This window comes from Flavobacterium undicola (genome assembly GCF_009909155.2).
Taxonomy (GTDB): Bacteria; Bacteroidota; Bacteroidia; order Flavobacteriales; family Flavobacteriaceae; genus Flavobacterium; species Flavobacterium undicola.
Genome location: NZ_JAAAPM020000001.1, coordinates 115,343 through 173,013 on the forward strand (window position 1 = coordinate 115,343; position 57,671 = coordinate 173,013).

The window sequence follows — 57,671 nt, forward strand, 5'->3', positions numbered from 1 at the left end:
AATGCGCCTCGAAAGATTCTTCGGAGAAAACGCCCAGATTGATTCCGTTACCGCCAATGTCTTTAAATAAATTTCCTTGTACTTTATTATGATTTGTTCCTTTATGCAAATCCAATCCTGTGGAAGACAAATGCTCAAAACTACAGGATTCGAATATTGTATTGTTGGCATAATTCACTTCTACAGCCGCTCTTGGTCTTCCTACCCAGCCCTGATTTTCTAAACTTGCCTGATTAGGCGTTCCAGGAACTTTTAATTTATAAGCATCCAACAAATACATTCCCGCCTGCAATGGCACATGACCCTGTTGCGAAGGGCGAAGCCAATTGCTGTACTGAAACGAAATTCCTTTGAAATTAAAATATTGTACAGGAGTATCTAAAGTTCCTTTAACATCCACTAAATTTTCTAAAACGGGCGCAGTCACTTTGGCGGAAGCCATATTTTCTCCTGCTCTTGGAATGTAATATATTTTAGCATTTTTTCTGTCCAAATACCATTCACCAGCTTCATTTAATAACGACATTCCGTTGTTTAAGAAGAATGCAGAATTTCCGTTATTTTTAGAAATCCAGGGAGCCGGCCAGGGATGTTCACTCTGGATTCTACTTTCTGGTTTTTCGAATGAAAGTCGGGCGCTGTCTTTTTTAACCTCGATATTTTTGATACGCAAATTGGCAATTGCCCACCATTGCACGATGTACATTTCCATTCCGGGTTGGAATTTAACAGACTTATCCTTAAACGGAATCCAACAAGTTTGCGAATCTTTGTCCCAGGATAAAATACGGTCCATTTTGTTTCCGGCAGTACTTTTAGCTCGCACCGCTTTTACATCATTTACCCAAAGTTGGCGGTAATTGATTGTTTCTCCTCCAATTTCCGGAGCATCAGCTACCCAAACAATTCCAGGTTTTAAACCATTTATTGGAGCTGTTGTTTTTTTCCAATTTTTAATTGCAATTCCACCGCTAAAAATAGGTTTTGCATTCGCATCAGCTTCAATAGTTGTTGGACTATCAGCTGTTCCTGAATCTTCCGGTCTTACAAACAAAGGCTCATCAAAATAATAAGTCCCGTCTTTTATGATAATATGGATTCCTCCTTTTACAGAAGCATCTTTTAATCGACGCAATTCTCTGGCTTTTCTCAATGCCATATGCACCGTTGCCAGCGGACTTGCTTTTGTTCCTTCATTGGCATCATTCCCATTTGTGGCTACCCAAATATCAGCAGCCTGCATTGAAAACGCGGTGAAAAATACCAGCAAAAAGCTCAATAAAGGATGTCGGTTTTTTAGAAACATAAAATATATTTTTAATTATAAATTGAATTCTGATTCTACCAAATTCTTAAAACAGTACTTTTTTACAAATAACAAAATGTAAACGTTATCATTTTTAAAGTAAAAAAAAAGTCTGTCGACTCTAATACACTTGAAATAAATTAATTGGGCTGGGCAAGTTACCTATTTTAATACAAAAAAAATCATATTTTTAAACAACGGTCGATTCTATAAAAACAGATAATATTCTAATAAATAAATTTAATAATTATCTTTATACCAATTTAATACAAAATAATTTATGGATTCCTTTTTATTGCCAAAAACATTAAGAGAGAAAGATGAAAATGGTAATTATGGCGTTTGGTGGCACGAAAACAATCCCGGACCGTTAAAAAAACTGCCTTTTATCCGTCAATTTGGTAGTATGAAATTTTCAAAAGTTCGTATTGATGACACCATGCGTCCGCATCTTAATGACGGAATCGAGATTCATTATGTCAACAGTGGAAAATATGACTGGGTAATTGAAGGCCAAGAAATAGAATTACTACCCGAAAACTTATCGGTTACTGCACCTTGGCACGAAAACGGAAGTATTTCGGGAATCATGGATATTGGTCAAATCAATTGGATTATCATTAAACCTTTTGAATTTTCAAAAAATACGGCTTTAGAATTAGGAAATTGGAGTAAATTATCTAAAAATTTTCAGCAAAATCTGGGAGAAATGATTGGCGATGCCAACAATGCGGTACTCGAAAAGGCAAAGAATTTTAAAAAATACTTTGACGAATTACGAAACGAATTAGCCTTTCAAGAAGAAGGTTTCGAGATAAAAGTTCAAAATATTCTGGAGAATCTTTTTATTGATTTACACCGACAGCTTTCTAATAAAATCCAAAAAAATCAGGAAAGCGACAGTTTTATTGAAAAACTAACGCAATTGCTTCAAAGTGACTTAACGAAGAAATGGCACATTGACGATTTGGCTACGGCCTTTAACATGGGAAAAACCAAATTTACTTATGAAGTAAAAAAACTAACCGGATTTCCACCCAACAGTTTTATTATTAGTTTAAAACTGGAAAAAGCCATCCAGTTAATTCAAAACGAAAAAAACAGCAACATGTCTGAAATTGCTTTTGTCTGCGGATTTTCGTCATTACAACATTTTACTTCTACTTTTTCACAACGCAACGGAATTAGCCCAAGAAAATTCCAGATTCAACAACAGAAAAAAAGAAAATAAATTTTGGAACACAGATAAAACAGATCCAAGAAATTCACACTGATTTATAAATAAAAAATCCGTTACTACCCGATGCATCAGTATAATCCGTGGGCAATACATTAACAAAAAATAGTCCAAAAAAAGCCTATTCTGTTACGAATAGGCTTTTAAATTATAGTGATTCAACCAGCAACCAGGCTTCTGGATTTTCTGATTCCCGAACTTCGTTTTTAACTTTTTGAGCTTCGGCATAAGTAGCAAAACTACCGTAAAGCACAGGGTAAAGACCGTGTTTGTTAACCTCTAATCTTCTGGCTTTATAACCCATTTTAGTTAACTTTTTCAAAACTTGCTCCGCATTACTCTCGTCTCTAAAGGCACCTGCTACCACATGGTAAGACATTTTAACCTCTTTAGTTTCCTTATTTACTTTTACCGAAAGTGTTACCGGAGCCATTGGACTTTTAATAAAAAAAGTAGCTTCCTGGATTTTACTTTCTACTTTCTTTTGCACTGCCTGTTCAACTAAAACTGTTTCAGAAGCGATTTGATTTTGATAAACCGGATAACCAACACTGCCTAATAATCCTAATCCAAGAACAAAAATAGCAGCATATTTCAAATAAGAACGACCATTTCTTTCTTCAGTAACTAAAGAAATAACTGGGCTTTCCTCGATAACTTCTTTAATTTCTACAGAAGAATCTCTTTTAACAACAGGAGATACAAAAGAACTCAAACCAAAAGAACTGGTTAAATAATTTTTTTGCTCTAACGGTGTAAAAACTAAATTATTCGTAGCTGTCAATGCAAAACTACCTACATTTTTAATGGTAAGCATTTTGTTTTGTTCCAATGCTTTTTTCCAATTCAAAACTTCATATTGAATAGCACTAATAGCATATTCATAAGATGTTTTTTCAGCTCTGGCAATATGATTTGCTAATAAACCATCATTGTTTTTAATGTTGGTATTAAAAGAAATCAATTTTTTAGGAGGAAAAAAAGAATTTGCGCTTTCAACCCATTGAGCCGATTGAATTTCAGTCAAAAAAGCACCGAAACCAGGAACGGTAACGCATTGATAACGATATAAAAGTTGGCCTATGTAGTGTTCTATATTCATACAGACAAAGTTATACAATGAAAATAGTTATCAAAATTTTATTCACAATTTTTATTAACAATCTGACCGAAAATTTATACATTTCAGTCTCAAATATTTAGCATGACAACATCCGATTTATTTTACGTATTGGCTTTGCAAAGAGTAGAAGGCGTAGGCGACATCATGGCAAAAAAATTAATTAGCCAATGTGGTTCGGCAGAATCCGTGTTTAAAATCAGCTTGAATCAAAACAAAAGCTACATTTCCATCTAATTAATCTCTTGAATATTATTCTTAAATATTCAAATCTCCCTAGACTATTTTCTATTAGCACACAATATCCTATAAATGGGATATTGTAAACAGCTATATATAAGACTACTTTTACTTGAAATTAAGATAAAATTAACACTTGTTACTATTAGTCTATTTAGAAAAAAGTAGTTCTTTTTTATAGTATCCAATCAAATTCATTGTCAGATAAACAATCATAATGGAGTAAGCTGAAAATCCTGAAGAGAGTAGGCAAAAACATTTATATATTAATATTATGAAGACAATTCTAAAAACAATTTTGGTACTAACAATAATTTGTACCTTAACATTTTCCTGTTCTAAAGATGATTCGGACGAATCCAAATTTACAGAAACTCCAACCGCAATTAAAAAATTCGACCAAAGTAATTTTGGAACTTACAAAGGAGTGTTTGTTGGTTCTACAGGAACAATAGTAATCAACCTTAACGAAGACAATACCAAATCTGCGGTTTTAACTATTGACGGAAAAGAGTATACTTATACAACTACAGAAACCAGCACTAACGGTCAAGTTACTAATGGATTAACTTTTAAAAATGGAAATTCTTCTTTTGATTTCAATGTTGGTGCTTCTGGTGAAGAACCAAACATTACAAATATTACAATTGTTGGACATCTAAACGCTAGTATTGAAATACAAAAAGAACAGTCAGATAAAATTGTAAAATGTTACGTTGGAGTCTCCTCTGATTCAGACGGAAGTAACCCTGCAGCTTTTAATTTTTGTATCCTTGGAAATAACCTCGTTGGTATTGCCCACAATGATGATAATGATGCTTTAATGGTATTAGGATTAGTATCAAATAATACATTTACAGGAACTGTAGGTGATCCAGCTGGATCGGACGCAACTATCAAAGGCACAATAGTTGGTGAAAAATTTGAAGGAACTGCTGTTAACAATGCTGGAGACCACTTTATTTTTAGCGGAAAAAGAGCCCTTTAATTGTAGCAATAAATTTATATAAAAAGGGTTCAACTATCACAAGTTGAACCCTTTTATATTTAAACAATTAAACCCAACCCTCTCGTATCACTTTCCCTATGAGTTCAGCAGTAGTGGTGGTTGCTGTTTTTTTGAGCAATTTTTTTCGGTAAGTTTCTATGGTGCTTAACGATAAGGATAATTCACAAGCAATTTCCTTACTCACTTTTCCTGTAATTAGCAAATTGACAATTTGTTTTTCCCGTCTGGACAAAAAAGAGTTGGCAATATATTTCTGTTCTACATCAATGTTTATATACGACGGCTCTCCATCGATTCCTATTATAGAAAATAGAGGTTTACCGCTTTCTTTAAGGTGTGATATATCGGTATGAACACATAATGATTTTGAAACATTGCCTTCGTCATCGTGTTCGATAGCAATAACTTGTTGTAGAATACGCATATATTCCCCATCACTTTTCCGAATGCGATAGTCATACCTAAACTTGTATTTTTTTAATTTTTCTACGGGTAAATTTTTAACAAACAAGCAGGTAGAATGTTCAAAATTCATAAAATAAGGCAAATCTTCGGGATGAATTTTGCTCAAAAGAACATCTATCATCAGGTCTTCTGGTTTTATGCCTAAAACAGCTTCTGTGTGTTCACTCACATAATCAAATTGACCCGTAGTAAGATCTAGAATGATATAATAAAAATCACCTACTTGAAAAACGTTGAGTAGTTTTTTATAAACTTCTATATCAAATTCTAATTTTTCTTTTGACTTATTCTCTATTGTAAGTGTTTTCCAAATATTTTGAACTTCGACGGTATTTTTTGGTTTATACATTTTTAGAAAGTTAAGTGAATGGACTGGTCTTCGGGATGAATTCTATCAAAAAAAAATCGGCAAGAGAAAAGCCTTTTGCACTCACACCTAATACTTTTTCAATATTTTCGCTTACAAAACCGAAATTAGCTCCAGGAACATTTATAATCATATAATAAAAATCCTCAACTTGAAATATGTTGAACAGTTTTTTATCTACTTCTAAATCAATAAACAGTTCTTCTGCTGACTTTTTAGGCCTTGTTATTGGTTTCCACATAATGCTAACTTCATTAAAGGTTGATTTTTTCATGTTATGAATTTAACAGCAAGGAAATGTAAGTTTTTTTTACCAAAATATACTCTTTGGTGATTTAAATTTTAAAATAAATAAATTAGGATTTGTAATTATTTTTTGAAAACAAATGCCCTAGCTCTAATTACGTCACTTTATTTTATTTGCAATTTTTATTAACAATCTGACCGAAAATTTATACATTTCAGTCTCAAATATTTAGCATGACAACATCCGATTTATTTTACGTATTGGCTTTGCAAAGAGTAGAAGGCGTAGGCGACATCATGGCGAAAAAATTAATCAGCCATTGTGGCTCGGCAGAAGCTGTGTTTAAAACCAAAACTAACCAACTGGCAACAATTGATGGCATAGGCAGTATATTACTGAAAAACCTAAAAGACCAAAGCATATTTGACAAAGCCAATAAAGAATTGGAATTCATCCAAAACAATAATATTAACGTTTCTTATTTTCAAGACGACAATTACCCCGACAAACTCAAACATTGCGTTGACGCACCTGTAGTATTATTTACCGCCGGGAATATTAATTTAAAAAACAGAAAGATAATTAGCATTGTGGGAACGCGCCAAATCACTTCTTATGGAATGGAATTTTGCAAAAAACTAATTGAAGATTTGGCACCACTCGACCCAATCATCGTTAGTGGTTTTGCTTATGGAGTAGATATTGTAGCACATCAACTAGCTATGGAAAACAATTTACAAACCATTGGGGTGCTCGCTCATGGTTTAAACCAAATTTATCCTAAAAACCACAAGAAATATATGGCTAAGATGGAAACCAACGGCGGTTTTATGACCGAGTTTTGGAGTTCGACTAATCCCGACAAAGAAAATTTCGTAAAAAGAAACCGGATTGTAGCGGGTATTGCCGAAGCTACCATTGTTATCGAATCGGCTGATAGAGGTGGTTCATTAATTACCGCCAACATGGCGAATGATTACAACCGCGATGTTTTTGCCGTTCCAGGTCGCACCACCGACAAATACAGCGCAGGTTGCAACAACCTCATCAAAACCCAAAAAGCAAATGTACTCACCAGCTCCGCCGATTTGATTTACATGCTCAATTGGGACATAAAAGAGGAAACGAAAGCAATACAAAAACAATTGTTTGTTTCCCTTGATAGCGACGAACAAAAAATATACGATTACCTCTTAAAAACAGGAAAAGAATTAATGGATATTATTGCGTTGGAATGCGAATTCCCTATTTACCGAATCTCGGCTTTATTATTAAACATGGAACTCAAAGGCGTGATTCGTCCATTGCCGGGAAAATTGTTTGAGGCGATTTAGACGAATATTAAAAAACCGCAGATTCGCAGATTTTTAAGCAATCTGCAAATCTATTTTTTAAATAGAATAAAAGATTCCCAGTAAAAGTTTTAAATACTACGTTAATACAAAGAAATATTTTAGTTTACTTGTTTTTATCAATTTTACTATCATCTTTAATTGACGATATGTTTTTTTTAGCATTTATTTGTAATTCTGCATTTGTTATCTCTTTAGTATTAATATTATACAGATATTTTTTTCCATATATTTTAACGTTTTTATCGTTTATTTGAACATTTGTTGATTTCTCAAAACCCAATTTTTCCCTAACTCTTGCTAGAACACCATTGGCTACAGCCGAAGCTTTTTCAGCCCCTATTTTCAACAAAGCATCTACTTCTTCTAGATTGTTGATATAATAGTGGTATTTCTCTCTTTCGATTTTGAAAGTTTCACAGATTAATTCAAACAAAGCTTGTTTGGCGTGACCGTAACCATAATTCCCACCTAAATAATTGGCTCTCATAGTTGCAATTTGCTCTTCATTGGCTAACAAAGAATAAATCGCAAAAGCATTACAAGTATCTGGATTTTTAGGTTCTTCAAGTGGCGTACTGTCGGTTTCAATGCTCATTACCTGTTTGCGCAAAGCTTTATCTTCCAGAAAAATATTAATGATATTATTAGCCGATTTACTCATTTTTCCGCCATTGGTTCCCGGAATCAACATACTATCATCCTGAATTTTTGCTTCCGGAAGCACAAAAGTCTCTCCCAACTGATGATTAAAACGGGAAGCTACATCACGCGTCATTTCTAAATGTTGCAATTGATCTTTCCCAACAGGAACAATATCAGCATCGTATAACAAAATATCAGCAGCCATCAACATAGGATACGAAAACAAACCTGCATTTACATCGTCTAATCTATCCGCTTTATCTTTGAAAGAATGCGCCAAAGTCAATCTTTGATACGGAAAAAAACAACTCAAATACCAAGACAATTCCGCTGTTTGTGGCACATCCGACTGTCTGTAGAAAACCACTTTGTTTACATCTAATCCAAAAGCAAGCCAGGCTGCTGCAACGCTGTACGTATTATTTCTTAAGGTTTCTCCATCTTTTATCTGGGTAACCGAATGCAAATCGGCAATAAAAAGGAAAGATTCGTTTTCAGAATTATTAGATAATTGTATTGCTGGAATAATTGCTCCAAGTAAGTTCCCTAAATGTGGAGTTCCTGTACTTTGAACTCCCGTAAGTATTTTTGCCATTATGATTTATTTCTATCGCTGTAGTTTTGTTTTACCGCAAAGTTCGCAAAGATTTTTACAAAACCCACATCGTTATTTTTTTTCTACCGCAAAGATTACAAAGTTTTTCGCAAAGTCCGCAATTTTCCTTCTTTTTATAAATTATTTACAACTCTTCTGATTCCGTTTTTCAACAAAACTTCATTGAAATTTATCAATAATCCAAGTTTATAATTTCCCAGTTTTAAATACGTTAAAGTTTGAGCAAGATGAATTACACTTAAAGACTCCACACTTTTAAGCTCTACAATTAATTTATTTTCAACCAATAAATCAACCCGATACCCACAATCTAATTTTACTTCTTCAAAAATTACTGGCATCGGTTTCTCTTTTTCAACAAAAAGTCCCGCCTTATTTATTTTGTAAAATAAACATTCTTTGTATGTGTTTTCCAACAAACCTGGACCAAGTGTTTTATGAACTTCAATCGCTAAACCAATTACAACTTTGGAAATATCATTTTCTGTCATCGTTACTTTTTTACTTTGCGAAAAAACTTTGGGCTCTTTGCGGTTAATTCTTACCAAATTTAATTGTTTTTAATAAAAGTTACTTAGGATTCCTTATTTTTGGTCACATGAAAGGCATAAAAACAATTTTCTGGATTCTTTGGCGCATTTGGTTTTACATCCTTATGGCGATACCTATTTTAATTATGTTTCCATTTTTAGTACTTTCAATTCTCTCCGAAAAAGGCTACCCTTACTTTTTTATTATGGCTCGAATGTGGGCTAAATTTATTCTATTCGGAATGGGATTTCGTTACAAAGTAGATAGCGAACAAACTGTTGAAGAAAACAAAAGCTATATGATTGTGGCCAATCATACCTCAATGGCCGATATTATGTTGATGCTCGCCATCATTAAAAATCCTTTTGTATTTGTGGGCAAGCAAGAACTGGCTCGAATTCCGATTTTCGGTTTTTTCTACAAAAGAACTTGCATTTTAGTTGACCGAAGCAATTCCCAAAGCCGAATGGCTGTTTTTACTAAGGCTCATAAACGAATTGAACGTGGCCTAAGCGTGTGCATCTTTCCCGAAGGTGGTGTTCCAGATGACGAATCGGTAGTTTTAGACCATTTTAAAGAAGGAGCTTTTAAATTAGCCATCAAGCATCAAATTCCGATTTTACCTATCAGTTTTGGAGACAATAAAGAACGATTTCCTTATACTTTTTTTGCTGGAAGTCCCGGGATTATGCGTGTAAAAATCCACAAACAAGTAGAGACTTTTGGTAAAAGTGAAATTAACCGAAAAGAAATTCGAGAACAGGTTAGAAACACCATTTATACACAATTAGTTGCGTTTGAAACTGAAAAAGAAATTGAAACCGTTAAAACAAAAAAAAATCACCTAGTCGATTAGGTGATTTTTTTATACTTTAATGACAAAGTGATTATTGAGTAACAACAACATTCACATCCTCAAACACATCTGCGCCGGCAACGTCTTTACCTTTATAAAACTTAAATATATAGGTTCCTGCTGTTGTTGGCGCGAAATTAAAAGAAACCTCAGACAATGGTGGCAATACTTGCGTACAACTTTCTCCATCTTTTACATCAGCATAAATAGCTATTGTTCTCGTATTACTATCTGAATAATAATATATACCTCTATAATTATAACAAGCTGTTGGTTTTTGGTACTTTAACTTTACTTCATGTGTAGCCCCTACAGTAAAAGTGGCTGGCAGCGTGTAACTATCAATTGGCAAAACATAGTTAGTGTATCTATCCGGTTCATCTACACTACAACTTAATAATGTGGTCATCAAGACTAAAAACAGGGCGATTTTTTTCATTTTTTTGATTTTATAAATTAATAATCTATCGTTGATTCTTTTATAAAGACAGCATCGAATGAAAAAGGTTGCTTATAAAAACGTATTTTTTTGGAAAAAATTACATCCAGACTCTATTTTGAACAAAAAAATGCCCGACAATTGTCGGGCATTTTTAGTATTTGAAAGATTAAACCAATTAGTTTTCAGCTAATTCTTTAATTCTAGCTTTGATTTTTTCTTCTAATTCGTCTGCTAATTCCGGATTGTCTTTAATCAACGATTTTACAGCGTCACGACCCTGACCTAATTTGGTTTCACCATAACTAAACCATGATCCTGATTTTTTTACAATTTCGAATTCTACTGCTAAATCCAAGATCTCTCCTGTTTTAGAAACTCCTTCACCATACATAATATCAAATTCGGCCACTTTAAATGGTGGAGCAACTTTGTTTTTAACGATTTTAACTTTGGTTCTGTTTCCAATAACATTCTCACCGTCTTTAATTTGAGTAGAACGACGAATATCTAAACGTACCGAAGCATAAAACTTCAAGGCATTTCCTCCTGTTGTAGTTTCTGGGTTTCCAAACATCACTCCAATTTTCTCTCTCAACTGGTTGATGAAGAAAACCGTACAATTGGTTTTGCTAATCGTTCCTGTTAACTTTCTTAAAGCTTGTGACATCAAACGCGCGTGAAGACCCATTTTAGAATCTCCCATTTCGCCTTCAATCTCACTTTTTGGAGTCAAAGCAGCAACCGAGTCAATTACCACAATATCAATTGCTCCTGAACGGATCAAGTTTTCAGCAATTTCTAGTGCTTGTTCTCCATTATCTGGTTGTGAAATAATTAAGTTTTCAATATCTACCCCTAATTTTTCAGCATAATTTCTGTCGAATGCGTGTTCTGCATCAATAAAAGCAGCAATTCCACCTGCTTTTTGCGCTTCGGCAATTGCGTGAAGTGTCAAAGTAGTTTTACCTGAAGATTCCGGTCCGTAGATTTCTATAATTCTTCCTCTTGGATACCCACCTACTCCTAATGCTAAATCTACACCTAAAGAACCCGAAGAAATAGTTTCTACTTCTACAATGGCCTTATCTCCCATTTTCATAACAGTCCCTTTTCCGTAGGTTTTATCCAGTTTATCAAGGGTAAGCTGTAACGCTTTTAATTTGGCTTCTTTCTCTGTACTCATCTTTTCTTTCAGCTTTTCTTTCATTAAATTACTATTGTTTTTATAGCGATTAGAAACTAATCAGAAGTATTTGCTTCTTCTAATTTCTATTACATATCTTTTTTTGTGTTTGTAAAAATACTTCTTTTTTTGATGCAAACTTTTTCGTTTAAAAAAATTTCGAGCCAAAAAAATAAAATCCTAAACAAACAACGCTTTCAACTCCGTAGCTTCTTCTGATTACTATTCTCCTAATAAGACTTCAACTTCTTTTTGTAAAACAGGCAAATTTTTAATCACAATTCCCCAAATTACATCATCTGAAACAGAATCGTAACCGTGAATTATTCGATTTCGAACGTCAACAATCTTTCTGGAATTTGAAATTTCAATGCAGTTATCTTCTTTAAGAATTCGGCTCATTGCTTCACCAATAATTTCGATATTTCTTTCTACTGCTCTTTTGGTTCTTAAATCATTTTGATAGACTTCAAACAATTTAGGAGTATCTACAAAATAGCTTTCTATTTCGTTTATAGAATTTAAAATATCAAAAAGCCAGGCTTTAATAGTGTTATCCATAAATCAATTTTTTGTTTTGATTTAATGTTTTTCTAAAATAGGGGTTTTTGATGGCTTTTTCTTCTAATAAGTCAACGTTTCTTTTTAGAATATTTTCAAGGGAAAATTTAAGATTATAATAATTGTCGCCATAGTCTAAAACGTCTATAGGCTCAAAATCGACTATTAAATCTACATCACTTTCAGGGGTAAATTTATCCGTTAAAACAGAACCAAAAGCATACAAAGATTTGACTTTATGCATTTTGCACAAAGTCAATATTTCTTTATTTAATCTTTCTATTAGGTTCATTTTTGTAGAATTATAGTATCAAAATTACATAAAATAAATTAGATTCTATTTTAATAAACTTATGATTTTAAACAAACAACGCTTTCAACTCCGTAGCTTCTTCGGGTTTCATTTTTCCTGCTAATACTAAACTCAGCTGTTTACGTCTTAGAGCATCATCATACCTGTTAATTTCAAGTTTTGTTTCGGGAATTATTTGAGGAACCTCAACTGGTTTTCCTGTTGCATCTACTGCTACAAAAGTGTAAATGGCTTCATTCGCTTTCGTTCTTTCGCCAGATTTACGATCTTCAACCCAAACATCAATATAGATTTCCATTGAGGTTTTAAATGCTCGGGACACTTTTGCTTCAATAATAACAACACTTCCCAACGCAATTGACTTATTAAAAGCCACATGATTTACCGATGCTGTTACCGAAACTTGTCGCGAATGTCTCCCTGCCGAAATACTGGCAGCACGGTCCATTCTAGCTAACAATTCGCCTCCAAAAAGATTATGCAAAGCATTTGTTTCACTTGGCAAAACCATATCAGTTAATATCGTCAACGATTCCGAAGGATGTTTTGGTTTCATAGTGTAATTTTTTTTTGCCACTAAATCAGAAAGACACGAAGTTTTTACTTTTATTATTTTCTATTGACATTGCTTTTTGACATTGCCATTGTGATTGAAATTGATTTTAATTCAACCAATACACCGCCATCACAGCAGGAATAAAATAAATAACAATAGTTCTGGCACCGTCATAATCTTTGGCTAATCGTTGACCAAAAAGCATCATCAACAAAGTAATTGCCGAAAACACCGCTCCGTAAAATCCAAACAACCTTCCATTACTTACCATTAATTCGATACAACCTACAAAGCACAAAACTGTCGAAATCAATTCCATTACAACCAAATTAGCCAAAGCTAATTTTACATGATTTTTCAATCTTGTTTTGGCAAAATGCTCTTTCAACCAGTTTACATTATCTTCCCAATAAAACAGTTTTTCATAACTGGATTGCAAAAAAGTAATCCCGAAAAACACTAAAATTAAAATAGAAGCTACATTATTCATAGGTATTATTTTTTATGGATAAGACGGGTTAGTTTGATCGATAAATCGGTTAAAATTATTTTAGCATTTCCGTTGCGCTCAATATGATACATCGCATCCGAAAGTTCTTTAAATATATCTTGAATATTGTTGCCGTTCACAAATGGCGCAAAATTTTCTAATTTGAATTTATCGACTTTTGGTTCGAAATAAACTAAGCTTGGCGTTTCATAATTGATTAATAAAGCCTGACGAAACATTTCCATACAAAACTGAAGAAACTTCTTTTGAGCTTCTCTTCCTAAAGTGGCTATTTTTTCGCTCCAAAGAATCAAATCCTGGATGGCAGCCGCATCTTTTTTGGCTTTAAAAGCAGCGCGAACCCAAGTCACAAACCATTGTTCAAATGGATGTTCTTCGTCTTTATCTCGTAACAAATGCAAAGCAGCATTGTAATTTCCTTGTGCCTGATGCGCTAATTTTGTGGCTAATTTTAAATCTATTTCTTCACGGGAAACCAAAGCATCAGCAATAACTGCTTCGCTCAATCCATTGAAATGCAAAATTTGGCAACGGGAACGAATGGTTTGAATAATATCTTCTTCGTTTTCAGAAATCAGAATAAATACTGTTTTTTCAGGTGGTTCTTCGAGAAGTTTCAAAAGTTTGTTAGACGCAGCAATATTCAATTTATCGGCCATCCAAACAATCATGATTTTATAACCGCCTTCATAGGCTTTTAAAGAAAGTGATTTCAGGATTTCCTGAGCATCATCAACTCTTATTTCTCCTTGCTTGTTTTGCACACCTAAAACAGCGTACCAATCAAACAAACCACCATACGGGTTTTGGGTTACAAACTCCCTCCAATCAGCAATAAAATCGATGCTTTTAGGATTTTTCTTTACCTCATCGGTGGTAACGGTAGGATAAGCAAAATGCAGATCGGGATGCGATAGTTTTTGAAATTTTATATTGCAGGCATGATTTTCACCATTATTTTCTCCGTTTTGATTGCCACACAAAATGTATTGTGCATAAGCAATTGCCATGGCTAAAGTTCCGCTACCTTCTGACCCAACAAACAATTGTGCATGCGGAATTCTACCCAAATCGGCACTTCTGCTAAGATGATTTTTAATGTGTTCTTGCCCTAAAATTTCAGAAAATTGCATGAAGCAAAGATAGCAGAAAATGGATAAGTCTAAAATTTTAGATTATAAAGTTTCTTCTCTTACAAGGCGAAATTCTACAACTCAAACAAACCTAAAATCCAAATTAAAACAGACAAAATCATTCCAATTTATATATCTGTTCCATAGGCAACCATTTTTCACCCTCTTTTGCTCCTGGTGGTGCTTGTTGAAATTGCCACATTAATCTCTCCCATTCCTGAACTTTCGGATTGGCGGCATCCATCATTTGTTTTCGTTCTGGAGTATAACTTTCATCCACTTCCATAATCATAAACAATCTGTTGGCTAGAATGTATATTTCCATATCTATAATACCCGAATCTTTGATACTTTTAGTTATTTCAGGCCAGGTTTCCTCTCTAGAATGATAATGTTTGTACTCTGATATTAATTCAGGGTTGTCAACTAAATCACAGGCATAACATAATCTTCTTGTAACCATAAAGTACTTTTAATAAATTAGTAAAAACCATTTCTTCGAAAAATTCACTATTCCACAATAGAACCTAAAACTTCTAACTCTGATAGTTTAGCAGATTCCCCTTCGGGGATTTTAGTAAATATCACTCTAATAAAACGTCCTGAAATAGATTTTGAAAATTTTTCTATTCTAACTTTACCCGTAGAAGATGGGTTTGATAAATCGACAATAAGTTTCCATTGATTATCCGTATTCAATGTCTCAATTTTATAACCAAACTTAGCTTCGTAAGGAAACGTCAATTTTATTTGTTCAATTTTCACGTTTCGTTCTAAATCTACCTGCCACCAGTTACCTGATCTGTTATTTGCAGCCTGCCAAAAAGAATCTGGATTACCATCACCAACTAAACTTGGCGAATGTCCTGGAGCTTCACTGCTGGTTCGCGTCGGATTGTCAAGTCCAAAACTGGTAGTACTTGATTTTGCTTCTTTTCCTGTGAAGCGTACATACGAACGCTCCGCCACAGTGGGAGTTTTTCCTTCCATAAATAAAGGCAACCCTTTTGTGTTTATTTTTACAATTGCATCTTTCAAACCGGGTGAAGTAGCTCGGATAACTGTCTCACCACCAAAAAACGAGCGAAATTCAGTCGCAGCTAATCCGTCTATAATCTCAATATCCGATTTGGAATCAAAAGTAATGGACGTTCCTGTTGGAAATTCTCCAGGACCAGATTCGATACTTAATTTTACCGCAGGAGAATTACTCAATTCTTTTCCCTCAGCATCCACAATACTGACAAGCAAATAGGCATCATCTGTTCCGTCATTCGAAATTATTGTTTTATCGGCAGTGAGTTGAATCGCGGCAGCTGTTCCTTCTGTTCTTTCTGCTGGAGCGGGTATGCCTTTATATTCATTACGATACCAGTAAAATGCTCTTTTAGGAATACGGGCATAATCTATTATTCCCGATGAACCAAAACGTTTACCAGCAACGCTGCCGTGATCAAAACCACACCAAATTGCTTCACCACTTCGCCACTCGTAATGCCATGGATATTTTTGACTTTTATCCTGATTTACACCTAGAGGCAAATCACCCCAACCTGGTATATATTTTCCCGGACGGAAAGTTTCAGTAGAACCATATTCACCCACCACACTGGCAACACCCGGATTTATAAAGAGGCGGGCTCCGTCACCGTTATAACCTGCCACATCACCAATTTTATCCATTTCGCCTCGTTGGCAACCGCCTATGGCTACAGGACGTGTAGGGTCAAGTTGATGTCCTAATTCAACTTCTTTTTTCAATAATTCACGTGTTGGAGGAAGTGTTTCTTTGGTCGTAAAGAACGGTTCGTTACTGGTACTCCAAACAATAACAGAAGGATGATTGCGATGGATTCGAATCATGTCTTTCATTTGTTCCAATACACTTTGGTCGAATGCCGCCCAATCATCGGGATTCGTTGGATAGGCATTACTACCTTCATAATCCCCTTCAGTACGTGTACCTCCAGAACCCCAAAAAGGAGTTTCAGACCAAAACAATACTCCTTCTTTATCACAGGCTTCAACAAAAGCTGGATCATGCGGATAATGAGACCCACGAATAAAATCAAATCCGGCCTCTTTCATCATTTTGATGTCTCGTAGAAAGGCATTGTTCGTTACCGCATCGCCCCAACCAGCGCGATCTTGATGCACATTTGCACCTTTGAAATAGTGGTGTTCCCCATTCAGGAAAAATCCTTTATCGGCAGTAAACTTAATACCGCGGAAACCCAATGGTGAAATAAAATCATCTACGACTTTGCCATTGACAAGCACTATTGTTTTTACCGAATAAAGATTCGGTGTTTTTGGGCTCCATAATTTTGGATTTTTTATTGGATTGCTGGTTTGGTCAAAAACAATGGTTTGACCCGCCGGAATATTTTTCGTTGATAAAAAATCAGTCACTTTTTTTCCTTTAACATCCAGTATTGTCGTTTTAATAGTGGCCGAAACTTCAGTGTTTTTTTCATTGACAACTTCCGTTTTTACATTTACAGTAGCCAAATCTTTAGAAACAATTGGAGTCGTGACAAAAGTACCGTACCAGGCAACGTGCACTGGATCGGTGACTACTAATTTTACGTCACGATAAATTCCTCCGCTGAAAACGTGTTCTCCGGCACGCGGCGCCACACGGGAATCCCAAAGATTATTCAATCTGACGGCAACCGTATTTTGTCCTTTTTTAATCGCTTTGGTTATATCAATTTCAAAACCGGTATATCCTGAATTGTGTTTTCCAACTAATTTTCCATTGACATAAATTTCAGCGGTTCGATAGGCTCCTTCAAAATCAAGGCTTACCCTTTTTCCTAGCCACTCTTCTGGAATAGTAATATTTTTGCGGTACCAACCATATCCTTTGTAAAATTTAGCCGACTGGTAATAAGGCATACTGAACGAATGCGGAATTCCAATATTATCCCACTTCGAATCATCGAAAGCAGGCACTTCCGCCCCGGAATAATCCCCCAACTTGAATTTCCACTCCGGATTGATATTGATGTTTTTTCTGACTGTCTGTGCATTTATGGTCGTTTGAAAAACTATAAATAGGAGGAACAGAATACTGGTTTTGATTAATTTCATATAAGTAAAATTTATTGGTTAGCGGTTATATGGTATCGCCGTTTATTTATTGGTGTTTGCTTCCGCAAACCTGTCGTTAATGGCGATTTCATGGAATGTTTTTTATTAAAATTATGATTTCATTTGTCGGTTTCATCAAACGATGTTCCCTTATTATTTTTTTTCAGTTTGATTGGGTTGATTTACTGTTTCAGTGTCGATCATCCATTTTTTCCGGAGTCTTTTAGCTTCTTTCTTTGTAATGGACATGACTGTTCCATGGCGCGGATGAAAGTCCATTGTCACTTCTTGGTCAATTAACTTGAAATTTTCAAGATCGTCACTTTTCGTGAATTGGAACTGCCCTTTTTTATACACGTCATACATTAAAATCCAGGAATCCGAATTGTTTAGTTTAAAAACGCAGGATCCTTCAACTGATTCCGTAGTTAGCTGTAGCGGTTTGTCCTGCTTTACATAACCTTCCGTCAGTTGGTTCGACACCGCTTTTTTGATTCCATTCAGATTATCCTCATCCTTGTAAAACAAATGATATTTACCTTTATAGTAAATAATATCACCATCAATACAAGCTTTGTTATGGGGTTCAAAAAACAATTGCTTGGGTTCCGTTTCGAATGCCGTAAAGTCCTTATTTACATAAGCATAATAGATTTTATCAGCTTCATTGCCGGATCGCATTGACCAGTAAATCATGTATTTCTTTTTTACAGAATCATAAATTGTTTGAGGAGCCCATGCACGGTTTACGAATTTGAACGCTGAAAATGTATTGGGAACATTGACTTTACTGGATTTCCAGTCTATCAAGTTGGTTGATTTGAGCAAGACCAATCCCTGGTTTGAATCCCATCCTTTGGCAGCGACCATATCTGTAGCGACCATGTAGAAAGTTTTTCCATCGACAGTGCGCATAATATGCGGATCACGAATTCCCCCGCTTTCACTAATCTTCCCTGAACTTAAAACAGGTTGATTGTGATTTAATGCCTTAAAATTATATCCATCATCGCTCAAAGCAAATCGAATTTGCTCTCCCTCCTTATCATTTGCCGTAAAATAAACAAAGAGGTAAGAACTATATTTATTTTTCACGGAGAGTTTATCCTTTATGTTTTCCGTGTTTGGTTGTTGGCCACACACAGTCATTAATACACATAAAGTAAATGAGATACTGAATCCTATTTTTTTATACATTTTCATTTGATTCAATTGTTTTAGATTCTTGATTTAATAATTTTCGTAATGCAGAAATTAGCAAAATTTCTATTTGAAATCTTCTGGCGACAAAATTCTTATTTGATTCTTTTGAAAAATGAAATTAACAATTTTTCCATTATAACGAACTTTACACGCTGTACCGCCAACGCTTTTTATTCTTACTGTTTTCATTAACTTATTTTCCCAAACAACATCTACCTCAAAGCCTCCTCTTGCCCGTAGTCCTTTTACAGAACCATTTATCCAAGCATCAGGCAAAGCAGGCAACAAATCAATAACACCTGTCTGGCTTTGCAATAACATTTCGGTCAGACCGGCAGTTGCCCCAAAGTTTCCATCAATTTGAAAAGGAGGATGTGCGTCAAAAAAATTAGGGTACGTACCTCCACCAGTTACGCCGCCTTTCTGGTCATCAGTGTGTTTTAAAATATCACGGAGCATCTTATATGCGTGATTTCCATCTCGTAATCTTGACCAAAAATTGATTTTCCAAGCCTTGCTCCAGCCCGTTCCTTCGTCACCTCGAAGTTCTAATGATTTTTTACAAGCTTCGGCAAAATCTGGTGTATCGATTGGAGAAATCTGACGTCCAGGATGCAAGCCGAATAATTGCGAAGCGTGACGTTGACGAGGAGTTGACTCATCATATTCTTTATACCATTCTAATAATTGCCCTTTGCTTCCTATTTTAAGAGGAAATAATTTTGCACGTTTTTCAATTAATTGACCACGAAATTCAGCATCAATATTGAGAACTTTTGAAGCTTCAATTAGATTCGTAAACAAGTCCCAACAAATAGAAATATCCATAGTTGAGGCTACAGTTACACCATAATTTTTTCCCTGTACACGAAATTCATTTTCTGGAGATGTAGATGGAGCGGTTACCAGATAACCATCTTTTTCTATCAGCCAATCAAAACAAAAGAGAGCTGCTTCTTTCATCACGGGATAAGCTTTGGTTCTTAAATACTCTTTGTCTCCCGTAAAACTGTAATGCTCCCAAAGGTGTTGACAAAGCCAAGTTCCGCCCATATACCAATTGGCCCAGGTTGGAGCACCATCTCCCTTATTACCAACCGCATTACTTAATCCCCATATATCGGAATTATGATGTGCAACCCAACCTCTAGCTTTATAGTATTCATTTGCCGTAACCTTTCCAGTCTTCGACAAATCAGTAATCCAATCCAACAAAGGTTCGTGCATTTCAGAAAGGTTGGTTTGTTCAGCCAACCAATAATTCATTTGAGTATTGATATTAATGGTGTAATTAGAACTCCAGGGCGCACGCATTTCTTTATTCCAAATCCCTTGCAGATTAGCTGGGCGTCCTCCTGAACGAGAAGATGAAATCAGTAAATAACGGCCGTATTGGTAAAAAAGCTGCTCCAACTGGGGATCAAACGCACCATTGGAATACGCTTTGAGACGCTCATCAGAAGGCAATGACAACTGCCTAGCATCTGTTTTATTATTTGACAAATCAAGACTTACCCGATTGAAATATTTCTCAAAATCATCAAAGTGCTTTTTCTTTAAATTATTGTACGATAATTTTAATGCCTTATTCAACAGATTCGAAGCAATTGCTTTTTCATCTTTTCTTTGCGAATCGGGGCATTTATCAAAACCGTTGAAACTGGTCACAGCCGTTAGATAAAGAATCACTTCTGTGGCTTTATCAATATGAAGACCTTCAGCATCAGTCTTTATGGAACCTTCTTTGAGAACCGCTTTTAGATTGGATTGAAAACGCATTCCGTTGCATCCCGTTGTATCTGACCATAAAATAGGCTCACGTCCTTTAGGATTAAAATAACTTGGATCCACACGACTTGGCGCTTTTCCACTCATGACCAACAGATTATTGCTTTTAGCAATCACAGATTTGGTTAAAAGACTGCTTAAATTAATGTCAAGCGTAAGCGATTTTGGCTTGGATGCCGTAATACGTATGGCCATTACATTATTGGGAGCAGAAATAAAAATTTCACGAACATATTCGACATTATTAACCGTAAAACGTGTTGTTGATAATGCGTTGTTCAAACTTAAATCCCTATAATATTGGGTTGGCTGAGCTCCTTTAAAATCTTGTTTAATGACCAAATCGCCCAACGGCAAAAAACTTTCGCTATAATAGCCTTGCATTTTTTTGCATAAATCAGTGGCAAGTTGGTAATCCTCATTTTTCAATGCCTCACGAATCGGTTCCAAATATTTATTGGCTTCAGGATTGACATCCTTTTTCATTGGGCCACCTGACCACAATGAACCTTCATTGAGTTGAATCAGTTCTTTTTCTACTCCCCCAAATACCATTGCTCCTATCTGTCCATTTCCTATAGGCAATGCTTCAACCCACTGTTTTGCAGGTTTATCATACCAAAGCTTTAGATTTTTCTGAGCAAAACTAGTAGCCGAAACAAATAAAAGCACTAATACAATAATCGCTTTTTTCATTGTAATACTTATTAAATTTAACCACTTTAGACTTCTAATTTTTTCTATAATTTTTTAGATCTAAACAAAACACACCATTATCTTCAGCATGATAGTTTTTATACTCTTCTATCAACTTTGGATTATCCACTAAATCGCAGGCGTAACATAATTTTTTGGAATTCATAAATTACGTTTTAAGGTGGGTTTAATCTTTATTAAATTCTTCATCAACAACTTTAATTCTTGGTTGTTAGTTTTTATTTTTTTCGAATAGCAATACCACTTCCATTGTATTTTATCGAAACATTTGTTTTTCCGTTTTCAAGACCAACACCGTTTGATTCGTCAACCCAAACAATATTAAACACACGGTTTTCAATTAATCCTTTAAAAATTCCACCTTTTCGTTTTCCAATGGTCAGCGTTTGTTTTTGTTCGTTCCATTCAAAAGGGATCATCGAAAAAGCTCCTTTCTCATAATTGTAATTTACTCCTTCATCTTCATAAAGCTCAAACTTGCCATTTGCTCCTGTATAAACTCTAATCTCAAGATTTTCAGCAGGCTTTTCATTTGTATACTGCATTTTTTCACCCATTGGAATGATTGAACCCGATTTTATATATAAAGGAATGGTTGAAAGAGACGCAGCTGTTTGTACTGTTTGCCCGCCTTTATATTGTTTTCCTGTCCAAAAGTTAAACCACCCTGATTGGTTTTCCGGTAAGTAAACATCCCAATTTTCCACCTCTTCTGAAACAACAGGAGCAACAAGAAAAGCTGACCCAAACATATACTGATAGTTTTGCTGAAGTGCTTTTGTGTCATTTGCAAAATCCATTATCAGCGGACGCATTAAGGTTCCGTTTTTAAAGGTTATATCGGCTGCCTGAGAATAAATATAAGGCAGTAAACGATAACGAAGGTTTAAGTATTTTAAAGACTCGGCTTCCACTTTTTCTCCGAATCTCCAGAATTCGGTATTCGTTTGATATCCGTGTACCCGTTGCAAAGGAGAGAATGTAGCCAACTGAAACCATCTTAAAAAACGTTCTTGAAATTTAGTATCGGTGTATTGACTTTTGCCCGGACGGAAAAATCCTCCTGCATCAAAAGTCCACCAAGGCAATCCTGTTATGGAATAATTTAATCCAGCAGTTAGTTGTCGGCGCAAGGTTTCCCAGTCGTTACCTACATCTCCAGTCCAAACTGCTGCTGCATAACGCTGTTGTCCTGAAAATCCGCTTCTGGTAAGAATAAAAACTCTTTTATCAGGAGCATCTTTGCGCGAACCCTCATATACCGTTTTTGTTACGTACATTGAATAAACATTTCGCATTTGTTCTCCGGGAATTGTTCCATTATTTATTTTTCTATTTACTAAATCATCATTTTCCGGTTCAGTAGCATCCTGCCACCAGGCATCAATTTCATACCGTTTTAAGAGCTTTTCACTGAAATTCTTCCAATAAAAATTTGCTGCATCAGGATTAAAGAAATCAACCCATTCGGTATTTGGGATATAGTATTTTTTGTTATTAAATTCTTTACCAAGCACACTTTCTTTATCAATTTTTGACCAAACGGAAAGCATCAGTCGCATATTCATTTGATGTAATTCCTTTACCATAGCAGCGGGATCTGGAAACAAATCTTCATCGAATTTCATTGAATTCCAACCGTATTTTCCCCAATACTGCCAATCCTGAACAATTAAATCCATTGGTAATTTTTTCTCTCTGAATGCTCTGGCATTCTCAAGCAAATCATCTTGAGTAGTAAAGCGCTCACGGCAATGAATATAGCCTAATGACCATATTGGCATAAGTGGAGCCTGTCCTGTCAGATTACGATAACTTGAAATAACCTCATCTGAATTTCCGGCAAAAACAACATAATCCAGCTTATTAGCAACAGGAGATCTAAAGACTGTTTCATTGGTAACTTTGCGATAATATACTACAGGAAGATCGTTTTTTTCTCCTGTAACCACAATGTCGTGTTTACCTGCTGTTAGTTTAACCAATGTGCTCGTTGTGGGCGGCAGCCAATGGTTTTTAAAATTAATAACCTCTTTACCATCGATTGTCAATTGCCATTTTCTGGCCATTTTTTGACCAACATCAAGCATTATAGCATATTCACCATTATCTTTAACCGTAAAATTTCCGGTAAACACACCGTCCTGACGAGTTTCCTTTTGTGTTCCATTAGTAGTGGTAACAGCAACAGTTATAGCTTCCCCGCTTGTACCTGCAGGCTTTAAATTCACCACATTATCAGCCGGATTAAAATCGGTAAGTCCATAATTGTGCCATAGCAAACCATAACCTTTGCTTGACATAATAAACGGAATAGCAATTTGTGTATTTACCTGAGTTAATCTTCTGGGCAATCCTTTAATATCCAAATGTCCGTCCTGAAACTGACCCGTACCAAAAATATATTCGTCGGCTAAAGTACTAAAACCTTGTTCCACAATATGGCAAGGTTCTCCTTGTACTGAACTTGGTTTAAAAATACGACCGTCAGGTTTTTCGCTAAGAAACACCTTCCCCTCATAGTTGCGATAGGACAATGCTCCACTCTTTTTATCTACTACCACAGTCATTTTTGATGTAGCGATTTCAATTAGTGTGTTGGATTCCGAAACCTTAAAATCAGGCAGCTTAACTTTTGAAGTGAAAACTAATTCAGGAATTTGACTTTTCATTTCCAAACCATACTGAACTCTTACGGTATTTTCGGTTAAAGGACTTAAATGCAGTTCTCCTTTGTCAAGAGTGATAACTACTTTATCGTTATGTTTTTTATAGCCCTTAACCATTTGTCCAATACAAAACATTGGAATAAGTAAGACCAATAGAATTGTTATTTGCTTCATTTTTTTCATTTAATATTTATTAAATTCTTCATCAACAACTTATTTCTTGGTTGTTACTTTTTTCGAATAGCAATACTATTTCCATTGTATTTTACCGAAATATTTGTTTCTCCGTTTTCGACACCAATACCATTTGATTCGTCAACCCAAACAACATTAAACACACGTTTTTTAATTAATCCAAAACTCCACCTTTTCGTTTTCCAAGTGTAAGCGTTTGCTTTTGTTCGTTCCATTCAAAAGGTATCACGGAAAAAGCTCCTTTCTCATAGTTGTAATACCATTTAGAAATATAAAATAATCCAATTTCCCAACTCCCTCTCCTTTGCTTCGCCAGTTCGCTGTCGCTCGTGTGGAGAGTCCCGTCCCGACGCTTCGGGATCGGGAGGGGTGAGGTAAACAAAAAACTGTTTTATATTTCTAAATGGTATAATTTACTCTTTCATCCTTATAAAGCTTAAACTTGCCATTAGAACCTGTATATACTCTAATCTCAAGGGGTTCAGCAGGTTTTCTTTTGTATACTGGATTTTACATCTAAAGGAATGTTCGGGGGCAGCCTAGCTGCCTTTTGTTTTTAACACCAAGGTGGTTACCAATGAATCTAATTGTACTGTAGCCAGATTAAGGGTGATACCTGTCGTATCCTGATGGAATTTAACTTTTTTACCATGTAGAACCATACATGCTGTAATAATCAGCTTGGTTGGCGGTAATTTAATAACGGTAGCTCCTGCCGGAATTTTCAGCAGGTGGATATATATTTTATTACCCCTGTGCGTAGTTCCATAAAAATTATCAACAGGTTGAAAAGGCCCGGGACGCGTTTGATATATACTTTCGCCATTTTTCGCTAACCACTTCCCGACTTCTTTCAGGCGCTCCACATGAGTAGAAGGAATGACACCATCCGGGTCTGGCCCGACATTTAATAACATATTCCCTCCGCGGTCAACGGTATTGACAAGCATATCTATAATTCGTTTCAAGGACATCAATTGCTGAGTTTTACTATATCCCCAGCTTGTTGAATTAAGGTTCAGGCATTTTTCCCACGAAAAGGGAATAATAGGCCCCTTAACATCTCCGCTACCTTCGTCGGTCTGGAAATCTCCAACCATTCCTGACCTTGGATTAATGACCACATCTGGGTTATAGCTACGCACCATCGCATTAAGTTTTAATGGTTCCCAGAACCAAGCTGCATCAGCATCAGTACCCTTATGCGCTAACCAGCCGCCATCGTACCACAAAATATCTATTTTGCCATAATTTTTCATTAGCTCTTCTACCTGCCCATAAGTTTGTTTCTTTAAAAGTGCAGCATTTTCCGGAAGCCCCTTCGGGTCAAAATAACCGGGAAAGCGCCAATCCAATGGGGAGTAATAAATACCTGTGTATAAACCGGATTTACGGCATGCATCGGTGTATTCCTTTATAAAATCGCGGTGAGCGGCAGTTTCCCAGCTATCGAAATGCCTATAACTTGACGGGCTGTTCCAAAGTGCAAAACCATCATGGTGCCTGGCAACCATTACCATATATTTCATTCCGGCTTCTTTCGCTACCTTGACCCATTCCGCAGCACTGAAATGCTTCGGTTTAAACTGATCAGCTAGTTTGGCATATTCCTCGGCCGGTATCTTTTGGTTAAACATTGTCCATTCGCCTGTTGCCGGGATTGCATATAAGCCCCAATGTATGAACATTCCAAATTTCTGATCTTCCCACCATTGCATCTTTTCGGGCGGAAGATTGGAACCCGGACCCGATACGCCTTGCCCTACACCCTTTAATGTAGGGTAGACCTTTCCTTTCTCCATTGATTTTCTTTCTGCGTCACCCATCTGCTGGCTCATTGCTGCAAAAGAATGGCTCAGGAAAATTAATACAAGTCCGGTTGCCGTAATTTTTATTTTTCGTTTGAACATACTTACTTATTTAATTTTTGTTTGGTTTTTGTCATTGAAAATTTCATGTTTAAAAAAAACTATCTGAAATCAACTTACACTATGATACAATCTCCAAAGCATTAGCATAAAAAGCTTCCGGTTTTTGATTTGGAAAATATACTTCAAGCGCATTTGAATGCTGTTTGAATTTCAGTTTTTGTCCTGTACTCACTAGTCTAATCTGTCTTATTCTTTCTGTATGATATGGATTAGATTTCCCTAAGTTTTTAATAATTGCAGTACCACTTTCCGGCCAAGCCATTACAGTCGCAAAAAGGGTTTTGTTTTTTTGTACAAAACGAATGTCTTCTGACGTAAAGGGCTTACCTTTTCCTTCATTAAAACCTTGGGCCGTTAAAGCTCCGGCACTTCCTAATTGAGGGCCTTCACCAAATATTTTCCAGGGACGCGTACCATAAATACTTTTGCCGTTTAGTTTCATCCAAACACCAATTTCTTTCACAATTTGACGTTCTAATTCGTCGATACTTCCATCTCCTCTTACCGGAATATTTAGCATTAAATTCCCATTTTTACTTACTGCGTCTATCAAGGTATGAATAACTGTTTTGGCCGATTTGTAACGCTTTTTATCATAAACACCTCGATCATAATGCCAGTTACCCAGACAGGTATCCGTCTGCCATGGCAAAGGCTCTATGTCATTACCTTGTCCTTTTTCGATATCCCAAACTATGGCTTTTTTTTGCTGCTCGTCTAAAATTTTACCCGTAATTACTGCCTGAACAGTTTTGTTTTTTTGAAGACTTTTATTGTACATGTGTGCCGCAATACGCAAGCCTGCATCACTAACAGGCCAAAGCGGTAAGGCGGTATCGTCAAAATAAATCATATCAGGATTGTACTTGTCAATCAAATCAATGGTTCGGTCATGAAAATTTTCCAAGTAGGCTTCTGATGGTTTTGCTACTCCATTACCCCAATTCCATTGGCTGTGTATTGCACCATTATCAGAACTTCTTTCACTCAAAGGATGATTTTGCGCGTACAATTCCTGAGGATCTAAACCTTCCCACCATGTTCCTTTCCCATCGGCTTTAGTTAATTTTCCATCATAAGGAACTCCAGCCAGAGGACCGTTTTTATCAGAACGTTGAGCAGTTTCAAACCAACTCCAGGCATGAGCCGCGTGAACACTCACCGCAAACGGAAGACCAGCTTTACGGGCTGCTTTTTCCCATCCGGCTATGATGTCTTTTTTCGGACCCATTTTAGTCGAATTCCAATTGGGTTGATGCTTGCTATCATACAAATCTAAATTATCATGATGATTGGCCATTGCCATAAAATATTTAGCACCAGAATCCTTATATAAATTCACCAATTCCTCTGGATTCCAGTTGTCGGCTTTCCAAACATTGATTACATCTTTAAAACCAAATTTTGACGGATGACCGTATTTTTCGACATGAAATTTATACTGTCTCGAACCTTCCTCATACATCCCTCGTCCATACCAATCCCCGGCTTCGGGCTCACACTGAGGACCCCAATGTGCCCACATTCCAAACTTTGCATCGCGAAACCAATCAGGCACCTGATATTTCTCAAGCGAATCCCAAGTAGGTTCAAACGGTCCTTTGAAAGCAGGAGTGTTAAGAATATGAGATTGTCCCAATAAAGGAGATAAATAAAGTCCGGCTAGAGCCGACACACCTAGTTTTAAAGCATTTCTTCTGTCCATCTTTTTATGATTTGGATACTAATTTATACATTTCCGATTTTATCGGTTTATTTCGTTTTTCAATTTAATACTAAAATATCGCTTCCAACTTTTTTTATGCTACATATTTTAGGAATAAATTTGATTATTAGTTTTTTTAATCGCTTATTTTGGTATTAATAAAAACAAATGTAGCTTAGCCATCGTATATCTTTTTTATTCAAAACCGATTTTTTATTACTCAAAACCGATTTTTTCATCATTTTAATGTCATTATGTCCAAAAGTACTTTCAAATATTCCTTTTCCCTGTTACATGTTGATTATGTGAAACTTAATCACAACTGGAATTTCAACAATGTTATCAGTCCGTATTACAGACTGTATTACATCGACGAAGGAATGGGATCCATTTCGGACAGCGCAACCAAAATAATTTTAGAACCCGGTTATCTATACCTCATTCCGAGTTTCACCATTTGTAATCTGAATTGTGATACTTATTTGAGTCAGTATTTCATTCAATTTTTCGAAGAATCTCCCGACGGCATCTCTCTGTTTAATAACAACCGAAGCCTGATGAAGTTAGCAGCTACTGAAATTGATATTCTACTCATTAAAAAATTACTTCACTCTAATCCGGGAAGAGGAATTAATCGCTCAAACAATCCGAAAGTATATGAAAAAGAAGCGTATTACAAGGAATACCAGTCCCTTAATAACGAACTCAAACCGCATCTGAAATTTGAAAACCAGGGAATTCTTCTTCAGTTAATTTCCAGATTTTTGAGTTCGACCACTTTCCAATCAAATCATGCCCAGACAACACCTTCCAAAATACTGGATACCATGAGTTATGTGCAACTTCATCTGGACGAAAATCTTACGGTAGCAGAATTAGCCCAAAGAGTGAACCAGAGTCAGGATTATTTTTCGAAACAATTTCTGATCCATACCGGACAAAGACCACTGAATTACATTCATGAAAAAAAGATAGAAAGAGCGCAATATCTTATTGCAACCACCGATAAAACATTTTTAGAAATTGCCATCGATACAGGATTTTCTAATTTGCCTCATTTTTCGAAAATATTCAAGCAAATAGTAAGCCTGACTCCGGGAGAATACCGTCAGCAAAATAGTCAGGTAAAATAACATTCACCGCAATAAAAAGCAATTTGACCTTATTAATTTGAATTCTTAGCATTAGAATCTTAAATTTGAAAAGACTTCGTTTACTTTATGAAAAAAAAGATTCCCTTTTATGCCTGGCACATCTTAGTATGCATCACTTTTATGCTGTTGCCTTATGCTTTTACATCAACAGGGAGCATTTTTAATTTACCCAATTTATCTCATAATGGTCACGACAGAATTTATTTTTTAATCTATTTTCTATTACTGCTTTTCTTTTACTTTAATTATTATTACCTAATCCCAAAATTCTATTTTTCTAATAAAACGACTCCTTATTTTGGAATTATCATTGTATTACTATTCTTCTTTCTTTGGATTTCCAATCATTTTGATAATCCCGAACGCAATTTTTTGGATTTTGGAAAAAGAATGTCATTTCACAACAAAATGCCTCATTCCTTTCCGCCTAACTTTGACAAAAGAGGAGGCCCTCCTACCCAATACAGCCATACTATTTTAGTGTATTTAATTGGCGTCATTTCCAGTTTACTATTTGCCATCAATAATCAATTGCGAAAAGTTGAAAAGGAAAAAATGCAATCGGAATTATCATTTTTAAAAGCCCAAATCAATCCGCATTTTTTGTTTAACACTTTAAACAGCATTTATGCTTTAGCGATAAAAAAATCAGACAAAACAGCCGATGCCGTGGTGCAATTATCGGAATTGATGCGATACATTATTACCAATGCTAATGATGACGTAATTTCCTTAGACAAAGAAATCAATTACATCAATAATTTTGTTGAACTTCAAAAAACACGTTTGGGTAATACGGTAAACATTAATTACAAAGTCGAAGGAAATCAATACGAAAAATGCATTACGCCGCTCATTTTAATTTCTTTTATCGAAAATGCCTTTAAACACGGTGTTAACCCTAATCAAAATTCGGAAATCAAGATCCACATTAACATTGGAGAAAAAATTTTGAGTTTATTTGTTTCCAATAACAAAGTAAAATCCAGTTCGTCCGAAAGTGGCATTGGATTACAAAATACCATAGAAAGATTGACTCATTTGTATCCCAACACACATGATTTGATAATTAATGACAATCCCGAAACCTATAATGTTACACTAAAAATTAAAGTAGCATGATAAAAGCAATTGCATTAGATGATGAGCCATTGGCACTAGAGGTTTTGCAAAGTTTTTGCAATCAACTTGATATGGTCGAATTAGAGAAAACATTCACCAAATCAGATGATGCTTTTAAATATTTAAAGAAATACCCCGTTGATCTACTCTTTTTGGACATCAATATGCCTTCTATTTCGGGAATCGATTTTTACAAAAAACTACCGCACAAAACGATGGTAATTTTCACCACCGCTTATTCAGAATATGCTGTTGAAGGTTTTACATTAAGCGCCACCGATTATATCCTGAAACCTTTTACCTTTTCAAGATTTCAACAGGCTGTAGAAAAAGCACATTCACAATGGAAATTGCAAAATCAAGATCCGGAACAGCAATATCTTTTTATTCGCGCCGATTACAGCCTGATAAAAATTCTCTTTTCTGATATTTTATTTATCGAAGGTTTAGATGATTATCTAAAAATCCACATTCAGAATCAAAAAACAATTGTTGCCCGAATGACTTTAAAATCACTGTTAGAAAAACTCCCTCAAACGGAATTTATCAGGGTGCATCGCTCCTTTATTGTTGCTATTTCAAAAATAGAAAAAGTGCGAAATAAAATCATCTACATCAACGAAGAAGAAATCCCTGTAAGTGCCAGTTATGAAACTGCTTTTTTTGAATTATTGAACCAAAAATAATTATTAAAATATTACAAATTAGCATCATAAACTAATTCCTTTACCGCATAAATACATCCAAACACCTCAAATTTTTCATCGCTAGCCGCCGTTTAGATACTTTTATATTAAATGAACCCAAATCATTTAAAAAAACAGAACCTTATCTTTAAACGAAACCAAATGAAAAACAAGAAATTAATCTTATCGAGCTTATTGATTTTTATTGCACTTATTGTAAGTGCTTGTGGCGGCGATGACGACAATACCACATCAACTAGTTCCGCAACTGTTACTGCACTTACAGCAGGGTCTGCTACTTTTTCTTCAACAGCTACCATCAATGTTGCTTACACAGGAACTGCCACACTTCCTTATACAGGTGGTAATGGGGTTGCCTATTCAGCAGGAACTGCGGTTGCTTCAACTGGAGTTACGGGTTTAACAGCTACATTGGTGGCAGGAACACTTGCAAACGGTGCTGGCAACCTAACGTACACGGTTACAGGAACGCCTACATCCTCAGGGACTGCCAGTTTTGTAATTACATTTGGAGGACAAACCGTAACAATTACTTTGACAGTAAATGCTGCTGCAAACACCAGCTGCAGTTCTGCAACAGGTATTACAAAACTTATTTGTTTGTGCGATGCCTTAAAAGCTTCGCTTACATCAACACAAATTGCATCTCTGCAAATAAGCTATGCTTATGCTTCCATAATAAAATGGTCCAACTTTCCTGACGGCATTTACGGAAACCGGGTGGGGCTAAAACTTAGTGGATTGACTACTGCTCAAAAAACATTAGTATTAGCACTGTTGCAGGAAATATCAGGCAGCACCAGCAATGAGGGTTATGAGGAACTGGTGCAATTACTGGCAGCAGACAACTACCTTGGTGGTAGCGATTATGGCGAAGCATATTATCACATTGCTATTTTGGGTACGCCTGCAAGCACTGGCACTTTCGAAATATATTTTGGTGGTCACCACACACAACTTTCCAATACGTATATCAATGGTTCATTGGTTGGGGCCACGCCTTCTTTCAGAGGCGTAGAGCCATGCACTTACAGCACTTCACTCTCTTTTTCTAAAGCAGTGAATGGCAGCAGTACTGCAACTAATATCATTCCGATGAACCAGGAAGCGACTGCATTCAGTGCGTTGCTTACCGGCCTCAGCACTACCAACCTGGCTACTGCCAAACAAAGCACTACATATAGTGATATAGTTTGCGGACCTCAAGTAGACTGGAGCTTCCCAACTACCAAACTGGGTGTAAAAGGTAGCGCTATGTCTTCAACAGAGCAGGCATTACTGTTGGCGGCAATTAAAACTTACGTAAATGACCTTAACGCCACCGATGCAGCAGCCTTCATTACACTATACACTAATGAGTTAAGTGATACATACGTTGCGTACTCGGGCAGCACAGGCCTTGCCACCAAGTATGACTATATAAGGATAGACGGGCCACACGTATGGATTGAGTACTCCGTAGGAAGCAGCATTGTATTATCCAATCCGACTACCCACCCGCACTCTGTGTGGAGAGACAGATCTACTGATTACGGTGGTACTAAACAATAGTGAGCATCGCAATCAATTAAACATTACTAATTAGTAAAACCGTTCCTTTTATCGGGAGAGGTTTTACTATAATTATAAACTAAATTTTTTCATTTATGAACCGGCATCTTCTTATATTGTTATTCTTGCTTACAGGTTTTGGTGCATTTGCACACCCTATGCCGAACTCTACGGTGAGCCTTTCTGTAATGGAAAACAGTGTGGCGGGCGAGGCTAAAATGTCGCTGTCTGATTTGGAAGCAGCAACGAAGATATCGTTGGATGAGAACCGCAAGGTAAACACCCCATTTTTTATGGATTATTTCCGCCAGCATATAAAAGCGTATAGCGGAAAGAATGTATGGGGAACTTCTATTGACAGCATTTATACGACTACTGAATTTGATACGAACGTAGGAAAGTACCGGGAAGTTGTTGTTTGGTTTAAAATGGTGCCCCCACAGAAAAAAAGCCTTAGAAATTTCGTATTTAACTATGATGCAATTATACACCAGGTTGTAACGCATAGCATACTCGTATTTCTGAAAAACGATTGGAAGAATGGTATCCGTAGCGAAGATGGAGGTAAGCCTTTGGGTACTATCTACACCAATTTTCAAATAGGGGCAGGAAAATATGAACCGCTTGAGGTGAACCTCGAAGATGGAAGTTACTGGACGGGTTTCAAAGGAATGTTTGCCTTAGGAATGGAGCACATCAAGGCAGGAACAGATCATTTATTGTTTTTGCTGGTATTATTATTACCTGCTACACTTACATTAAATGGCAAAAGATGGGGACGTTTTGGTGGTGTTAGATACAGCATTATAAAATTGCTAAAAGTGGTTACCGCTTTTACAATTGGACATTCCATCACGTTGCTGATTGGTGCATTAGGTTGGTTTCATTTGCCTAAGCAGCCTGTTGAGGTTTTGATTGCAGTTTCTATTTTAGTTTCTGCTGTTCACGCCATTCGTCCGTTTTTTGCTGGAAAAGAGATGTATATTGCTGCAGGTTTTGGATTGGTACACGGCTTGGCATTTGCTACCGTTCTTTCGAATCTAAATTTAGATACGAGCACAATGGTTTTGAGTATTTTGGGTTTCAATATTGGAATCGAAGTAATGCAACTTTTTGTGATTATCAGCATCATTCCTTGGATTATTCTTTTGAGTCAAACAGCATTATACAAATGGATTCGTATAGTTTGGGCTATTTTGGCAGGATTAGCCGCTTTGTCTTGGATTATAGAACGATTGTCAGGAAACCCAAATAGGATTACCATTTTAATTCAAAAAATAATTGTTTTTGCCCCTTTGGGAATTTTGGGCTTTGCCTTTTTTACCCTTGTTGTTTTTGCATTACAGTATAAAAAAAGAAGTATGTTAAATCAGTCTCAAGACATTTAAAATTTTAGTATTATGGAAAGAAAAGAGTTTTTAAGAGGATTAGGTTTTGCGGGATTGGGAGCTTTGACTATCCCAGTAATTAAAGCCTGCAGTAAAGATGACGATGTTACTACAGTTGCAGCAACAGATACCACCCAAGCAACAGATACTGGAGGATCAACTTCTACTACTTGCTCAGTTACTTCATCAGAAACTGCTGGGCCGTTCCCTACCAAAACACCTTCGTCATTAGTCACAGCTAATATTGTTAGCGATAGAACTGGAGTTCCTTTCACGATAAACATCACAATCCAAAATAAAAATGCCAGTTGTGCTGCTCTTGCAGGTGCAATCGTTGATATTTGGCATTGTGACAAAGACGGTTATTATTCAGAATACGGAGGAACCGGAATGCAATCGGCCGATTTTACTGCTGTTCATTTTTTAAGAGGAAGACAAACCACTAACACTAACGGACTGGTTAGTTTTACCTCAATTTTCCCGGGATGGTACAGCGGAAGAGCCACACACATTCACGTACACATTTACAATTCGGCTGGAACTTCTTTATTGGTTACCCAAATTGCCTTTCCTGAAGGTTCCGGTAGCGCTGTTGTTTTAGTGAATGCTTCAACTGCAAATGGATACTCCAAAGGCATGAGTGGTTATACCTACAATGCTTCGGACAATGTTTTTTCAGATGGAGTAAGCAGTGAACTATCTACCGTTACAGGAAGTGTTTCAGCGGGATTTGTATTAACCCACAGCATAAACGTAGCAGGCTAATTTGATTCATCACGGCATGATAAAGCAAAATCCAGCTCAAATATATCTGGCAACAGCAAGAGGTCAATGGCAAACTCAGGGCTACAATTGTTGGTCTACTTTTAATTTTGGCAATTATCAGGAAGAATCTAAAAAGGCTTTTGGTTCTCTATTTCTTTTTAATTATCGAATAGTAGCACCAAAACAAACAGTTACAATTGTAACCCAAAAGGATAGTTTGCATTACATTTTACCTCTTTATGGCGGAATTCAATATCAGGTCAAACTAATTGCGACAGAACAAATTCAACAAATTGTTTCCAATAAAGGAACTACATTTGAATTATCGAATCCGTTTGATGAAAATGTGAGCTTTCTACAAATCTCTTTTAACACAAATGCATTCGGATTAGAAAACGACTTAGCGGAGTTTGATTTTGAAAAGAAAAACAAACTCATTTCATTATTCAAAAACAATACTGCCAGTACCTATATAGCTCAATTTGATGGTAGAAAAGAGGCCTATTATCAGCTAAAAAACAAAGAAAACGGCATTTTTGTTTACATAATCAATGGCGCATTCGAATTTGAAAACAGACTTCTTGAAACGGGAGACGCTTTAAGTCTAAAAGAAATAGAAGACGTAGAATGGGAATCTTTATCTGAAAATGCCATGTTGCTACTCATTGAAATACCATTAGTATGAACTATAAATCAAAAATAAGATTAGCCTATCGCTTTGAAATTGACCAAAGTGCTACTTTAACCTGGGACAAATACGTTTTTGAAGATACTTATCAGGAATATTTATTGCAACACCAACAGTTTAATTCGAAAGAAAACCCGAAAAATACTTTCAGAGAATTACTGGCCGAGAATGAAAAGGCTTCACAACTACATTATCTTGTAGGCATTTCCGCCAATAACTATGTACAGCAGCTAAAAGGAAATTGCTACCGCGTAGCCGATGCTTTAGGGAAGAACTTTCTCCCCTTTATAAATTACCAATTAGATATAATAAATACTGACATTACTGATATTTCCAAACACAAAATAGGCATCACTTTTTATTCGCCTTTACTTACTTATTTAGGAATGGTTAACGACCACTTCCTGCTTTCAAAAAATACTGATGACGGTAATGAGTTTGAAACTTTTATGATTGCCGCTCAAAACCAGCTATCCATCTGTTACTTAAAAGAATAGAAAATACTTTTAAAAGCCTTTTTTTCATCTTAAAACGAGATAAAAAAAAGGCTTTTCTTCTCTAATTCATTTACGACTTCAAAGTTTTCTATTACTATTCTCACTATTTATTCAAAAACTCATTTCAAATGTCCTAAAAATGTTTTGTTTTTAAGTCAACTAATCCTACGTCATCTTACTGGTTATATTTAAAAAAACCCGATGTAATACATATTTTATCGGTGTTTTACGTTTTTTTTACAAATTTGTAATTATTTTATTAAAAAACTATTGTTAATAACTTGTGAAAATAAATATTAATTGCATAATTTTGTCTCAAACAAGATTAATATTTAATTCAAAAATATGAAAGCGAAATTTCTTTTTCTAAGTATGTGTTTTTTCACAGTTAGTGTAATTTTTTCTCAAACTAAAAGCACACCAAAAAGTATTATTAGTACAGATGCTACAATAAAAAAGTATCACGTATTAGATGAATTAAAAGACATGCAAAAAGGAGAACTTTTGAATTTATATATTGAACGCATAAAAGTCATTACAAAAACACTACCCTATATTGCTCTGGCAACAAAACCAGGAGTAACAATGAATGATTTAGGAATTCCAAATAATTCTGAAAACAACAAATTATTAGACGGGCAAAGTGAGGAAACAGCTAAATATTTAGAATCGACTATAGAATTTCAAAAGCAGCTATTACCTTATTCTGACAAAGAAAACTTAATAGCTTCTATATTGTTTTATGAAAATACATTAAAATCATTACATGAATTTGAAGACTTAAAATAATTTCTGGATTTTACCTCTTTTGATTCTATACTATTAACAATTTTATCTTTTATCTCATGAAAAACTTAACTCAAATTATAGGAATGTTTCTTTTGGTAATTTTTGGTGTAAGTGCACAGCAAGAAAAAGGAATAACAGGATCAAATAATTGGTTAAAAAACTGGACAGAATTTAAGCCTAACAAAGTAGATTATGGAGAGCCAAATCAAATATTGGCTGGAAATATTTCTTCAAACACAACATTATTCAAGAAAAACATTTACATCATACAAGGGGCTGTTTATGTTATAAATAATGCAACTTTAACCATAGAACCGGGGACTGTAATCCTTTGTGATTCTGAATCTAAAGCGGCTCTTATTGTTACCAAAGGCGCTACACTAATAGCCGATGGTTTAGAAACTGATCCAATTGTTTTTACTTCTAACAAAGGACTAAAAAAATCAGGTGATTGGGGTGGAATAATTATTTTAGGTGATGCTCCAATAAATAAATTTGGAAGTGTTTCTTCTGTAAATTATGATTTAAATCCTGTAATGACTTCTTATGGTGGAGCAAACGTCGAAAGCAATTCAGGGATTTTGCGTTTTGTAAGAATCGAATTTGCCGGAGGAAAAGTAAAAGGAGGTGAAAATTTCAATTCTTTACTATTAGCAGGAGTGGGAAACAAAACTGTTTTAGAAAACATTATGATAAGCCATTCTGGTGGAGATTCATTTGAAATATATGGTGGAGAACTGAATCTAAGTAAAATGGTTTCGTTCAAATCAGGAAATGATGATTTTAAATTTAATTATGGAACCCAATGCCAAATAACGAACTCATTGGCTATTCGTTCTTCATTTTTGTCTAGTAAATTTGGCTCCAGATGTCTAGACATTTCATCTTATACTAAAAAAGAAGAAGTGGATTTTTCAAAAAAACAAACTCGTGTAATCGCTACTAATTTAACTTTAATCAACAATAGCGAGAATATTAATTTAGACATTAGTTCAGGCTTAATCAAAGAAGCTATTTATGTTGGCGAAAACACTACTTTAGAATGCAAAAGGACTGTTGTTTCAGGCTTTAATCCAGCTGTTTTGATAAACAATAAAATAGAAATAAATGATGCAAATTTGAAAAAAATAAAGTTTGAACAGATGTATTTTAATTTTTGCAATGGAAACATTTTTACCGAATTTAATACAAACAATGAAGACTTAGAAAATTGGTATGGAAACAGCATTTTTTCTAATGTTTATGCAAAAAGCGACAATAAAGAAACTTTTATAGATCTTCTAAACGAGAAAAGACCTGATTTTAGATTACGAATCGGAAAAATCATTGCTTCAAGCTTGGATTAAACCATTTATTTGAGCATTTTGATTTAAAAAATCTCTCCACATTATAAATTAATTATGCCAAACAAAGGTCATTTTAGAAATGATTAGAATTGTAAAAAAATACTCAAATTGGTTTTTCTTTTTTGCTCTATTTTTAGCAACAACTACTTATGCTCAAATTAGCATAGGAACTCCTAATCTCGGTTTTAGTCAAATTTGCGCAAATCCTTCATTCAATACTTTTAATGTAACTTTTACTTTTTCACCCGTTTCAGGCATAAATTCCTCTAATCAATTCATAGCAGAATTATCTGATGCTAGTGGAAACTTCACAACTCCCACTACTCTTGTTACTTCTAATCAAGGTGCAATAACCACATCCCCTGCAACTTTAAATTTTTCTGTTCCATCAACCATAGCTGGGGAACAATATAAAATCAGAATCAGAAGTACAAGTCCAGCGACAACAAGTCCAGTTTCAGTTTCTTTTGCTGCCTATTATAAAATTCAAGACTCCCCATTTTCTATCAACAATTTTGTTTCTTCAGCTAGCTATTGTCCAGGAGGAAATTACATCTTAAAAATTGATAATCCAGGAACGGGAACAAATGATTCTCCACTAAAATACTCTTCTTTAACCTTTAATTGGTATAAAGAACCAGGTTTAACTCCTATTGCCACAACTTCGAGTTTAACTGTTAATCAACCAGGAATCTATTATGTTGAAACAAATTATGGTACTTGTACCTCAAATTCTTATTCTAATAGAGTAACCGTTTCAGAAACTTCAGGTCAATCTGCTTCAATAACCTCAAGTCTTGGAAACCCTTTTTGTTCTAATGGAAATGCTACAACACTTACCACTCAAACAGCGAACAGTTATAAATGGTATAAAAACAATGTTTTAATATCTGGAGCAAACAGCAATACCTACACAACAAATGAGGAAGGCTTATACTCTGTTAATGTTGACTTTGGAAGTTGTATCTCTACAGCAACAATCAATTTGCAAAAAATAAAATTCACTAGTTCTCTAAACATTTCAGATACCTATATATTAAGTGAAGGAGAAACAAAAAATGTTATAGCAACAACAGATGCTTTAAATCCATCCTATAGATGGTATTTAGATGACGTTGCAATAACTGGAGCCACTGCAGCTAATTTAAACATAAACGAAACAGGAAATTATAAAGTTATTATTTCCCAAAATTCGGGTTGTATTTCATTTAACGAAATGCTTTTTACCATAAATAGTTTTATTGACAGCAATGCAGTTACAATACCTAATTTAATCAGTCCCAATGGAGATGGAATCAATGATACCTGGGTAATTCCACAAAAATATACTGGTGGTACAGATACCGAAATAATATTGATGAGTTCTATTGGAGAATTAGTATTTAAAACAAATAATTACCTCAACAACTGGCCAGACAACCTATTAACTTTTAAAAACATTAATCCAGTATATTATTACATCATCAATCCGAAAAACGGAGAAGCGAAAAAAGGGTCTATAACTGTAGTAAAATAAAATAAATGAAAAGAATTTTACTATTTATATCCTTATTTTTATGTACTACCCAGCTATTCTATGCTCAAGAAGATGGAGTCGTTGCCTTTACAATGCCTATTCGAAATTCCTTAAAATTCAATCGATATTTAATAAACCCAACATTTAGTTTCGTCAGAGAACAAGGCTCATACATCAGTTTATACAACAAAAGACAATGGGTTCAATTTGACGATGCACCACAAACCTATTTAGTTGGTTATTCAGGTCGATTTAGAGAAAATGAAGGGGTGGGTATTGGAGTATTTCAACAAAATTATGGAGTCTTTACCACCTTTGGTGCGCTTACAAATTTTGCCCATAATGTAGTTTTAGATACAGACAGTAATTTAACATTTGGTTTAAATCTTGGACTATATAAAAGCGGATTGAACAATAGAAAAGTAATAACAAACTATCCAGACCCTTCATTAGACAATATCCCTTCTGGATTTTTAGCTACCATAAATCCCGGTATCAATTACGGAAATGCATTTCTTGATTTTGGGGTATCAGTAAATAATTTGATTCTTTATAACATTAAAACTTCCGAAATAATTCGGGACAACCCTGAAAGAAGCATCGAGTTACACGCGATGTATACTGGTTATCTGGATACTTATGGTTTTTTTGACAAAAGTAAATTTTCTGCTTTATTGAAAACTGAACTTAAAAAAGAAAAAACCGTTATATCAGGCCTAATGATGTTCAATACTTCTAATGGAGTATGGGCTCAGGCAGGTTATAATACACTATATGGCGCTTCAGCAGGTTTAGGATTAAACCTAACACCTAATATTTCAATAGAATATAATTTTGAAAAATCCATGGGTAATTTATCAAATTTTGGATCTTCTCATGAAATTACATTCGCGTATAGATTCAAAAGCAATAATTATTATCATGATGATGACGATAATCAAGGAGCACTTATTACTCCTAAAGCGACCAAAAAATATGTGCCTTCTAAGCCTAAGACAACTAACGCAGAAACAATTGATAAGGCGAAAATAGCTAACGATGCCAGAACAAAATTAATGGCCGATGCCAAAATAAAAGCAGACGAAAAAGCAAAACAAATTGCTGATGCTAAAAATAAGGCTATTGCAGACAGAGCTAAATTAGCTGCAGATGCCAAAGCAAAAAGAGAAGCTATGGTTCAAAATAAACCAAGCACTCCAACTCAAAACAAAGCTACTACTCCAATCCAAAATACTAAAGCGGAAGTACAAGCTAAACTAATAGCAAATGAGAAAGAAAAAGCGAAATTAGCCTCAGATGAGAAAACGAAAAAGGCTGCAGATGCAAATGCAAAATTGATTTCAGACATCCAGCTAAAAACAGAACAAAAAGCAAAACAAATTGCCGATACTAGAGCAAAAATTATTGCAGACAGAGCCAAATTAGTAGCTGATGCCAAAGCAAAAAGAGAAGCTATGGTTCAGTCCAAATTAGATGCCAAAAACAAAATTAATGTTCCAAAAGAGAATACAAAACCAGCATCAACTACTGAAACAAAAATAAAAACAGATGCAGCAGCCCAAGCAAAACTATTGGCAAATGCAAAAATAAAAACGGATGCTGATGCTAAAGCAAAAGCAGATGCAGCACAAGCAAAACTATTGGCGGATGCAAAATTAAAAGCGGATGTTAACGCTAAAGCCAAAGCTGATGCAGCAGCACAAGCTAAACTATTAGCAGATGCCAAATTAAAAGCGGATGCTGACGCTAAAGCCAAAACTGATGCAGCAGTCCAAGCAAAACTATTAGCAGATGCGAAATTAAAAGCGGATGCTGACGCTAAAGCCAAAGCTGATGCAGCAGCTCAGGCAAAACTATTAGCGGATGCCAAATTAAAAGCAGATGCTAAATTAAAAGCGGATGCTGACACGAAAGCGAAAGCGGATGCAGCAGTCCAAGCAAAACTATTGGCGGATGCTAAATTAAAATTGGATGCTGACGCCAAGGCAAAAGCGGATGCAGCACAAGCTAAACTATTAGCAGATGCCAAATTAAAAGCGGATGCAGACGCAAAGGCAAAAACAGATGCAGATGCAGCTCAATTAAAACTATTTGCAGAAGCTAAATTAAAGGCAGAAGCTGACGCAAAAGCGAAAGCGGATTCTATAGCTCAAGCAAAAAGTGCTATCGCACCAAATGACGAACTCGCTAAATCAATGGAAAACTTAATCAATCTAATCAAAGAGTTCAAAAACAAACAACTAGAGTTGTTGAAAAAACTTGATGGAACAGTATCTAATAAAGAAAAAGACCTTAGAGATTTAAAAGAAGAAAATGATTTAAGCGAAAAAGGGATTTTCACACAACCAAAACCTTTCAAAAGTGTATCTGCCGAAAACAATGCCTTATTTTCTCTGAATTCAGAAATAGATCAATTGGTTAAAACCCAAAAAGAAAAAATAGCTGAATTAGAAAACTTATATAAAGAAAGACTGAAAAAAGGCCATAATAAAACGGATGAAACTAGTCAGCACTATTTACAATCAATCGAATCATTGAAAAATGACCAAACAAAATTAATACAAACAAATACTCAATTGCTCACATCACTGGAAGAAATCAAAAAAGAGACAGAGATTGAGAAAAAAAGAAGAATTAAAAAAGCGTCATTTGAAAATGATGAAACACGTTACTTAAAAGATGTTGAAACATTAAAACGCTTAAAAGAAACAACGCCTCTTGCGAAAAACAATTTGAAACCGGAAGATTTTGATTTTGGAGATGAACAATCCAATATGCAAATTTTAAAAAATATTAAAAACACTGAAACGGGTTATTATCTAACAATTGCAGTACATAATGATCTATCCAAAAGAGACGATTTTTTGAAAAAAACAATCTCTACAGGACAAAAAAATATTGACTTCTTTTATGATGTCAATACCAGCAAATATTTTATTTACTATACTAAATTTAATTCCATCGAAGAAGCTAAAAAAGCTTTGGAAGCTAAAGGAAGTACACCTTATAATGGAAAAATGGTTATCGTTAAAGTTGAAAATTAATCAAAAAGAAAAAATAGATAGAAAGAATAATGAGATATAAAATAATAGACCCTTGAACTTAAAAAGCAAAATACTTTTTAAGTGATTTAAATAGCCTTTCTGCCCCGAAAGTCTATTTAAACAAAAAGTATCTTCAGCCCTATTTCTGAAATAATAATTTTTTACCCCCAATGAAATTAAAAAACCACCTACTAATTGTTAGAACATTTTTAGTTAATAACATTCCTATTTTTAATTGGTTTGAAGTTTTCTTTAGATTGAAATTCACCAAAGGTAATAACAAAGTAAATAGAGAAAAATTGCCATGTGCAATCAGAACGCCTAAATTTTTTAAAACGGTTTTTACTATTTTATCACTGTTTTTTTATTTTATGGCTTATTCCCAAACTTTAAAACCATTCAAACCTAGATTTGACGGAGATGTAAAGGGGAGTATGGTAATGTTAGGAAATGCTATTTTAGGAAAGGATAATAATAACTACAATGTTGTTTCTGGATCGTCGTCCTATAACGAAAACATTGATATGAAATTTATTGATATAGATAGTGATCCTAATACATTTTCGTCCAGTAGTGCCAATTTGATAATTCCAAACCCCAGTTGTTACAGAATTGCCTATGCAGGTTTGTATTGGGCAGCTACTTTACAAAGTGCCAATAGGACAGACATTAATAAAATAAAGTTGAAATTGCCAGGTGGTTCGTATCAAAATATTACCGGAGAAGTTGTGTATGATGCTATTTTACAACCGTTAGGTACGGATAAGAATACCCCCTACAGTTGTTATGCCGATGTGACATCTTTATTACAGTCTTTAACCAATGCCCAGGGAACCTATACAGTTGCGGATGTTCTTGCAACCACTGGAAAGAATGGTACGACAGGACTTTCGGCTGGATGGAATTTAATTGTCGTCTATGAAGACCCAACAAAACAGTCTCAATCTATAACAACCTTTGATGGTTTCTGTGGTGTAGATAATGGAAATAGTTTAACATATAAAGTATCGGGCTTTCGTGCCAGACTTTCAGGCCCCGTAAATCTAGCCTATGCTTTTGCCGCCTTAGAAGGGGATGTCGATGAAGTAGGGACGAAATTAGAAGTAAATAATAAGGCAATTACAACAGCTAATCGTCCTTCAAATCATTTCTTTAACAGTACGATAGATAATTTGGCTGGGCCTTTTACAGACAGAACTCCAAATAGTGGAAATACTTTAGGTTTTGATTCGGGTATTATTAATGTTCCCAATACTACCAAAAATGTTGTTGATAATGGTGATACTGAGGCAAATATCAGTGTACAGTTGGCAGGAGGTCAGAAGGGATCCGTTTATGCGTATTTTAGTGCTTTTGCTGTTGATATCATTGCACCAGAAATAGTACTGACCAAACAGGTACAGGATGCCCAGGGAAATGATGCCAGTTCTGCAAATGTCGTTTTAGGGCAAAATTTATTTTATGTCATTGGTTTTCAAAACATAGGGAATGATCCTGCCACCCAATTCACTATAAGGGATGTGCTTCCTAATAATATTATTTTCAATTACCCTGCCGACATTACCTACATGCCGCCCGGAGTTACATCAACCTATGATGCAACTACCAGGTCAATCACTTTTTCAATAGATAAAACATTGGTTGAGATTGGTGACCCTCGCTACGAAATACGTTTCAAAGTACAGGTTGTTCCAACTTGTAACCAATTGAGCAGTGCCTGTTCTAACGAGATTAAGAATCAGGCTTTTGCTACTTATAGAGGGGTAGAGAATCTAATATTGGTTACTGACGATCCTAGTTTGCCCTCTTATACTACTTGTAATATTAACACTGTACCTAGCGCCACTAATTTTCTTGTAGGGGTTTCGGGTTGTTCCTATGGAGACAGTCAGGTATTGTGTGGAAACAATGTATTATTGACTGCATCTAATGGTTATGCTTCTTATTCCTGGTCGAGAGATCCGTCCGGCCTTCCGGTAATTGGAACAGGTCAAACCTTTTTGGCCACACAATTAGGTAAATATTACGTGCATAATACAGCAGCACCTCCTTGTTTCTTGAATATAGTCGAAGAAATTACCGTTGTACCTTTTGGGAATACAGTCATTAATCCCGTGATTCCTTTTGCCGATAATGTGGTGACCTGTCCCAATGATGGGAAATCGCTTCCGCTCATCTACTTATGTGGAGCCAATGCTACCAGAGCTATACAAACCAATGTGTCCGATGGTTCTACTATTGTTTGGGAAAAATTAAATGAAACCAGTTGTGCTGCGGTTTCAAATTCCAATTGTGCCAACGAAAATACGTCTTGTACTTGGACACAAGTGGGCACAGGCCCTAATTATACTGCTACAGCTGCAGGTCAGTATCGAATGACATTAAATTATTCCGGAGGCTGTTTTAATCGGTTTTATTTTAATGTATATCAAAATTTATTATCCCCGACAGCTACAAAGAAAGATATTGTGTGTAACAATCCCGGGCGTATAACGGTAGGAGGTGTACCTTCTGGTTACGAATACAGTTTGAGTCCGACGGGTCCTTTTCAATCAAGTAATGTTTTTGATATCCTAACTCAAAATTTATACACAGTATATATTCGACAAGTGGGAGTGACCAGCAATCCCTGCTTGTTTACTGTTCCAAATGTTTTTATCCGGGAAAGAAATTTTACCGTTTCTACGGTTGCGACATCACCACTTTGCAATGGTGGAAAAGGAAGTTTAAAATTGGCTGCGAATGATGTAGAACCTCAATATTTTTATAAAATATCCCAGAGCGGAACATTAATCAACAGTGTGGGGCCTATACAAGCGAGTGATTATACCTTTGCTAATTTGAATCCCGGAGTTTACGATGTTGAGGTTTCTACAGAGGACGGTTGTATTCAAGCTTTTCAAGCAACCGTTCCTGACACCCCACTATTGACAGCCACTGTGACATTAACCAAACCTTTAACCTGTACGAATGGGGAAATAACAGTTTATCCTGTGGGAGGAACACCTCCCTATGTTTATTATATAAACAGTTCTGCCAACTATGAAGCTTTACCCCAAATTGTCATACCGTCAGCAGGGAACTATATTGTAGATGTTTACGATTTTAACGGCTGTACTACAAGAGTTTCTATCCCTGTAACCAGAATTTCTCCTCCAACTTTTGATGTTGTTAAAACCGATATTAAATGCTACAATGACAACACAGGAATAATTAATTTTAATGTAACGAATGCCAACGGTTATACCTTGGCGTACAGTATTGATAATGGCGTAACTTATTCTTCAAACCCAACATTTTCTAATCTAATTGCTGGTACTTATAATGCGATTGTAAAATACTCACTATCAGGAACAGATTGTTTCAGCACTGCTCAAACAATTACCCTAACCCAACCGAGTACTGCCCTGACGGCTTCTGCAGGGGTATCTGAACTGGCAGGTTGCGGCCCTTCCGGAGAAGGTAAAATTCGTATTACCAATCCACAAGGAGGAACACTCCCATATCAATATAGCTTTGACAATCAAGCTACTTGGACAACAGCTAACGAAGCCTATAAAGCTTCTGGGACCTATACAGTTTACATCAAGGATGCTAACGGATGTATTTTCGCCATGCCGAATATTGTTATAGACCCTATACCGGTTGAACCGACTATTACTGTTGATCAGCCTGCTTTTAATTGTGATGGTACTGCAACGAGTACCGTAACGGTAACCAATAACGGAGGAGCCAACTTTAGTTATGAATATCTTTTGGACGGTGCTTTAAATACCAATGTCCCATCTAATGTTTTTACCAACGTCCCTTCAGGATCCCATACGGTAAGTGTCTCTTATAAATTATTAACGGTACCAACGTATAGCAATTTATTGAAGGAAGATTTTGGAAGCGGTTTAGAAGTTTCTTCACCGGGAATTAATGCTGCTTTTTGCTTTGAGAAACAAAATTTCTTGACTTGTGACAAAAATGGAACATTAAATAACGGAGAATATACGGTTACCAATACTATTAAGAACGGAATATATAGTGGATGGCACAATCCTATTGATCATACCAGCGGAAGTGCGACAGGGAGGTATTTGGCTGTTGATGCAGGCATCGCCATTCCAAATAATGCGGTTCTTTATAGAAAGACAATTAATGACATTATACCCAATCAGCCTATTCAGGTTACATTTTATGCTACCAATTTATTGAAAGTAGGTAATACACAACCCAATGCTTCTTTAACCGTTGAATTACAAAATAGTTCAGGTACACCGCTGTCATCAAGCTCAACAGGTGGTATACCAAAAACCGATGGCTGGGTGCGATATGACAAGACGATAGATCCTGGAAATAACACTACACTGGATTTTGTATTGCGATTGGAAGTTGCCCAAGTCAACGGAATCGACTTTGCTGTTGATGATATTGAAGTGTATCAACTGCCTAAAGCATGTGTGACCACCAAAAATTTTACAGTAATAATCCCTACTGACGAAGCTTTCACGGCCGCTGTTACCGGAACCAAAAACATAACTTGCGCCGGAACCAATAATGGTGAAATTACTATCTCAGCTCAAAATTTTGACACCACAAAAGGCTTTCAATATTCTATCGATAATGGTGTGAATTGGTTTACACAAATGACTTCGCCTTATACCATTACAGGTTTAGCCAGTGGAACCTATAATGTAAAAATACGCTATGATGTTACGTCGACTGGAAGCTGTGTAAAATCGTTTACCCAAATTTTAACGGCACCTGCAGCATTAGTGACTACTGCCAGTGTAAGCAGTTTAGCAAGCTGTACTGCCGGGGCAACTATTACTGCCAGTTCAACTGGAGGGACTCTGGCTTACCGATATGAATTATGGAATGCAGCAGGAACAACTAATATTCAACCGTCTCAAAATACAGGAATATTTACCAATGTTGCGCCGGGAACCTATATTGTTAGAGGCAATGATGCCAACAATTGTTCGGATGACACCCCTGTAATAACCGTAGTCACTCCACCAACTCTAACAGCTACACTGGATCCAAGTTCAGACCTCTGTTTTGATACTGTAAATCAGGCTTCATTAGTGGTAAATGTTTCCGGAGGAACGTCGCCTTATGTGTATAGTTTAGACGGAGCTCCTGCTCAAAATAGCAATACCTTCAATAATATAAGTGTAGGTAATCATAGCATTATAGTAACCGATAGTTTTGGTTGTACTGCTCCAGCCATTACTGTTACCATTACACCTCAATTGACAGCAGCAATCACCAATATCAAAGAATTAGATTGTACTGCCAGTCCAAATGCATTAATTACTGGAACAATAACAGGTGGAAATGCACCGTTTGTGGTAACAGTACTTTCTGGAACTGGTCCCGGAACAATTGCATATCCAACTGCTACTACTTTTACTTATACTACTGCCGTTGCAAGCAGCTATCAATTTCAAATTACTGATTCTAAAGGTTGTATTACAACAACTACAGCAACGATAAATCCTTTAGTACCTGTATCGGCTACGACTACGGATGTAAATCCGACGTGTAATGGAGGAAGCAATGGTTCGGTTCAAATAGCCCCATCAGGCGGAGTTGGCCCTTATACCTATAATTTTAATGGATTGGGGTCATCTGGTACGACTTTATATACAGGATTACAGGCCAATGTTGCATATCCTTACGTTGTTACAGACAGTAAAGGTTGTACTTTTAATGGGTCGGTTACTTTGTCACAACCAGTTACAATTTCTGGGAATGCTGTAGTTACAGTGCCTTATACTTGTTTGCAAAATGGAACTATTGAAGCCCAAAATGTTTCAGGAGGAACAGGAGTATATAGTTATAGCATTGACGGTATCACTTTTCAGGCTTCGCCTACATTTACCGGATTGACAAGTGGCACTTACACGATCACTATTAAAGATGTAAACAATTGTCCTTTTGTTACTCCATCGGTAACGATAGCGCCTTTGACACCTCCAACGGATTTAACATTCAATCCATCCGCATTGAGTTGTCCGGCGAATACTTCAAATGTTACAATTACATCAACAACAGGAGGCTCAGCTCCATTGCAATACCAAATCACTGCACCGGCAGGATTGGCCACGGCATACCAGGGATCAAACGTATTTAATGGATTGGCACCAGGGACTTATACATTTCAGGTTAAAGATGATAAGGGATGTACCTATCAAGAAAATTTTACTATCAATGCCTTACCGGCGGTGACGGTAGTTGGTCAATTGGTAAGTAACGTACAATGTTTGGGTTCATCAACGGGGGTGGTTCGATTTACTGTTTCGGGAGCCACAAATTTCACTTATACAATAAACGGAGTTGCACAGGGAGTTGGAACATCACCAATTAACCTTACGGGATTGGCTGCGGGCGGTTATGCAATAGTCATAACCAATACCGACACCAATTGTACTGCCACTACCTCGGTTACGGTAAATGCACCATCAGCTGCTTTGGCAGTAGATAAAACAGTTACACCTATTAAATGTGGAACTAATGGAAGTGTGGTGATAATGGCTACAGACGGTTGGGGAGGTTATTCATACACTCTTACTCAACCAGATTTAACAACTGTAGGGCCACAATCGAGTGCTACGTTTAGCAATTTATCTCAATTAGGTATTTATACGATTAGTGCTACCGATGCTAATAATTGTTTGGCTACAGATACGTTTTCATTAACGACGCCAGTTCCGCCGACAGCAAGCATTGCAGTAGCATCTGATTTGTGTTACGATGCAACCAACCAGGCTACAATAGTGGTAACGGCTTCATCGGGTGTTTCGCCTTACCAGTACAGTATTGATAATGGTGTGACATATCAGTTAAGCGATACTTTTGCCAACTTAATTCCTGGGAATTATTCAGTTATGGTTAAAGATGCTTACGGTTGTACATCAGTTGCCTTAGCACAGACAATTACTACACAGCTTACAGTCAACACTGTTTTAACCAAAGGCTTGGATTGTACTGCATCTCCGGATGCAGTGATTACAGGAACTATTACGGGAGGTTATTCAGGATTTAATTATGCTGTTTCGATCAATGGAGGAGCTTATAGCGCTCCAGTTGCAGTGGTAGGAACCACATTTACGTATACCATACCAGCAGCAGGTTTTGTTGCTGCCACAACTTACCGATTTCAAGTGACAGATGCGAGTGGTTGTCCGGCAACATCTGGAATAATTACCATTAACCCATTAGTTCCTGTATCGGCTACGACTACGGATGTAAATCCGACGTGTAATGGAGGAAGCAATGGTTCGGTTCAAATAGCCCCATCAGGGGGAGTTGGCCCTTATAGCTATAATTTTAATGGATTGGGTTCATCCGGTACGACTCTATATACAGGATTAATGGCCAATGTTGCATATCCTTATGTAGTTACAGACAGTAAAGGCTGTACTTTTAATGGTTCTGTTACTTTGTCACAACCCGTTACAATTTCAGGGATTGCTGTAGTTACAGTGCCTTATACTTGTTTGCAAAATGGAACTATTGAAGCCCAAAATGTTTCAGGAGGAACAGGAGTATATAGTTATAGCATTGACGGTATCACTTTTCAGGCTTCGCCTACATTTACCGGATTGACAAGTGGCACTTACACGATCACTATTAAAGATGTAAACAATTGTCCTTTTGTTACTCCATCGGTAACGATAGCGCCTTTGACACCTCCAACGGATTTAACATTCAATCCATCCGCATTGAGTTGTCCGGCGAATACTTCAAATGTTACAATTACATCAACAACAGGAGGCTCAGCTCCATTGCAATACCAAATCACTGCACCGGCAGGATTGGCCACGGCATACCAGGGATCAAACGTATTTAATGGATTGGCACCAGGGACTTATACATTTCAGGTTAAAGATGATAAGGGATGTACCTATCAAGAAAATTTTACTATCAATGCCTTACCGGCGGTGACGGTAGTTGGTCAATTGGTAAGTAACGTACAATGTTTGGGTTCATCAACGGGGGTGGTTCGATTTACTGTTTCGGGAGCCACAAATTTCACTTATACAATAAACGGAGTTGCACAGGGAGTTGGAACATCACCAATTAACCTTACGGGATTGGCTGCGGGCGGTTATGCAATAGTCATAACCAATACCGACACCAATTGTACTGCCACTACCTCGGTTACGGTAAATGCACCATCAGCTGCTTTGGCAGTAGATAAAACAGTTACACCTATTAAATGTGGAACTAATGGAAGTGTGGTGATAATGGCTACAGACGGTTGGGGAGGTTATTCATACACTCTTACTCAACCAGATTTAACAACTGTAGGGCCACAATCGAGTGCTACGTTTAGCAATTTATCTCAATTAGGTATTTATACGATTAGTGCTACCGATGCTAATAATTGTTTGGCTACAGATACGTTTTCATTAACGACGCCAGTTCCGCCGACAGCAAGCATTGCAGTAGCATCTGATTTGTGTTACGATGCAACCAACCAGGCTACAATAGTGGTAACGGCTTCATCGGGTGTTTCGCCTTACCAGTACAGTATTGATAATGGTGTGACATATCAGTTAAGCGATACTTTTGCCAACTTAATTCCTGGGAATTATTCAGTTATGGTTAAAGATGCTTACGGTTGTACATCAGTTGCCTTAGCACAGACAATTACTACACAGCTTACAGTCAACACTGTTTTAACCAAAGGCTTGGATTGTACTGCATCTCCGGATGCAGTGATTACAGGAACTATTACGGGAGGTTATTCAGGATTTAATTATGCTGTTTCGATCAATGGAGGAGCTTATAGCGCTCCAGTTGCAGTGGTAGGAACCACATTTACGTATACCATACCAGCAGCAGGTTTTGTTGCTGCCACAACTTACCGATTTCAAGTGACAGATGCGAGTGGTTGTCCGGCAACATCTGGAATAATTACCATTAACCCATTAGTTATGCCTACTGGAACTGCAACACCAACTAATCTTACTTGTAATGGGTCTGCTAATGGAAGCGTCACTATTACTCCTAGTTTAGGGGTTGCTCCTTATACTTTTAGTTTTAATGGAAGCGCATTTACATCAGTTTTCACTTACGGAGGTTTGGCCGCGGGAACTTATATTTATTCTGTTAAAGACAGTAAAAATTGTGTTTTTACTTCCAATGTTACAGTTACAGAACCGGCCTTAATTACTTTTACTCCTACTGTTGTAAATATGTCTTGTAGTACTGCAATAATTCCGGGTTCAATTGAAGTTACTGGAGTAACAAATGGGGTTGCCCCTTTTACTTATGTTGTGAGAAATACTGTAACAGGTGTTACCTTAACACAGACTGAACCTACAGGTGCTGATTATCTTTTTCCAAATTTGAGTTTTGGGACTTATGAAATAACGGTGACGGATTCAAAAGGTTGTTCTGTTACTCAAACACGACCTTTACTTGCACCACCAAGTGCTTTAATTATAGATTTGTCTACACCAGTGTTAAGTTGTGCCAGCGGAGCCACAATTGTTGTATCGGTAGCACCACCTGCACCTCCATTGCCTTATCAATTTGGGATTTATGATATGAATGTTGTTCCTTATTCAACTGATTTAGCCCTAGGTGACGCAGGATTTCCGCTGCAGCGTACTTTCACAGGGTTGACACCTGGTGTAATCTACACTTTTGTTGTATTCGACCCTAATACGGGATGTTATTATTTCCAAAAAGCATCGGGTGCAATTCCTCCTTTGACACCATTAACAAGCACAATTAATAGTGTGAAACCAGTTACTTGTAAAGGGACGGCTACTGGAAGTGTGAGTTTTACGGTTGATAATTATACAGGAACACATGTTCATTATGAAATTTTTTATGATCAAACCAATGCTGTAACGGGAATTACAGGTGATATATCAGTTGCTGCTCCTAGAAGTGAAACTCCACTAATAAATCCACTTCTTAAAACTTTGACACCAGGAACCTATTATATTAAATTTACGGAGCTAGTAGATGGTACAAATGTTGGTTGTACATCGGCTTCGGCTACATTTGTTATAACAGAATCTATGGTCGTTTTAGATGCGACTGCGACTGTTGATAAGAACGATAATTGTAATCATACTGGGCAAATTTCTGCAATTGCTCAAGGAGGTACTTTACCTTATCAATATGAGTTGGTTGGTCCTGTAAATATTCCATATTCAAACTTTTCTACTTTTCCTAATGCTTCATCACCTGCAACATTAATTGCAGGTAATTATACTGTTAATGTGAAAGATGCTAATGGGTGTATTGTTCCTAAACCTATAATACTTGGTTTAGATTCTTCTCCAACCGTTGCAGCGGCTCTTAATAATCAATGTACAGCAACCGAGGGAAATTTTGTGATAGATGTTAGTTTGTTACCTCTACCTGCCGGGCAAGGTATTCCACCTTACAGCTATAGCATAGATGGTGGTGCTTATCAAAATTTAGTGGCTCCGTTTTCAATAACAGGATTGTCTTCTGGATCACATACGGTTCAGGTGAAAGACGTTAATGGTTGTGGAAATCCAGCCGTAACTGTTCCAATTTTGGCTCCGTTGGGATTAATGCCTACTGTGAGCACTATAGTAAGCTGTCCATCAAATGTTGGAGCAATTACGGCAAACGCAACGGGAGGTTCTAGTACTTATACTTATGCAATAAGTCCGCCAGCAGGTACTTTAGTTGGAAATGTATTTACAAATTTACCGGCTAATACTTATACTGTTACCGTTACGGATGCTGTGACTACCTGTCAGATTTCTAAAACAGTTGTATTGGACGCTCCAACACCAGTAACGTTCAGCACAACAGCAACTGATGTAAGTTGTTTTGGCGACAGCAACGGAACAATTACAGTTATTTTACCGGCAACAAATGATAATCCAACGTATACTTATACTTTGACAGCAACCTCAGGCCCTGCATTAGTGGTAGGCCCTCAGTCAAGCAACATTTTTACAGGATTATCAGCAAGAACCTACGATATTACAGTTACTTCTGGTAAAGGTTGTAATTTGACACAATCAGAGACAGTGGGAACACCATTAGCGTTACTTGTGGATGCATCGTCATCGGTGACTGCTTTTGGATGTGCGCCGAACAACTCTGTAAATACGGCTACAGTGACAGTAAATGAAACTGCAGGAACAGGAACAACTCCTTACACTTACAGTATAGATGGAACAAACTATTTTACCACAAATACGTTTAGTATCATAGATACTGGATCACCTTACAATTTAACTATTTATATCAAGGACGCTAATGGTTGTGTCGCAACAAGAACATTACCTATTACACCATTGCCAAAAATCACAGCCGCAAGCGCATCAGTAAATGCTGCTATTGATTGTAATAATACAGGATCATTAATCGTAAATGTGACAGGTGGCTCAGGAAACTTTACCTACCAAATGTTGCCAGGAGGCACGGCTCAACCTTCAAACATATTTACCGTTACGACACCGGGTAATTATTATTTCAGGGTGAATGATGTGACAACAGGTTGTTATTTTGATACCGCTGCATATACAGTTGTGCCATTTAACACAATTGATGTTGTTGCAACAGCTACCACAGCTGTAACTTGTTTCGGAGATTCAAATGGTGCCATTGCAATTAATGTGACAGGATATGGAGGAGCATACAACTATGAAGTATTTAATAGTTTGGGCGCTTCGGTGGGAACGGGCACAGGAAATGCGTCAACAGCAAATCCACAACCGATCGCAGGATTATTGGCAGGAAATTACACGGTAGTTGTGACAGAAACGGCAAGCCCATTCTGTGTTAAAACTTCCAATGTTGTGACTATTGGTTCGCCAAGTGCGGCAGTATCATTGTCGTTTACAACGGTTAATGACAACTGTAATGTGAATGCAGGCCAAATTGTTGCTAATGCCCAAGGCGGAACCGCTCCATATTTATATCAAATATTGCCGGCAACCGCTACCGCTCCACTGGTAACAGGTTCGGGTTGGACAAGTACCAATACATTGAATGCAGAATCTGGTAATTATGTGATTTATGTAAAAGATGCTAATGATTGTCCACAATCAATACCAGTCACAATTGGATTAGACCCAACGCCAGTTGTTGCGGCAGTATTGAATGCTCAGTGCGGAATTGCAGAAGGTCAATTTGCGATAGATGTTACAGTTCCAACAGCTGGTATTGCACCATATAGTTTTAGTATTGATGGTGGTGCTTATCAAAATTTAGTGGCTCCGTTTTCAATAACAGGATTGTCTTCTGGATCACATACGGTTCAGGTGAAAGACGTTAATGGTTGTGGAAATCCAGCCGTAACTGTTCCAATTTTGGCTCCGTTGGGATTAATGCCTACTGTGAGCACTATAGTAAGCTGTCCATCAAATGTTGGAGCAATTACGGCAAACGCAACGGGAGGTTCTAGTACTTATACTTATGCAATAAGTCCGCCAGCAGGTACTTTAGTTGGAAATGTATTTACAAATTTACCGGCTAATACTTATACTGTTACCGTTACGGATGCTGTGACTACCTGTCAGATTTCTAAAACAGTTGTATTGGACGCTCCAACACCAGTAACGTTCAGCACAACAGCAACTGATGTAAGTTGTTTTGGCGACAGCAACGGAACAATTACAGTTATTTTACCGGCAACAAATGATAATCCAACGTATACTTATACTTTGACAGCAACCTCAGGCCCTGCATTAGTGGTAGGCCCTCAGTCAAGCAACATTTTTACAGGATTATCAGCAAGAACCTACGATATTACAGTTACTTCTGGTAAAGGTTGTAATTTGACACAATCAGAGACAGTGGGAACACCATTAGCGTTACTTGTGGATGCATCGTCATCGGTGACTGCTTTTGGATGTGCGCCGAACAACTCTGTAAATACGGCTACAGTGACAGTAAATGAAACTGCAGGAACAGGAACAACTCCTTACACTTACAGTATAGATGGAACAAACTATTTTACCACAAATACGTTTAGTATCATAGATACTGGATCACCTTACAATTTAACTATTTATATCAAGGACGCTAATGGTTGTGTCGCAACAAGAACATTACCTATTACACCATTGCCAAAAATCACAGCCGCAAGCGCATCAGTAAATGCTGCTATTGATTGTAATAATACAGGATCATTAATCGTAAATGTGACAGGTGGCTCAGGAAACTTTACCTACCAAATGTTGCCAGGAGGCACGGCTCAACCTTCAAACATATTTACCGTTACGACACCGGGTAATTATTATTTCAGGGTGAATGATGTGACAACAGGTTGTTATTTTGATACCGCTGCATATACAGTTGTGCCATTTAACACAATTGATGTTGTTGCAACAGCTACCACAGCTGTAACTTGTTTCGGAGATTCAAATGGTGCCATTGCAATTAATGTGACAGGATATGGAGGAGCATACAACTATGAAGTATTTAATAGTTTGGGCGCTTCGGTGGGAACGGGCACAGGAAATGCGTCAACAGCAAATCCACAACCGATCGCAGGATTATTGGCAGGAAATTACACGGTAGTTGTGACAGAAACGGCAAGCCCATTCTGTGTTAAAACTTCCAATGTTGTGACTATTGGTTCGCCAAGTGCGGCAGTATCATTGTCGTTTACAACGGTTAATGACAACTGTAATGTGAATGCAGGCCAAATTGTTGCTAATGCCCAAGGCGGAACCGCTCCATATTTATATCAAATATTGCCGGCAACCGCTACCGCTCCACTGGTAACAGGTTCGGGTTGGACAAGTACCAATACATTGAATGCAGAATCTGGTAATTATGTGATTTATGTAAAAGATGCTAATGATTGTCCACAATCAATACCAGTCACAATTGGATTAGACCCAACGCCAGTTGTTGCGGCAGTATTGAATGCTCAGTGCGGAATTGCAGAAGGTCAATTTGCGATAGATGTTACAGTTCCAACAGCTGGTATTGCACCATATAGTTTTAGTATTGATGGTGGTGCTTATCAAAATTTAGTGGCTCCGTTTTCAATAACAGGATTGTCTTCTGGATCACATACGGTTCAGGTGAAAGACGTTAATGGTTGTGGAAATCCAGCCGTAACTGTTCCAATTTTAGCACCATTATCTTTATCACCAATGATTACAACTCTACCAAGTTGTGCCAATGGAGATGGTACATTAACACTCTCGGCTACTGGAGGATCAGGTAATTATGAATATAGCTTAGATGCTGGTACACCTCAATCTTTGGCAAACTTTACTGCTATTTCAGCGGGATCACATACAGTAACTGTTAGAGATATTACAACAACTTGTACGAAGTCAATTCCGGTAAATTTAGGAGCGGCAACTGCCATAACTGGTTTTGCTCTTTCAAAAACAGACGTGAGCTGTAACGGCGGAAGCAACGGTGTTATTACCGCTACCATCACTAGACCATCTCCAGGAGTAAATGACAATCCGGTTTATAACTACAGTCTTTCAGGTACTGCAATAAGACCGGCTCAGCTATCTAATATCTTCAGCGGATTAACAACAGGAAATTATACAGTGACGGTAACTTCGGCCAGAGGTTGTGTGGCAACTCAAACCATTACTGTAATTGAACCAGCCATTATAACTGTCCCGGCTCCAACGGTGGCGCAATTTGGTTGTAATTCAGGTTCAAATGCAATGAACTTCACTACGATTACTGTAACTGGAGTAACTGGCGGTTCGGGAATATATAATTATGAATTCATAAAAGGAGGAACAGTAGTTCAGTTTGGCACCAATAACGTTTACACAGAAGCCAACTTATTGGGAGGAACCTATACAGTAAACGTATATGACAGCAAAGGCTGTATTGGTAGTGCACCGGCAACAATTTCAATAGTGCCATTTATCGCTTTAGATAAAATTAATGTTGCCGTGAATAATGCCATTACCTGTACGAATCCGGAAGATATTACGGTTTCGGCAACTACTATTGGAGGAACACCAGCGAGTTTACAATATACTTTGGTCGATGTTTCTGGAACAATTGTTTTCACGCCAAACACTACCGGAATTTTCACAGGATTACCTATTGGAGATTATATCATAACAGTAACGAATCCAGCAACGGGATGTAGTATTCAAGATGTGCATTATGTGAAT

At 36.6% G+C, this 57,671-nt stretch carries 38 protein-coding genes and 1 pseudogene (2 of these 39 running past the window's edge); 18 read left to right on the forward strand and 21 right to left on the reverse strand.

Annotated elements, in window-relative coordinates:
- Nucleotides 1-1,306 carry the 5' portion of an L-rhamnose mutarotase gene (locus tag GTZ96_RS00390; RefSeq protein WP_161640401.1) on the reverse strand. 1,196 nt of this gene lie to the left of the window's left edge, so the window shows 1,306 of its 2,502 coding nt (coding positions 1-1,306); its start codon is at nt 1,304-1,306; the stop codon falls past the left edge of the window.
- A 280-nt stretch (nt 1,307-1,586) separates the two neighbouring features.
- Between GTZ96_RS00390 and GTZ96_RS00395 the strand changes: the two genes are divergently transcribed.
- Nucleotides 1,587-2,537, forward strand: a complete 951-nt coding sequence (locus tag GTZ96_RS00395) for a helix-turn-helix domain-containing protein (RefSeq protein WP_161640402.1) — start codon at nt 1,587-1,589, stop codon at nt 2,535-2,537.
- Nucleotides 2,538-2,691: 154 nt separating this feature from the next.
- Here GTZ96_RS00395 and GTZ96_RS00400 read toward each other — a convergent pair whose 3' ends face one another.
- Nucleotides 2,692-3,645: an HU domain-containing protein gene (locus GTZ96_RS00400; RefSeq protein WP_161640403.1), complete on the reverse strand. Its 954-nt coding sequence runs from the start codon at nt 3,643-3,645 to the stop codon at nt 2,692-2,694.
- Between the two features lie 102 nt (nt 3,646-3,747).
- Here GTZ96_RS00400 and GTZ96_RS00405 point away from each other — a divergent pair, with 102 nt between their 5' ends.
- Together GTZ96_RS00405 and GTZ96_RS00410 are read left to right on the forward strand one after the other, a co-directional pair.
- Entirely contained in the window at nt 3,748-3,900 is a 153-nt protein-coding gene (locus GTZ96_RS00405) for a hypothetical protein (RefSeq protein ID WP_317168868.1), read from the forward strand.
- 277 nt (nt 3,901-4,177) lie between these two features.
- Entirely contained in the window at nt 4,178-4,891 is a 714-nt protein-coding gene (locus tag GTZ96_RS00410) for a hypothetical protein (RefSeq protein ID WP_161640404.1), read from the forward strand.
- Between the two features lie 67 nt (nt 4,892-4,958).
- Here GTZ96_RS00410 and GTZ96_RS00415 read toward each other — a convergent pair whose 3' ends face one another.
- Both GTZ96_RS00415 and GTZ96_RS00420 read right to left on the reverse strand, forming a co-directional pair.
- Entirely contained in the window at nt 4,959-5,726 is a 768-nt protein-coding gene (locus GTZ96_RS00415) for a LuxR C-terminal-related transcriptional regulator (protein WP_161640405.1), read from the reverse strand.
- 10 nt (nt 5,727-5,736) lie between these two features.
- Nucleotides 5,737-6,018: a hypothetical protein gene (locus tag GTZ96_RS00420; protein ID WP_161640406.1), complete on the reverse strand. Its 282-nt coding sequence runs from the start codon at nt 6,016-6,018 to the stop codon at nt 5,737-5,739.
- Between the two features lie 206 nt (nt 6,019-6,224).
- Between GTZ96_RS00420 and dprA the strand changes: the two genes are divergently transcribed.
- Nucleotides 6,225-7,325, forward strand: coding sequence for a DNA-processing protein DprA (dprA, locus tag GTZ96_RS00425; RefSeq protein WP_161640407.1), 1,101 nt, complete (start codon nt 6,225-6,227; stop codon nt 7,323-7,325).
- Between the two features lie 292 nt (nt 7,326-7,617).
- Here dprA and trpS read toward each other — a convergent pair.
- Both trpS and GTZ96_RS00435 read right to left on the reverse strand, forming a co-directional pair.
- A pseudogene (trpS, locus tag GTZ96_RS00430) lies at nt 7,618-8,583 on the reverse strand (tryptophan--tRNA ligase); the annotation flags it as partial.
- 134 nt (nt 8,584-8,717) lie between these two features.
- The gene (locus GTZ96_RS00435) at nt 8,718-9,095 is read right to left on the reverse strand and encodes a GxxExxY protein (RefSeq protein WP_161640573.1); all 378 of its coding nucleotides are present in this window, start codon (nt 9,093-9,095) and stop codon (nt 8,718-8,720) included.
- A gap of 107 nt (nt 9,096-9,202) precedes the next feature.
- On the opposite strand from GTZ96_RS00435, the gene GTZ96_RS00440 reads away from it, so the two are divergent.
- On the forward strand, nt 9,203-9,991 hold the full coding sequence (locus tag GTZ96_RS00440) for a lysophospholipid acyltransferase family protein (protein ID WP_161640408.1): 789 nt from the start codon (nt 9,203-9,205) through the stop codon (nt 9,989-9,991).
- Between the two features lie 31 nt (nt 9,992-10,022).
- On the opposite strand, the gene GTZ96_RS00445 is transcribed toward GTZ96_RS00440, so the two are convergent.
- The 15 genes from GTZ96_RS00445 to GTZ96_RS00515 form a co-directional block, all read right to left on the reverse strand.
- Nucleotides 10,023-10,430, reverse strand: a complete 408-nt coding sequence (locus GTZ96_RS00445; RefSeq protein ID WP_161640409.1) for a hypothetical protein — start codon at nt 10,428-10,430, stop codon at nt 10,023-10,025.
- Between the two features lie 178 nt (nt 10,431-10,608).
- Nucleotides 10,609-11,616, reverse strand: coding sequence for a recombinase RecA (recA, locus tag GTZ96_RS00450; protein ID WP_161640574.1), 1,008 nt, complete (start codon nt 11,614-11,616; stop codon nt 10,609-10,611).
- 222 nt (nt 11,617-11,838) lie between these two features.
- A complete protein-coding gene (locus GTZ96_RS00455) occupies nt 11,839-12,177 on the reverse strand; it encodes a HepT-like ribonuclease domain-containing protein (RefSeq protein WP_161640410.1) in 339 nt (112 codons plus the stop codon).
- A complete protein-coding gene (locus tag GTZ96_RS00460) occupies nt 12,170-12,469 on the reverse strand; it encodes a nucleotidyltransferase family protein (protein ID WP_161640411.1) in 300 nt (99 codons plus the stop codon). Before GTZ96_RS00460 ends, GTZ96_RS00455 begins: the two co-directional genes overlap by 8 nt.
- Nucleotides 12,470-12,536: 67 nt before the next feature.
- Entirely contained in the window at nt 12,537-13,046 is a 510-nt protein-coding gene (locus GTZ96_RS00465; RefSeq protein WP_161640412.1) for an acyl-CoA thioesterase, read from the reverse strand.
- Between the two features lie 106 nt (nt 13,047-13,152).
- Nucleotides 13,153-13,536, reverse strand: a complete 384-nt coding sequence (locus GTZ96_RS00470; protein WP_161640413.1) for a DoxX family protein — start codon at nt 13,534-13,536, stop codon at nt 13,153-13,155.
- Between the two features lie 5 nt (nt 13,537-13,541).
- Nucleotides 13,542-14,690 carry a DNA polymerase III subunit gene (locus GTZ96_RS00475; protein WP_161640414.1) on the reverse strand — a complete coding sequence of 383 codons (1,149 nt, stop codon included), beginning with the start codon at nt 14,688-14,690 and terminating at the stop codon, nt 13,542-13,544.
- Nucleotides 14,691-14,808: 118 nt separating this feature from the next.
- Entirely contained in the window at nt 14,809-15,153 is a 345-nt protein-coding gene (locus GTZ96_RS00480) for an L-rhamnose mutarotase (protein WP_161640415.1), read from the reverse strand.
- A 47-nt stretch (nt 15,154-15,200) separates the two neighbouring features.
- On the reverse strand, nt 15,201-17,786 hold the full coding sequence (locus tag GTZ96_RS00485; protein WP_161640416.1) for a glycoside hydrolase family 2 protein: 2,586 nt from the start codon (nt 17,784-17,786) through the stop codon (nt 15,201-15,203).
- Between the two features lie 153 nt (nt 17,787-17,939).
- Entirely contained in the window at nt 17,940-18,935 is a 996-nt protein-coding gene (locus GTZ96_RS00490) for a glycoside hydrolase family 43 protein (protein ID WP_207720123.1), read from the reverse strand.
- Nucleotides 18,936-19,052: 117 nt separating this feature from the next.
- Nucleotides 19,053-21,473 carry a glycoside hydrolase family 95 protein gene (locus tag GTZ96_RS00495; protein WP_161640418.1) on the reverse strand — a complete coding sequence of 807 codons (2,421 nt, stop codon included), beginning with the start codon at nt 21,471-21,473 and terminating at the stop codon, nt 19,053-19,055.
- 239 nt (nt 21,474-21,712) lie between these two features.
- Nucleotides 21,713-24,337, reverse strand: coding sequence for a glycoside hydrolase family 31 protein (locus tag GTZ96_RS00500; protein WP_161640575.1), 2,625 nt, complete (start codon nt 24,335-24,337; stop codon nt 21,713-21,715).
- 175 nt (nt 24,338-24,512) lie between these two features.
- On the reverse strand, nt 24,513-24,587 hold the full coding sequence (locus GTZ96_RS18455; protein ID WP_394368007.1) for a hypothetical protein: 75 nt from the start codon (nt 24,585-24,587) through the stop codon (nt 24,513-24,515).
- 310 nt (nt 24,588-24,897) lie between these two features.
- Entirely contained in the window at nt 24,898-26,268 is a 1,371-nt protein-coding gene (locus GTZ96_RS00510) for an alpha-L-fucosidase (RefSeq protein ID WP_207720124.1), read from the reverse strand.
- A 79-nt stretch (nt 26,269-26,347) separates the two neighbouring features.
- Complete coding sequence (locus GTZ96_RS00515; protein ID WP_161640420.1) at nt 26,348-27,994, reverse strand: alpha-L-fucosidase; 1,647 nt, start codon at nt 27,992-27,994, stop codon at nt 26,348-26,350.
- A gap of 305 nt (nt 27,995-28,299) precedes the next feature.
- Between GTZ96_RS00515 and GTZ96_RS00520 the strand changes: the two genes are divergently transcribed.
- From GTZ96_RS00520 to GTZ96_RS00580, 13 genes are all read left to right on the forward strand, one after another.
- Nucleotides 28,300-29,127, forward strand: a complete 828-nt coding sequence (locus GTZ96_RS00520) for an AraC family transcriptional regulator (protein WP_317168870.1) — start codon at nt 28,300-28,302, stop codon at nt 29,125-29,127.
- 87 nt (nt 29,128-29,214) lie between these two features.
- Nucleotides 29,215-30,270: a sensor histidine kinase gene (locus GTZ96_RS00525; protein WP_161640422.1), complete on the forward strand. Its 1,056-nt coding sequence runs from the start codon at nt 29,215-29,217 to the stop codon at nt 30,268-30,270.
- The gene (locus tag GTZ96_RS00530; protein ID WP_161640423.1) at nt 30,267-30,956 is read left to right on the forward strand and encodes a LytR/AlgR family response regulator transcription factor; all 690 of its coding nucleotides are present in this window, start codon (nt 30,267-30,269) and stop codon (nt 30,954-30,956) included. Before GTZ96_RS00525 ends, GTZ96_RS00530 begins: the two co-directional genes overlap by 4 nt.
- A gap of 162 nt (nt 30,957-31,118) precedes the next feature.
- Nucleotides 31,119-32,528 (forward strand): DUF3500 domain-containing protein, encoded by a 1,410-nt coding sequence (locus GTZ96_RS00535; RefSeq protein ID WP_161640424.1) that lies wholly within the window; start codon nt 31,119-31,121, stop codon nt 32,526-32,528.
- A 95-nt stretch (nt 32,529-32,623) separates the two neighbouring features.
- Nucleotides 32,624-33,916: a HupE/UreJ family protein gene (locus GTZ96_RS00540; RefSeq protein ID WP_161640425.1), complete on the forward strand. Its 1,293-nt coding sequence runs from the start codon at nt 32,624-32,626 to the stop codon at nt 33,914-33,916.
- A 12-nt stretch (nt 33,917-33,928) separates the two neighbouring features.
- Nucleotides 33,929-34,681 (forward strand): dioxygenase family protein, encoded by a 753-nt coding sequence (locus tag GTZ96_RS00545; protein WP_161640426.1) that lies wholly within the window; start codon nt 33,929-33,931, stop codon nt 34,679-34,681.
- A gap of 16 nt (nt 34,682-34,697) precedes the next feature.
- Nucleotides 34,698-35,366: a pirin family protein gene (locus tag GTZ96_RS00550; RefSeq protein WP_161640427.1), complete on the forward strand. Its 669-nt coding sequence runs from the start codon at nt 34,698-34,700 to the stop codon at nt 35,364-35,366.
- Nucleotides 35,363-35,866, forward strand: a complete 504-nt coding sequence (locus GTZ96_RS00555; RefSeq protein WP_161640428.1) for a hypothetical protein — start codon at nt 35,363-35,365, stop codon at nt 35,864-35,866. Before GTZ96_RS00550 ends, GTZ96_RS00555 begins: the two co-directional genes overlap by 4 nt.
- Before the next feature lie 345 nt (nt 35,867-36,211).
- On the forward strand, nt 36,212-36,655 hold the full coding sequence (locus GTZ96_RS00560; protein WP_161640429.1) for a hypothetical protein: 444 nt from the start codon (nt 36,212-36,214) through the stop codon (nt 36,653-36,655).
- Nucleotides 36,656-36,711: 56 nt separating this feature from the next.
- Nucleotides 36,712-38,001, forward strand: coding sequence for a hypothetical protein (locus tag GTZ96_RS00565; protein ID WP_161640430.1), 1,290 nt, complete (start codon nt 36,712-36,714; stop codon nt 37,999-38,001).
- A gap of 79 nt (nt 38,002-38,080) precedes the next feature.
- On the forward strand, nt 38,081-39,517 hold the full coding sequence (locus tag GTZ96_RS00570) for a T9SS type B sorting domain-containing protein (protein ID WP_161640431.1): 1,437 nt from the start codon (nt 38,081-38,083) through the stop codon (nt 39,515-39,517).
- 5 nt (nt 39,518-39,522) lie between these two features.
- Nucleotides 39,523-42,561 (forward strand): PorP/SprF family type IX secretion system membrane protein, encoded by a 3,039-nt coding sequence (locus GTZ96_RS00575; RefSeq protein WP_161640432.1) that lies wholly within the window; start codon nt 39,523-39,525, stop codon nt 42,559-42,561.
- 170 nt (nt 42,562-42,731) lie between these two features.
- Nucleotides 42,732-57,671, forward strand: partial view of a T9SS type B sorting domain-containing protein gene (locus GTZ96_RS00580; protein WP_161640433.1) — the 5' portion only. The gene runs 2,553 nt beyond the window's last position; the window shows 14,940 of its 17,493 coding nt (coding positions 1-14,940); the start codon lies at nt 42,732-42,734; the stop codon falls past the right edge of the window.

Bases quoted from the DNA above. Each gene is read 5' to 3' on its own strand.
- GTZ96_RS00530 (WP_161640423.1), top strand. From the start codon at position 30,267: ATGATAAAAGCAATTGCATTAGATGATGAGCCATTGGCACTAGAGGTT.
- GTZ96_RS00500 (WP_161640575.1), bottom strand. From the start codon at position 24,337: ATGAAGCAAATAACAATTCTATTGGTCTTACTTATTCCAATGTTTTGT.
- GTZ96_RS00400 (WP_161640403.1), bottom strand. From the start codon at position 3,645: ATGAATATAGAACACTACATAGGCCAACTTTTATATCGTTATCAATGC.
- GTZ96_RS00575 (WP_161640432.1), top strand. From the start codon at position 39,523: ATGAAAAGAATTTTACTATTTATATCCTTATTTTTATGTACTACCCAG.
- GTZ96_RS00410 (WP_161640404.1), top strand. From the start codon at position 4,178: ATGAAGACAATTCTAAAAACAATTTTGGTACTAACAATAATTTGTACC.
- GTZ96_RS00545 (WP_161640426.1), top strand. From the start codon at position 33,929: ATGGAAAGAAAAGAGTTTTTAAGAGGATTAGGTTTTGCGGGATTGGGA.
- recA (WP_161640574.1), bottom strand. From the start codon at position 11,616: ATGAGTACAGAGAAAGAAGCCAAATTAAAAGCGTTACAGCTTACCCTT.
- GTZ96_RS00540 (WP_161640425.1), top strand. From the start codon at position 32,624: ATGAACCGGCATCTTCTTATATTGTTATTCTTGCTTACAGGTTTTGGT.
- GTZ96_RS00570 (WP_161640431.1), top strand. From the start codon at position 38,081: ATGATTAGAATTGTAAAAAAATACTCAAATTGGTTTTTCTTTTTTGCT.
- GTZ96_RS00465 (WP_161640412.1), bottom strand. From the start codon at position 13,046: ATGAAACCAAAACATCCTTCGGAATCGTTGACGATATTAACTGATATG.
- GTZ96_RS00415 (WP_161640405.1), bottom strand. From the start codon at position 5,726: ATGTATAAACCAAAAAATACCGTCGAAGTTCAAAATATTTGGAAAACA.
- GTZ96_RS00440 (WP_161640408.1), top strand. From the start codon at position 9,203: ATGAAAGGCATAAAAACAATTTTCTGGATTCTTTGGCGCATTTGGTTT.
- GTZ96_RS00445 (WP_161640409.1), bottom strand. From the start codon at position 10,430: ATGAAAAAAATCGCCCTGTTTTTAGTCTTGATGACCACATTATTAAGT.
- GTZ96_RS00405 (WP_317168868.1), top strand. From the start codon at position 3,748: ATGACAACATCCGATTTATTTTACGTATTGGCTTTGCAAAGAGTAGAA.
- GTZ96_RS00480 (WP_161640415.1), bottom strand. From the start codon at position 15,153: ATGGTTACAAGAAGATTATGTTATGCCTGTGATTTAGTTGACAACCCT.
- GTZ96_RS00490 (WP_207720123.1), bottom strand. From the start codon at position 18,935: ATGACTGTGTGTGGCCAACAACCAAACACGGAAAACATAAAGGATAAA.
- GTZ96_RS00510 (WP_207720124.1), bottom strand. From the start codon at position 26,268: ATGTTCAAACGAAAAATAAAAATTACGGCAACCGGACTTGTATTAATT.
- GTZ96_RS00395 (WP_161640402.1), top strand. From the start codon at position 1,587: ATGGATTCCTTTTTATTGCCAAAAACATTAAGAGAGAAAGATGAAAAT.
- GTZ96_RS00525 (WP_161640422.1), top strand. From the start codon at position 29,215: ATGAAAAAAAAGATTCCCTTTTATGCCTGGCACATCTTAGTATGCATC.
- GTZ96_RS00535 (WP_161640424.1), top strand. From the start codon at position 31,119: ATGAAAAACAAGAAATTAATCTTATCGAGCTTATTGATTTTTATTGCA.
- GTZ96_RS00555 (WP_161640428.1), top strand. From the start codon at position 35,363: ATGAACTATAAATCAAAAATAAGATTAGCCTATCGCTTTGAAATTGAC.
- GTZ96_RS00565 (WP_161640430.1), top strand. From the start codon at position 36,712: ATGAAAAACTTAACTCAAATTATAGGAATGTTTCTTTTGGTAATTTTT.
- dprA (WP_161640407.1), top strand. From the start codon at position 6,225: ATGACAACATCCGATTTATTTTACGTATTGGCTTTGCAAAGAGTAGAA.
- GTZ96_RS00560 (WP_161640429.1), top strand. From the start codon at position 36,212: ATGAAAGCGAAATTTCTTTTTCTAAGTATGTGTTTTTTCACAGTTAGT.
- GTZ96_RS00460 (WP_161640411.1), bottom strand. From the start codon at position 12,469: ATGAACCTAATAGAAAGATTAAATAAAGAAATATTGACTTTGTGCAAA.
- GTZ96_RS00515 (WP_161640420.1), bottom strand. From the start codon at position 27,994: ATGGACAGAAGAAATGCTTTAAAACTAGGTGTGTCGGCTCTAGCCGGA.
- GTZ96_RS00550 (WP_161640427.1), top strand. From the start codon at position 34,698: ATGATAAAGCAAAATCCAGCTCAAATATATCTGGCAACAGCAAGAGGT.
- GTZ96_RS00495 (WP_161640418.1), bottom strand. From the start codon at position 21,473: ATGAAAAAAGCGATTATTGTATTAGTGCTTTTATTTGTTTCGGCTACT.
- GTZ96_RS00435 (WP_161640573.1), bottom strand. From the start codon at position 9,095: ATGACAGAAAATGATATTTCCAAAGTTGTAATTGGTTTAGCGATTGAA.
- GTZ96_RS00420 (WP_161640406.1), bottom strand. From the start codon at position 6,018: ATGAAAAAATCAACCTTTAATGAAGTTAGCATTATGTGGAAACCAATA.
- GTZ96_RS00475 (WP_161640414.1), bottom strand. From the start codon at position 14,690: ATGCAATTTTCTGAAATTTTAGGGCAAGAACACATTAAAAATCATCTT.
- GTZ96_RS00470 (WP_161640413.1), bottom strand. From the start codon at position 13,536: ATGAATAATGTAGCTTCTATTTTAATTTTAGTGTTTTTCGGGATTACT.
- GTZ96_RS00455 (WP_161640410.1), bottom strand. From the start codon at position 12,177: ATGGATAACACTATTAAAGCCTGGCTTTTTGATATTTTAAATTCTATA.
- GTZ96_RS00485 (WP_161640416.1), bottom strand. From the start codon at position 17,786: ATGAAATTAATCAAAACCAGTATTCTGTTCCTCCTATTTATAGTTTTT.